At 65.3% G+C, this 56652-nt stretch carries 54 protein-coding genes, 1 tRNA gene and 1 pseudogene (1 of these 56 only partly in view); 23 read left to right on the forward strand and 33 right to left on the reverse strand.

The window, feature by feature from the left end:
- A pseudogene (locus tag A1351_RS20110) lies at positions 1-575 on the forward strand (cell division protein FtsH); the annotation flags it as partial.
- 70 nt (positions 576-645) lie between these two features.
- Here A1351_RS20110 and A1351_RS24945 read toward each other — a convergent pair.
- From A1351_RS24945 to arsC, 3 genes are all read right to left on the reverse strand, one after another.
- Entirely contained in the window at positions 646-792 is a 147-nt protein-coding gene (locus tag A1351_RS24945) for a hypothetical protein (protein WP_157096409.1), read from the reverse strand.
- A gap of 109 nt (positions 793-901) precedes the next feature.
- Positions 902-1234, reverse strand: coding sequence for a YnfA family protein (locus A1351_RS20115; protein ID WP_026598430.1), 333 nt, complete (start codon positions 1232-1234; stop codon positions 902-904).
- Positions 1235-1242: 8 nt separating this feature from the next.
- Entirely contained in the window at positions 1243-1593 is a 351-nt protein-coding gene (gene arsC / locus A1351_RS20120; protein ID WP_024879621.1) for an arsenate reductase (glutaredoxin), read from the reverse strand.
- 297 nt (positions 1594-1890) lie between these two features.
- On the opposite strand from arsC, the gene glmM reads away from it, so the two are divergent.
- From glmM to A1351_RS20155, 7 genes are all read left to right on the forward strand, one after another.
- Positions 1891-3240, forward strand: coding sequence for a phosphoglucosamine mutase (gene glmM, locus A1351_RS20125; RefSeq protein WP_024879620.1), 1350 nt, complete (start codon positions 1891-1893; stop codon positions 3238-3240).
- 192 nt (positions 3241-3432) lie between these two features.
- A complete protein-coding gene (locus tag A1351_RS20130) occupies positions 3433-4290 on the forward strand; it encodes an outer membrane protein (RefSeq protein ID WP_024879619.1) in 858 nt (285 codons plus the stop codon).
- Positions 4291-4431: 141 nt separating this feature from the next.
- Positions 4432-6006 (forward strand): exodeoxyribonuclease VII large subunit, encoded by a 1575-nt coding sequence (gene xseA, locus A1351_RS20135; protein ID WP_064033767.1) that lies wholly within the window; start codon positions 4432-4434, stop codon positions 6004-6006.
- A 101-nt stretch (positions 6007-6107) separates the two neighbouring features.
- The gene (locus A1351_RS20140; protein WP_024879617.1) at positions 6108-6587 is read left to right on the forward strand and encodes a DUF2948 family protein; all 480 of its coding nucleotides are present in this window, start codon (positions 6108-6110) and stop codon (positions 6585-6587) included.
- Positions 6588-6615: 28 nt separating this feature from the next.
- Positions 6616-7917: a histidinol dehydrogenase gene (hisD, locus tag A1351_RS20145; protein WP_064033777.1), complete on the forward strand. Its 1302-nt coding sequence runs from the start codon at positions 6616-6618 to the stop codon at positions 7915-7917.
- Positions 7874-8398, forward strand: a complete 525-nt coding sequence (locus A1351_RS20150) for a UPF0262 family protein (RefSeq protein ID WP_253203546.1) — start codon at positions 7874-7876, stop codon at positions 8396-8398. Before hisD ends, A1351_RS20150 begins: the two co-directional genes overlap by 44 nt.
- Before the next feature lie 4 nt (positions 8399-8402).
- Positions 8403-8861 carry a low molecular weight phosphatase family protein gene (locus A1351_RS20155; RefSeq protein ID WP_024879614.1) on the forward strand — a complete coding sequence of 153 codons (459 nt, stop codon included), beginning with the start codon at positions 8403-8405 and terminating at the stop codon, positions 8859-8861.
- A 99-nt stretch (positions 8862-8960) separates the two neighbouring features.
- Here A1351_RS20155 and A1351_RS20160 read toward each other — a convergent pair whose 3' ends face one another.
- On the reverse strand, positions 8961-9371 hold the full coding sequence (locus A1351_RS20160; protein ID WP_051465397.1) for an MAPEG family protein: 411 nt from the start codon (positions 9369-9371) through the stop codon (positions 8961-8963).
- Positions 9372-9499: 128 nt separating this feature from the next.
- Here A1351_RS20160 and A1351_RS24155 point away from each other — a divergent pair, with 128 nt between their 5' ends.
- A complete protein-coding gene (locus A1351_RS24155) occupies positions 9500-9946 on the forward strand; it encodes a helix-turn-helix domain-containing protein (protein WP_134188239.1) in 447 nt (148 codons plus the stop codon).
- Here the strand turns inward: A1351_RS24155 and A1351_RS20165 are convergent.
- Entirely contained in the window at positions 9831-10997 is a 1167-nt protein-coding gene (locus A1351_RS20165) for an amidase (protein ID WP_064033768.1), read from the reverse strand. The two genes, A1351_RS24155 and A1351_RS20165, sit on opposite strands and share 116 nt — an antisense overlap.
- A 130-nt stretch (positions 10998-11127) precedes the next feature.
- Between A1351_RS20165 and A1351_RS20170 the strand changes: the two genes are divergently transcribed.
- Both A1351_RS20170 and A1351_RS20175 read left to right on the forward strand, forming a co-directional pair.
- Positions 11128-11826, forward strand: coding sequence for an aquaporin (locus A1351_RS20170; RefSeq protein WP_024879610.1), 699 nt, complete (start codon positions 11128-11130; stop codon positions 11824-11826).
- 83 nt (positions 11827-11909) lie between these two features.
- On the forward strand, positions 11910-12716 hold the full coding sequence (locus tag A1351_RS20175; protein WP_024879609.1) for a cyclase family protein: 807 nt from the start codon (positions 11910-11912) through the stop codon (positions 12714-12716).
- A 7-nt stretch (positions 12717-12723) separates the two neighbouring features.
- Here A1351_RS20175 and A1351_RS20180 read toward each other — a convergent pair whose 3' ends face one another.
- Positions 12724-13314: a biliverdin-producing heme oxygenase gene (locus A1351_RS20180; protein WP_024879608.1), complete on the reverse strand. Its 591-nt coding sequence runs from the start codon at positions 13312-13314 to the stop codon at positions 12724-12726.
- On the reverse strand, positions 13311-15920 hold the full coding sequence (locus A1351_RS20185; RefSeq protein ID WP_024879607.1) for an HWE histidine kinase domain-containing protein: 2610 nt from the start codon (positions 15918-15920) through the stop codon (positions 13311-13313). Before A1351_RS20185 ends, A1351_RS20180 begins: the two co-directional genes overlap by 4 nt.
- A 160-nt stretch (positions 15921-16080) precedes the next feature.
- Between A1351_RS20185 and A1351_RS20190 the strand changes: the two genes are divergently transcribed.
- Complete coding sequence (locus A1351_RS20190) at positions 16081-16575, forward strand: hypothetical protein (protein WP_024879606.1); 495 nt, start codon at positions 16081-16083, stop codon at positions 16573-16575.
- On the opposite strand, the gene A1351_RS20195 is transcribed toward A1351_RS20190, so the two are convergent.
- From A1351_RS20195 to A1351_RS20220, 6 genes are all read right to left on the reverse strand, one after another.
- On the reverse strand, positions 16526-16939 hold the full coding sequence (locus A1351_RS20195; protein ID WP_026598416.1) for a hypothetical protein: 414 nt from the start codon (positions 16937-16939) through the stop codon (positions 16526-16528). The two genes, A1351_RS20190 and A1351_RS20195, sit on opposite strands and share 50 nt — an antisense overlap.
- 241 nt (positions 16940-17180) lie before the next feature.
- Positions 17181-17642 (reverse strand): SRPBCC domain-containing protein, encoded by a 462-nt coding sequence (locus tag A1351_RS20200; RefSeq protein ID WP_064033769.1) that lies wholly within the window; start codon positions 17640-17642, stop codon positions 17181-17183.
- 60 nt (positions 17643-17702) lie between these two features.
- Entirely contained in the window at positions 17703-18041 is a 339-nt protein-coding gene (locus tag A1351_RS20205) for a Rieske 2Fe-2S domain-containing protein (RefSeq protein ID WP_024879603.1), read from the reverse strand.
- A gap of 208 nt (positions 18042-18249) precedes the next feature.
- Positions 18250-19098 (reverse strand): bifunctional 5,10-methylenetetrahydrofolate dehydrogenase/5,10-methenyltetrahydrofolate cyclohydrolase, encoded by an 849-nt coding sequence (locus tag A1351_RS20210; RefSeq protein ID WP_024879602.1) that lies wholly within the window; start codon positions 19096-19098, stop codon positions 18250-18252.
- Positions 19099-19179: 81 nt separating this feature from the next.
- A complete protein-coding gene (locus A1351_RS20215) occupies positions 19180-20343 on the reverse strand; it encodes a cupin domain-containing protein (protein WP_024879601.1) in 1164 nt (387 codons plus the stop codon).
- A gap of 70 nt (positions 20344-20413) precedes the next feature.
- Entirely contained in the window at positions 20414-21601 is a 1188-nt protein-coding gene (locus A1351_RS20220; protein ID WP_024879600.1) for a cupin domain-containing protein, read from the reverse strand.
- A 122-nt stretch (positions 21602-21723) separates the two neighbouring features.
- Here A1351_RS20220 and A1351_RS20225 point away from each other — a divergent pair, with 122 nt between their 5' ends.
- Positions 21724-22596 carry a LysR family transcriptional regulator gene (locus tag A1351_RS20225; RefSeq protein ID WP_036308775.1) on the forward strand — a complete coding sequence of 291 codons (873 nt, stop codon included), beginning with the start codon at positions 21724-21726 and terminating at the stop codon, positions 22594-22596.
- Positions 22597-22881: 285 nt separating this feature from the next.
- Positions 22882-23202: a hypothetical protein gene (locus tag A1351_RS20230; RefSeq protein WP_024879598.1), complete on the forward strand. Its 321-nt coding sequence runs from the start codon at positions 22882-22884 to the stop codon at positions 23200-23202.
- 95 nt (positions 23203-23297) lie between these two features.
- On the opposite strand, the gene A1351_RS20235 is transcribed toward A1351_RS20230, so the two are convergent.
- The 3 genes from A1351_RS20235 to A1351_RS20245 form a co-directional block, all read right to left on the reverse strand.
- Entirely contained in the window at positions 23298-24770 is a 1473-nt protein-coding gene (locus A1351_RS20235; RefSeq protein WP_083967434.1) for an MBL fold metallo-hydrolase, read from the reverse strand.
- 119 nt (positions 24771-24889) lie between these two features.
- Positions 24890-25204, reverse strand: coding sequence for an acylphosphatase (locus tag A1351_RS20240; protein WP_036309437.1), 315 nt, complete (start codon positions 25202-25204; stop codon positions 24890-24892).
- Positions 25205-25230: 26 nt separating this feature from the next.
- Positions 25231-26586, reverse strand: coding sequence for an aryl-sulfate sulfotransferase (locus A1351_RS20245; RefSeq protein WP_064033771.1), 1356 nt, complete (start codon positions 26584-26586; stop codon positions 25231-25233).
- 348 nt (positions 26587-26934) lie between these two features.
- Here A1351_RS20245 and ribA point away from each other — a divergent pair, with 348 nt between their 5' ends.
- The 4 genes from ribA (at position 26935) to A1351_RS20265 (ending at position 35744) form a co-directional block, all read left to right on the forward strand.
- The gene (ribA, locus tag A1351_RS20250; protein WP_064033778.1) at positions 26935-28041 is read left to right on the forward strand and encodes a GTP cyclohydrolase II RibA; all 1107 of its coding nucleotides are present in this window, start codon (positions 26935-26937) and stop codon (positions 28039-28041) included.
- A 140-nt stretch (positions 28042-28181) separates the two neighbouring features.
- Positions 28182-29435 carry an efflux RND transporter periplasmic adaptor subunit gene (locus tag A1351_RS20255; RefSeq protein ID WP_245291693.1) on the forward strand — a complete coding sequence of 418 codons (1254 nt, stop codon included), beginning with the start codon at positions 28182-28184 and terminating at the stop codon, positions 29433-29435.
- A 10-nt stretch (positions 29436-29445) separates the two neighbouring features.
- A complete protein-coding gene (locus A1351_RS20260; RefSeq protein WP_024879592.1) occupies positions 29446-32544 on the forward strand; it encodes an efflux RND transporter permease subunit in 3099 nt (1032 codons plus the stop codon).
- Complete coding sequence (locus tag A1351_RS20265) at positions 32541-35744, forward strand: efflux RND transporter permease subunit (RefSeq protein ID WP_024879591.1); 3204 nt, start codon at positions 32541-32543, stop codon at positions 35742-35744. The genes A1351_RS20260 and A1351_RS20265 overlap by 4 nt, the downstream gene beginning before the upstream one ends.
- A gap of 60 nt (positions 35745-35804) precedes the next feature.
- Here the strand turns inward: A1351_RS20265 and A1351_RS20270 are convergent, their stop codons facing one another.
- From A1351_RS20270 to A1351_RS20295, 6 genes are all read right to left on the reverse strand, one after another.
- Positions 35805-36590: a sulfite exporter TauE/SafE family protein gene (locus A1351_RS20270; RefSeq protein WP_024879590.1), complete on the reverse strand. Its 786-nt coding sequence runs from the start codon at positions 36588-36590 to the stop codon at positions 35805-35807.
- Between the two features lie 10 nt (positions 36591-36600).
- Positions 36601-38292 carry a bifunctional protein tyrosine phosphatase family protein/NAD(P)/FAD-dependent oxidoreductase gene (locus A1351_RS20275; RefSeq protein ID WP_064033772.1) on the reverse strand — a complete coding sequence of 564 codons (1692 nt, stop codon included), beginning with the start codon at positions 38290-38292 and terminating at the stop codon, positions 36601-36603.
- Between the two features lie 78 nt (positions 38293-38370).
- A complete protein-coding gene (locus A1351_RS20280; protein WP_026598405.1) occupies positions 38371-38574 on the reverse strand; it encodes a DUF2892 domain-containing protein in 204 nt (67 codons plus the stop codon).
- Positions 38571-39029, reverse strand: a complete 459-nt coding sequence (locus A1351_RS20285; RefSeq protein WP_036290797.1) for a YeeE/YedE family protein — start codon at positions 39027-39029, stop codon at positions 38571-38573. The genes A1351_RS20280 and A1351_RS20285 overlap by 4 nt, the downstream gene beginning before the upstream one ends.
- Complete coding sequence (locus A1351_RS20290) at positions 39023-39454, reverse strand: YeeE/YedE family protein (RefSeq protein ID WP_024879587.1); 432 nt, start codon at positions 39452-39454, stop codon at positions 39023-39025. Before A1351_RS20290 ends, A1351_RS20285 begins: the two co-directional genes overlap by 7 nt.
- Positions 39454-40374 carry an MBL fold metallo-hydrolase gene (locus tag A1351_RS20295; RefSeq protein ID WP_064033773.1) on the reverse strand — a complete coding sequence of 307 codons (921 nt, stop codon included), beginning with the start codon at positions 40372-40374 and terminating at the stop codon, positions 39454-39456. The genes A1351_RS20290 and A1351_RS20295 overlap by 1 nt, the downstream gene beginning before the upstream one ends.
- A 90-nt stretch (positions 40375-40464) precedes the next feature.
- On the opposite strand from A1351_RS20295, the gene A1351_RS20300 reads away from it, so the two are divergent.
- The 5 genes from A1351_RS20300 (at position 40465) to A1351_RS20320 (ending at position 44316) form a co-directional block, all read left to right on the forward strand.
- Positions 40465-41124 carry a peroxiredoxin gene (locus A1351_RS20300; protein WP_024879585.1) on the forward strand — a complete coding sequence of 220 codons (660 nt, stop codon included), beginning with the start codon at positions 40465-40467 and terminating at the stop codon, positions 41122-41124.
- Positions 41121-41519, forward strand: a complete 399-nt coding sequence (locus A1351_RS20305) for a helix-turn-helix transcriptional regulator (protein WP_024879584.1) — start codon at positions 41121-41123, stop codon at positions 41517-41519. Before A1351_RS20300 ends, A1351_RS20305 begins: the two co-directional genes overlap by 4 nt.
- A 79-nt stretch (positions 41520-41598) precedes the next feature.
- Positions 41599-41880, forward strand: coding sequence for a type II toxin-antitoxin system ParD family antitoxin (locus tag A1351_RS20310; RefSeq protein ID WP_024879583.1), 282 nt, complete (start codon positions 41599-41601; stop codon positions 41878-41880).
- A complete protein-coding gene (locus tag A1351_RS26300; RefSeq protein WP_371441514.1) occupies positions 41877-42050 on the forward strand; it encodes a type II toxin-antitoxin system RelE/ParE family toxin in 174 nt (57 codons plus the stop codon). Before A1351_RS20310 ends, A1351_RS26300 begins: the two co-directional genes overlap by 4 nt.
- A 208-nt stretch (positions 42051-42258) precedes the next feature.
- The gene (locus A1351_RS20320; protein WP_157096411.1) at positions 42259-44316 is read left to right on the forward strand and encodes a YgiQ family radical SAM protein; all 2058 of its coding nucleotides are present in this window, start codon (positions 42259-42261) and stop codon (positions 44314-44316) included.
- Positions 44317-44410: 94 nt separating this feature from the next.
- On the opposite strand, the gene ssb is transcribed toward A1351_RS20320, so the two are convergent.
- From ssb to A1351_RS20380, 11 genes are all read right to left on the reverse strand, one after another.
- The gene (ssb, locus tag A1351_RS20325) at positions 44411-44938 is read right to left on the reverse strand and encodes a single-stranded DNA-binding protein (protein ID WP_024879581.1); all 528 of its coding nucleotides are present in this window, start codon (positions 44936-44938) and stop codon (positions 44411-44413) included.
- A 179-nt stretch (positions 44939-45117) separates the two neighbouring features.
- Positions 45118-46458: an APC family permease gene (locus tag A1351_RS20330; RefSeq protein WP_024879580.1), complete on the reverse strand. Its 1341-nt coding sequence runs from the start codon at positions 46456-46458 to the stop codon at positions 45118-45120.
- A complete protein-coding gene (locus A1351_RS20335; RefSeq protein WP_024879579.1) occupies positions 46458-47192 on the reverse strand; it encodes a class I SAM-dependent methyltransferase in 735 nt (244 codons plus the stop codon). Before A1351_RS20335 ends, A1351_RS20330 begins: the two co-directional genes overlap by 1 nt.
- 262 nt (positions 47193-47454) lie before the next feature.
- On the reverse strand, positions 47455-49656 hold the full coding sequence (locus A1351_RS20340) for an outer membrane protein (RefSeq protein WP_064033774.1): 2202 nt from the start codon (positions 49654-49656) through the stop codon (positions 47455-47457).
- A 934-nt stretch (positions 49657-50590) separates the two neighbouring features.
- Positions 50591-50666 (reverse strand) — tRNA-Lys (locus tag A1351_RS20350).
- 116 nt (positions 50667-50782) lie between these two features.
- Complete coding sequence (locus A1351_RS20355) at positions 50783-51016, reverse strand: DUF1467 family protein (protein ID WP_024879561.1); 234 nt, start codon at positions 51014-51016, stop codon at positions 50783-50785.
- A gap of 47 nt (positions 51017-51063) precedes the next feature.
- Positions 51064-51468, reverse strand: a complete 405-nt coding sequence (gene mce / locus A1351_RS20360) for a methylmalonyl-CoA epimerase (RefSeq protein ID WP_024879560.1) — start codon at positions 51466-51468, stop codon at positions 51064-51066.
- A 40-nt stretch (positions 51469-51508) separates the two neighbouring features.
- Positions 51509-53179: a ribonuclease J gene (locus tag A1351_RS20365; protein WP_064033776.1), complete on the reverse strand. Its 1671-nt coding sequence runs from the start codon at positions 53177-53179 to the stop codon at positions 51509-51511.
- Positions 53176-53979, reverse strand: coding sequence for a biotin--[acetyl-CoA-carboxylase] ligase (locus A1351_RS20370; RefSeq protein ID WP_024879558.1), 804 nt, complete (start codon positions 53977-53979; stop codon positions 53176-53178). Before A1351_RS20370 ends, A1351_RS20365 begins: the two co-directional genes overlap by 4 nt.
- A gap of 5 nt (positions 53980-53984) precedes the next feature.
- A complete protein-coding gene (gene nuoN, locus A1351_RS20375; protein ID WP_064033781.1) occupies positions 53985-55418 on the reverse strand; it encodes an NADH-quinone oxidoreductase subunit NuoN in 1434 nt (477 codons plus the stop codon).
- 13 nt (positions 55419-55431) lie between these two features.
- Positions 55432-56652, reverse strand: partial view of an NADH-quinone oxidoreductase subunit M gene (locus A1351_RS20380; RefSeq protein ID WP_024879556.1) — the 3' portion only. Its footprint extends 291 nt past the window's final position; the window shows 1221 of its 1512 coding nt (coding positions 292-1512); the start codon falls outside the window, past its right edge; its stop codon occupies positions 55432-55434.

Consider the following 56652-nt stretch of genomic DNA (forward strand, 5'->3'; position numbering starts at 1 on the left):
AGGGCCTGCCGGAGCGCGACCAGATCTCGCAGAGCTATGAGCAGCTCATCGCCATGCTCGCATTGGCGATGGGCGGGCGCGTGGCGGAAGAGCTGGTGTTCGGCCACGACAAGGTGACGTCGGGCGCGGCGAGCGACATTCAGCAATGCACGCGCATCGCGCGGGCGATGGTGACGCAGCTCGGATTCTCCGACAAGCTCGGCACAGTGGCCTATGCCGAGCCGCAGCAGGAGCAGTTCCTCGGCTATTCGATGGGCCGCACGCAGACGCTCTCCGAGGCGACGCAGCAGACGATCGACTCGGAGGTGCGGCGTCTGGTGCAGGAAGGCTATGACGACGCCAAGCGCATCCTCACCGAGAAGCGCGCCGACCTCGACGTGCTGGCCAATGGCCTGCTGGAGTTCGAGACGCTGACCGGCGAGGAGCTGATCGGCCTGCTGCAAGGGAAGCGCCCCGTGCGCGAGGATCTGCCGCCGGCCGCGCCGCCGGCCCGCCCCTCGCCGGTGCCGTCGACGGGCCGCACCCGGCCTTCGCCGGAGCCGGACGCGGGCGGTCTGGAGCCGCATCCGGTGTGATCGAAGCGGGTTCGAATTGGAAAAGCCCGGCCCCAAAAGGGCCGGGCTTTTTTGTCGACGGCCATGTTTTTCAGAACACGGCGCTATAGAAGGCCCTCGCCCCCAGACGCTGCTCGGCCTGCCAACGCATTCTGCGCCGTCTCGAAATATGCTCCCGGAAAGTGTAGCCCGCCCAGAAGCCGCAGCCGATCGAAACAAGTACCACGAACAAATCCATGATGGCGTCTCCGCTACGCACGCGAACGAATCACGAGGCGGACTCTAACTGCCGGCAACCGGGAGTTCATCATCGTGATTCCGCGCAATCAATGAGATAGCGTCTCATACTATCCAGCACGCGGGCCGAGGAGGATCAACGCCGCCCCCGCGAGGCAGAACGCCGCGCCGGCGACGTCCCAGCGATCCGGCCACACGCCTTCCACGGTCCACAGCCAGAGCAGCGAGGCGGCGATATAGACGCCGCCATAGGCGGCATAGGCGCGGCCGGCCGCCTCCGCCTCGACGCGCGTGAGCAAAAACGCGAAAGCAAAGAGCGACAGCGCGCCCGGCGCGAGCCAGAGCGGCGATTTGCCGAGCCGCGCCCAGGCCCAGAAGGCGAAGCAGCCGCCGATCTCGGCGAAGGCGGCGCCGATATAGGCGAGGAACGTCGCCGCGCCGATCGGACCGCTCACGCGAGCAGCGCTTCGACCGCCTCCGGCGGGCGGCACAGCACGGCCTTGTCGCCGATGACGACGATCGGCCGCTCGATCAAAATCGGATTCTTCTCGATCGCGTCGAAAATCGCCTCGTCCTTCACCGAAGGATCGCCGAGGCCGAGCTCCTCATAGGGCGTGCCGCGCTTGCGCAGTATGTCCCTCACGCCCTTGCCCATCTGCTTCAGCACCGCCTTCAGCGTCTTTCGGTCCGGCGGCGTTTTCAGATATTGCACGATCTCGGGCTCGAGCCCGGCCTCCTTCAGCCGCGCCAGCACCTTGCGAGACGTGCCGCAGGCGGGATTATGATAGATGACGACCTTCATCGAGCCCCCCGGATCATGTTAGCTTGCACGAACATAGCCCCGTCCGCTCGCAGAGCGAAGCGGCGGCGCGGCGCGTTCCGGGCCGCGTTCGGGAATACGCATTAACCACAGGACGCGAAAGGCGATGGAAGCGGCCAGTATGGATGACGATATTTCTTCATATCCTTTTCCGATCATGCCCGCAGGGTCGGCGTTTGGACCGAAAACGCCCACAATCTCGAGGTCGAGTTGGCGCGGCGGCGACTCTCGCGCCTTTCGGGCGTCGCCGCCCCGCCGTTTCCCGGAGAACGACAAGCAATGACGCGCAGCTATTTCGGCACCGACGGCATTCGCGGACGCGCCAATCAGAAGATCACGCCCGAGCTCGCCCTCAAGGTCGGCCAGGCCGCCGGCCTCGTCTTCAATCGTGACAGCGAGAGGCGCCACCGCGTCGTCATCGGCAAGGACACGCGGCTCTCCGGCTATATGATCGAATATGCGCTGGTCGCCGGCTTCACCTCCGTCGGCATGGAGGTGCTGCTGCTCGGCCCCATGCCGACGCCGGCCGTCGCCATGCTGACGCGCTCCATGCGCGCCGATCTCGGCGTGATGATCTCGGCCTCGCACAATCTCTACGAGGACAATGGCATCAAGCTGTTCGGCCCGGACGCCTATAAGCTCTCCGATGAGACCGAGGCGGAGATCGAGAAGCTGCTCGACCGCGATCTGACCAGCCGGCTCGCCGGGCCGCACGAGCTCGGCCGCGCCAAGCGCGTCGAGGATGTGCGCGCCCGCTATATCGAATACGCCAAGCGCACGCTGCCGCGGAACATGAGCTTCGAGGGGATGCGCGTCGTGCTCGATTGCGCCAATGGCGCCGCCTATAAGGTCGCGCCGGAAGCGCTGTGGGAGCTCGGCGCCGAGGTCATCACCATCGGCGACCAGCCAGACGGCTTCAACATCAATCGCGACGTCGGCTCGACCGCCCCGCAAGCGCTACGCGACAAGGTGCGCGAGATGCGCGCCGATGTCGGCATAGCGCTCGACGGCGACGCCGATCGCGTCATCATGGTCGACGAGCTCGGCCATGTGATCGACGGCGATCAGCTGATGGCGGTGGTCGCGCGCAGCTGGCGCGACGAGGGGCTGCTCGCCAAGCCCGGCGTCGTCGCGACCATCATGTCCAATCTCGGCTTCGAGCGCCATTTGCAGGGGCTCGGCTTGAATCTCGAGCGCACCGCCGTCGGAGACCGCTATGTGATCGAGCGCATGCGCGAGCTCGGTTACAATCTCGGCGGCGAGCAATCGGGCCATGTGATCCTCTCCGATTACGGCACCACCGGCGACGGCCTCGTCACCGCCATGCAGGCGCTCGCCGCGGTGAAGAAGCTGAATCGCAATGTGAGCGAAGTGTGCCGCTGCTTCGAGCCGCTGCCGCAAGTGCTCAAAAATGTGCGGGCGCGCGGCGCGCGTTCGCTGGAGCAGGCGCCCGTCGTCGCGGCGATCGAGGCGGGCCGCCGCCGCCTCGAGGGCTCGGGCCGTCTCGTCATCCGCCCCTCGGGCACAGAGCCGGTCATTCGCGTGATGGGCGAAGGCGACGATCCGGAGATCGTCGGCAGCGTCGTGGACGATATTTGCGACGCGCTCACGCGGGCGGAGGCGGCGTGACGTTTCGAGCGAGTAGCGAGTAGGGAGTAGCCGATTTGCTATTCGCTACTCGCTATTCGCCACCTGCAGCTCACGTAGGTACATCGCCAGTAAGGTTAACTCCACTTTAAGCGTTCTCGCTCAATCTTCCTTCACATTGGCGTAGCGCCAAGGGTCCGCGCCGCGGTCCTCTATCGTGAAGGGAAGACATAAATGGGCAAGACGAGAGCCCTCTTCATAGCGGCCGCGTTCGCTTCCGCCATGACAATGACCACGGGCGCATTCGCCGCCGATCTGCTGCTGCCGCCGCCTCCGCCGATCGTGGAGCCGCCGCCGCCCGCCGATTTCGGCGGCTGGTATCTGCGCGGCGACGTCGGCGTCGGCATCAATCAGATTTCCGATCTGCGCTCGACCTTCAGTCCGACCGTGACGGTGATCGCCCCGCAATTCGAGCAGCGTTCGATCGGCGACAGCGCCTTCATCGGCGCCGGCGTCGGCTATCAGTTCAACAGCTGGTTTCGCGCCGATGTAACCGGCGAATATCGCACCGCCTCCAATTATCGCTCGACGCAAAGCTACACCGACATTTGGACCGCCAATTGCGGATTCGTCGGCGCGCGCTGCCAGGATATCTACAATGCGCAGCATCGCGCGGCCGTCTTTCTCGCCAATGGCTATGTCGATCTCGGAACCTGGTGGGGCATAACGCCCTATGTCGGCGGCGGCGTCGGCGTCGCCGTGAACTGGCTCGACAATCTCACCGATTACGGACCCCAGACCGGCGGCTATGGCGCCGCCCGGGATTCGAGCCGCGCCAATTTCGCCTGGGCCGTCGGCGCGGGCCTCGCCTATAGCGTCACGCCCAATTTCAAGGTCGAGCTCGGCTATCGCTATCTCGACATGGGCAGGTTCCAGACCAATGTGATCGGCTGCGCCGCCGCCGGCTGCGCGGGCGAGCGCCAGTATTTCGACGTCTCCTCGCACGACATTCGCCTCGGCTTCCGCTACGCGCTGATGGCGCCGCCGCCGATGCTGATGGCGCCTCCTGGCCCGCTGGTCCGCAAATACTGATCGGAAGCGCTTCTCCGAAGCCTTAGGGCGCGCGGCTCGCGAGAGCCTCGCGCCTTTTCTTTTTGCGGAAGCCCGCGCAATCCTCTGGACGAGGGCCGAGGCCCCCTCGCGAGACGGCGCAAAATCGGCCATATCTCCCTCATGGCCAAGCGTCCCGCCAAATCCCCCGCCCCAGAGGCCGACGATCCCGCCCCGCCGATCGCCGCCGGGCCGAATGTGCCGGAGCTCTCCGTCTCCGAGCTCGCCAATGCCCTGAAGCGCACGGTGGAGGATCGCTTCGGCCATGTGCGCGTGCGCGGCGAGATCACCAATTATCGGGGACCGCATTCCTCCGGCCATGTCTATTTCAGCCTCAAGGACCAGAACGCCCGCCTCGACGCCGTGATCTGGAAGATGACCTTCCTGCGCCTGCGCGTGAAGCCGCAGGAGGGGCTCGAGGTCGTCGCCACCGGCAAGATCAGCACGTTTCCGGGCAAATCCTCCTATCAGATCGTCATCGAGACGCTGGAGCCGGCCGGCGCCGGCGCGCTGATGGCGCTGCTGGATGAGCGGCGCAAGCGCCTCGCCGCCGAGGGGCTGTTCGACGCCGAGCGCAAAAAGCCCCTGCCCTTTCTGCCCCTCGTCGTGGGCGTCGTCACCTCGCCGACCGGCGCGGTGATTCGCGATATTCTGCACCGGCTGCTGGATCGTTTTCCGCGCCGCGTGCTGGTCTGGCCGGTGCGTGTGCAGGGCGAGACCTGCGCCGCAGAGGTCGCCGCGGCGATAGATGGCTTCAACGCTCTGCCCGTGGGCGGGGCAATTCCGCGGCCGGATGTGCTGATCGTCGCGCGCGGCGGCGGCTCGCTCGAGGATTTGTTCGGCTTCAATGAGGAAATCGTGGTGCGCGCGGCGGCGGCGAGCGCCATTCCGCTGGTCTCGGCGATCGGCCATGAGACCGACACCACGCTCATCGATTTCGTCGCCGATCTGCGCGCCCCCACGCCCACGGGCGCGGCGGAAAAATGCGTGCCGGTGCGCGCCGAGCTAGTGGAGCATACGGCGACGCTCGCCCGCCGCCTCGCCGGGGCGGAGCGGCGGCTTCTGGACGCCAATCGCCGGCAGCTCGCCTCTCTGCAGCGCGTGCTGCCGGCGGGGGCGCAATTGCTGCTCGCGCCCGCCCAGCGCGCCGATCGCGCCGGCGAGCGGCTGCGCGGCAATCTGCGCCGCGCGCTGGACGGCCGCCGCCTCGCGCTCTCGCGCGTCTCCCATGTGCTGGCCCGCCATTCGCCGCAGGCGGAGCTGGCGCGCGCCTCCGAGCGGCTGAAGGGCCTCCAGGCGCGCCTGCGGCAGGGCCTCGCCGCCCGCCTCGCCCTCTCCCGCCGAGAGGCCGAAGGCGCGCAAAGGCGCCTCGACCATGCCGAGCAGCGGCTGCGCTCGGCCTTCATCCGCATCCTCGACGAGCGGAAGGCGCGGCTCGACCGGCTCGACCAGCTGCGCATGACGCTCGGCTATGAGCAGGTGCTGGCGCGCGGCTTCGCTCTGGTGCGCGACGAGACGGGCGCGCTGCTGCGGCAGGCGTCGGACGTCGCGCCGGGCCAAAGGCTGGATGTGCAATTTTCCGACGGCCATGTCGCCGCGCAGGCGGATGGGGATGCGCCGCCTCCCGCTCCGGCCCCTGCCGCACGGCCGAAGCGCGGAAAAGACAAGGGCGGCGGCGACCAGGGGTCACTCTTTTGAAACCACGCGGCAAACTTCCACTCGGCGTCCGCCATCGCCTCAGCGGCGCGGTTGCGCAGCGAAACGGCGCTCGCCATATGCTCGAACAGGAGGCCCACTCCATGTTCAAGCGCTCGTCATCGCCACAGTCCGATGGTCTGAGGCTCCAGGCAATGGACGCCGAGGACCTCTCCTGCCTCTCCGCTTTGCTTCAGGACGCGCTGGTCCGCGTCGGCGACATCGCCTTTCTGCCCGAGCAGCGGCGCTTCGCCTTTCTCGGCTGCCGCTATGATTGGGCCGCCGCCGAGCAGGGCAAACGCGAGCGCTGCCATTCCGGCGTCCATTTCGACGGGGTGCGGCGGGTGCGCCAGCTCAAAATCCCCCGCGCCGAGCCCGAAGCGATTTTGGATCTTCTTGCCGTCACTTTCGAGCCCGCCGTCGAGCCGCCGGGGGGCGTCGTCACGCTGGTTTTCGCCGGCGGCGCGGCGATTTCGCTCGATGTGGAATGCGTCGAGGCCCGCCTCCAGGACCTCGGACCGCGCTGGGCCGCGAAGGCCTGTCCGTCACATGAGCTTGACGAAGACGGCGAGGGAGGGTCATGACAACCGGAAATACCGGTTGGAGAAGAACATGACTTGGCGATTGGATGCGTCGGCGGCGGATTTCGAGGAGCGCTTCACCGCGCTGCTGGCGACGAAGCGCGAGGCCGCCCAGGACGTCGACGACACCGTCCGCGGCATTATCGAGGATGTGGCCGCCCGCGGCGACGAGGCGCTCATCGATTATTCCAAGCGCTTCGACCATATCGACCTCGCGCAGACCGGCATCGCCCTGACGAAAGCGGAAATCGACGCGGCCGAGGCCAAGGTGCCGAAGGAGACGCTGGCCGCCCTCGATCTCGCCCACGCCCGCATCAAAGCCTTCCACGAGCGCCAGCGGCCGCAGGACCTGCGCTATAAGGACGAGGCCGGCGTCGAGCTCGGCTGGCGCTGGAGCGCGCTCGAATCGGTCGGCCTCTATGTGCCGGGCGGCACCGCCTCCTACCCCTCCTCCGTGCTGATGAACGCCGTGCCGGCCAAGGTGGCCGGCGTCGATCGGCTGGTGATGGTGGTCCCCGCCCCGCATGGGGTGATCGACCCGCTGGTGCTGGCCGCCGCCAAGCGCGCCGGCGTCGACGAGGTCTATCGCGTCGGCGGCGCGCAGGCCGTCGCTGCGCTGGCCTATGGCACCAAGACCATTCGCCCCGTGGCCAAGATCGTCGGCCCCGGCAACGCCTGGGTTGCGGCCGCCAAGCGCCGCGTCTTCGGCCTCGTCGGCATCGACATGATCGCCGGCCCCTCGGAAATTCTCGTGCTCGCCGATAAGACCGCCAATCCCGATTGGGTGGCGATCGATCTGCTCGCCCAGGCGGAGCACGACGAATCGGCGCAGTCGATCCTCATCACCGACGATCCTTCCTTCGCCGAGGCGACCGCCGCCGCCGTGGAGCGCCAGCTGGCGACGCTCTCGCGCTTCGAGATCGCCTCCAAGAGCTGGCGCGACTATGGCGCGATCATTGTGACCAAGAGCCTCGCCGACTCCATTCCGCTCGCCGACCGCATCGCCGCCGAGCATTTGGAGATCGTCTCGGAAGACGCCGAGGAATTAGCGGCGAAGGTGCGCAACGCCGGCGCCATCTTCATCGGCGCCTATACGCCCGAGGCGATCGGCGATTATGTCGGCGGCTCCAATCACGTTCTGCCGACGGCGCGCTCGGCGCGATTCTCGTCGGGCCTCAGCGTGCTGGATTTCGTGAAGCGCACGTCGATCCTGAAATGCGACGCCGCCTCGCTGAAGGAGATCGGCCCCGCCGCCGTCGCTCTCGGCGACGCCGAGCGGCTTCAGGCGCATGCGCGCTCTGTGGCCGTGCGCCTCGATCAGCGCGGGGCGTGAGGTGTCGACAAGCGCGACCAAGCGGCTGATCTCCGTCACGCTCGATGAGGCATCCATCGGGCGCGGCACGGCGGATCAGGAGCATGAGCGCGCCATCGCCATCTATGATCTCATCGAGGACAACAGCTTCGCGCTGGAAGGGCATGACGGCGGGCCTTACGCCCTCGTCATCGCCCTGCATGACGCCAAGCTCGTCTTCGACGTGCGCGACGAAGCCGGCGCCACGATCGTCACGCATATTTTGTCGCTGACGCCCTTCAAGCGCCTGCTGAAAGATTATTTTCTGGTTTGCGAGACCTATTACGCCGCGATCCGCACCGCGACGCCGAGCCGGATCGAGGCGATCGACATGGGCCGGCGCGGGCTGCACAATGAAGGTGCGGCCCTGCTCGCCGAACGGCTGAAGGGCAAGATCGACTGCGACTCGGACACCGCGCGCCGCCTCTTCACGCTGGTCACGGCCCTGCATTGGAAGGGCTGAGCCCATGCCGGAGGGAGGCGGACCCCTATCGCGGCCGAGCGCCGTGCTGTTCGCCTGCACGCAGAACGCCGTTCGCTCGCCCATGGCGGAGGCGCTGGGGCGTCACTATTTCGGCCGCGAGATCTATTTCGCCTCCGCAGGGCTGAAGCGCGGCGAGAGCGACCCTTTCGCCATAGCCGCGATGGACGAGATCGGCGTCGACATCTCCCGCCACAAGCCGCACACTTTCGAGGATTTGGAAGATTCCAACTTCGATCTCATCGTCACTTTGTCGCCGGAATCGCATCACAAGGCGCTGGAATTCACGCGCGCTATGGCGGTCGATGTCGTCTATTGGCCGACGCTCGACGCCACCGCGACCAGCGGCTCGCGCGAGACGATCATGGAGTCCTATCGCGCCGTGCGGGATTCGCTGTCGAAACGCATTTTGAAGCTGCTGTCGGTGGAGCATGGATCGGATTGAGGCCGCCAAAAAAAGCGGTCATCGCGAGCGAAGCGAAGCGATCCAGGGGCCGCCCGACGACTCTGGATTGCTTCGCTCCGCTCGCAATGACGGGAAATGTCACCCACGCGCCAGAACAGCGAAGAGCAGCGTGAGCTGACAGAAGAAGCCGATGAGGAACATCGGCGTGCGCACCCACGGCAGGCCCAGCGTGTAGACGACATAATGCGCCGCGCGCGAGGCGAAGAACAAGAGCGCAGCGAGCGCCGTCGCCGACGTGCCGCCGCCGATGATCTGAATCGTCAATGCGAGCACGGCGAAGACGACGAGATTTTCGATCATATTCGTATGGGCGCTCTTGGCGCGCTGCGCCCAGGGCGCCTTGGTGGCGACGTCATGCAACGGATCGCGGAAGGCCTCGATCGGTCCCAGCTGCAAAATGCGCTGTAGAATATAGGGAATCCACAAGACCGAGGCGAGGCCGGCGGTCAGCACGGTCCAATAGAGTTCGGGAGAAATTGCGTTGGTCATAGCGTGTCGCGCTCCTCTAGGATCAAAGACGACGCGAAGGTAGCGGAACGCTTTTCATTGGTGAAGTACGCAGAAATTTCGCATATACTGACATATGCCGCCCATACAGCAATATTGGATACCAACCCATGCGCAAGCAGCGCCACGTAGAATATGACGAATGCCCGATCGAGGGCGCGATGGATATCATCGGCGGCAAATGGAAGCCGTCGATCCTGTTCCGTCTCGCCGATGGAACCAAGCGCTTTTCCGAATTGCAGCGGCTGCTGAAAACGATCACGCAGCGCACGCTCACGCAGCAATTGCGCGATCTCGAGCGCGATCGCATGATCTCGCGCCACGTCTATGCAGAAGTGCCGCCGCGCGTGGAATACAGCCTCACCGAGCGCGGCCGCTCGCTGGAGCCGGTGCTGGCGCTCTTGTTCCGCTGGGGCGTCGACAATGTGCTGGCGGAAAAGGCTACAGCCCCGAAAGTCCCCGCGCCGCGGCGATCAGCCGACGGTCCGACCAGCGCGGGCCGATCAACGAAATCGCGAGCGGCGGCGCGCCCGCGGGCCGCGAAAGCGGAACGCTGATCTGCGGCAGGCCGAAGAAGCTGGCGAAGAGAAAGGTGCGGAACATCTGATAGCGCTTGGCGTCGAGCGCTTCCTCGCTCTCGCCCAGCCGCGGCGAGACGAAAGGCGTCGTCGGAACGACGATGAGGCTGTTCTCGCCGAACATGGCCGCGACACGCGCGCGCCCATCGCGACGAAAAGCGTCGGCCTCGGCTTTGGCGGCAGGCGTCACTCTCGACGCCATGTCGAAACGCTCTGCAATGCCGGGACCGAATTGCGGCCGCGCGGCCGCGATCCAGGCGCCATGCGCGCCCCAGGCCTCATAGGCCTGGAGATTGCGGAAATGACGCAGCGACTCGGCCCAGAATTCCTCGCCCAGCGCCGCGTCTCGCTCGGAAAATCCTTGCGCGACGATGGCGCGCGCCGGCGCCATGGCGGCGGCGGTCTCGGCGTCGCATTGCGCGAAAGTCTCGTCGAGGAAGACAGCCTCGTCGAATGCGCCTTGCGTGAGATCGCGCGGCAGCAGCGCGTCGCCGACCCGCGCCATGAGATCGATATCGCGCGCGAACCAGCCGATGACGTCGAGCGAGGCGGCGAGCGGAACGACGCCATTCACGCAAATCGCGCCATGCGAGGAGCGAAATCCGTAAATTCCGCAAAAGGCCGCCGGCGCGCGGCAGGAGCCGGCCGTATCCGTGCCCAGCGCGAAATCGGCGAGGCCCGCCGCGACAGCCGCCGCCGAGCCGGAGGAGGAGCCGCCCGGATGGCGATCCGGCGCGGCGGGATTTACGGGCGTCCCGTAATGGGCGTTGGCGCCGAGCAGGCTATAGGCCATCTCGTCCATATGCGCCTTGCCGACCAGCCGCGCGCCGCAAGCGAGCAGCCGATCGACGACGGGCGCGTTCATCGCGGCGGGCGCATGAGTCGCCGCCCATGTCGGCTGACCATTGGCGGAGACGAGGCCCTCGACGTCGATGTTCTCCTTGACGACGAAGCGCGCGCCCGAAAGCGGCCCCTGCGCCGACGCCGAAACATCGAGCGAATGCGTCAGAGCGGAAGAAGAGCCCGACATTCCGTTTCCTCCCATCGAGCGCCGCGCGATTATTCATTTCCAGTTCATCGGCGATGCTGATTTTCGACGACGATCCGACTTTTACAAGATGCGGATTAGATTTTCACGAAATGACAGGTGCGGAATGACAATGAAGAAATATGTCGCCGAGGCGATCGGCGCAGGCGCTCTGGTGCTGCTCGGATGCGGCTCGGTGACGCTCGGCGAGCTCGGCGGCGTGCTGAGCTCGACGCAAGGGATCGGCCCGCTCGCCGTGCTGCCCATCGCCTTCGCCTTCGGCCTCACAGTGACGGCCTTCGCTTATGGCATAGGGCCGGTCTCGGGCTGCCACATCAATCCGGCGGTCTCGATCGGCGTCTGGTCCGCGGGGCGGCTCTCGACGCTCAATCTGATCGGCTACATCATCGCGCAATGTCTCGGAGCCATCGCGGGCGCGGCGATCCTCTACGCGATATTGAAAGGCCGCGAAGGCGGATATGACGTCGCCGTCGCCGGCCTCGGTCAGAATGGATGGAGCAATATTTCGACGACCTCGGCCTTTCTGGCGGAATTCGTCGGCACATTCCTGTTTCTGGTCGTCATCCTTGGCGCGACCTCGACCAATGGCGGCACCGCCTCGGCGGGCGTGGCCATCGGCCTCGCGCTCGTCGTCATCCATATCGCGCTCATTCGCGTGACGGGCACCTCCGTCAATCCGGCGCGCTCGCTCGGCCCGGCGGTGTTCGTCGGCGGCAAGGCGCTGGAACAGCTCTGGCTGTTCTTCGCGGCGCCGCTGCTCGGCGGGCTGACGGCCGGCCTGCTGTTCCGCTGGCGCAGCCTCGAGCCCTGACGGGATCGCTCCGGCCTCCACACGATTGAGCCGGAGCTTTCGCGCATGGCAGGATCGCTCCTCTTTCGCGAGGAGATCGATCGATGGCGCATCACCCGATCCGCGGCTTGGTCCTGGCCGCCGTTTTCTCAACCCTGATCGCGGCGCCGGCCTTCGGCCAGAGCCTCGATCTCTCCAAATCGACCATCGTCGATCTCACCCATTCCTTCGACGCCAAAACCATTTATTGGCCGACCTCGCCCTCGGGCTTCGAGCTCAAATCGCTGCACAACGGCCTCACCGAGCGCGGCTATTTCTATGCGGCGAACAGCTTCTGCTCGCCCGAGCATGGCGGCACGCATCTCGACGCGCCATTGCATTTCGCTCGAGGCCATTGGACCAGCGCCGAAATTCCCGTCGATCGCTTCGTCGGGCCGGCCTTCGTCATCGATGTGAGCGCCAAGGCCGCCGCCGATCCAGATTACACGCTGACGCCGGAAGACATCGCCGAATGGGAGGGAGCGCATGGGCGCATTCCGCAAGGCACGATCGTGCTGCTGCGCACCGGCTGGAGCGCGCGCTGGAGCGACCGCAAGGCCTATCTCGGCGATGATACGCCCGGCGACGCCACGCATCTGCATTTCCCCGGCTATGGCGCGCAGGCGGCGGCGCTGCTCGTCGTCGATCGCCGCGCCAAGCTCATCGGCATAGATACGGCGAGCGTCGATAATGGGCCGTCGCAGGATTTTCTGGTGCATCGAATCGTCGCCGGCGCCGACGCCGCCGGGCTCGAGAATCTCGACAATCTCGACAAATTGCCGGCGACCGGCGCCATTGTCTTCGCTCTGCCGATGAAGATTTCCGGCGGCACAGGCGGGCCGGCGCGCATCGTCGCCGTCGTGGCGCAATGAACCGCGTCTATTCCTGATCGGCGAGCCAATGCTCGAGCGCGTGAAAGCTCGCCTGCGCGCCGTCGATCATCGCCGGCAGCAGGCCGCGCGCCGCGCCCGCCTCCAGCGCCGCGCAGCAGAGGCGCCAATCCTCCGTCTCGCCGCCGGAGAGGAAGCGTCGGCCGCGCGCGCACCCTGCGCCGAGCAGCGGATCGAGCGCGGCGGCGAGAAAGGCCGCGCCGAGGCTCGATCCTTCGCGCACATAGAGCGCGCCGAGCCACTCGCCCGGCCCGCCGAGCGCCGGCGCTTCGGCCAGGGGCAGATGCGCGATGAATTCGCCGCTCGCGCCGAGATCGAAAAGATCGCGCGTGAGGAGATGCGCGCGGGCGTCGATGCGCAGATCGACGCCATGTCCGAGCGCGGCCTCGATCAGGGCGCGCTCGAACGGCAGATGAAATCCGTAGAGCCGCGCCAGCAAACGCATATATTGCGACGACGCGATCCGTCCCGCGGCGAGCGCCGCCAGCGTGGGATGCGCATGCAGCCGCAGATGCGCCGCCCGTGTCGCGTTGCGCAGCGCCGCTCGCGCCGGCGAGACGATCTCGCCCGCGGCGCTCACGCGCGCGACGCCTGCCGCCGCGAGGCCGCGCGTGTCGAGGCCTCTTGCGTCATTGCGCGCGAGAGAGCGCCCACCAGCTTCTCCGGCGCATAGGGCTTGGTGACGACGGGACGGCCGGCGAAGCGCGCGGGCGTCACGATGCGGCTCTCGAAGCCCGTGGTGAAGACGAAAGGGACATGCGCCTGGGCCAGCGCATCGGCGACCGGCCATACCGGCTCGCCGTCCAGATCTATGTCGAGCAGAGCGACGTCGAAATCGGGCCGCAGCGCCGCGCGCAGGCCGTCCCAGACAGTGGCGCAGCTATGCGTGATCTCCATACCCCATTCCTCCAGCAGCTCGCGGACGGAGAGCGCGACGAGCGCGGCGTCCTCGACCAGCAGAACGCGGCGATGCGACAGGGCTCGCGGGGGCGGCTCGCAGGCGCTTCCGCCTTGCGACTGCTTCTCCCTCTCGCGCGGCCCCTTGGCGAAGGCGATCTGCGAGACAGGAATGCGCAAGCGGCATTGGACGCCGCTCGCGGCGAAGCTCAGCTCCGCCGCGCCGCCGAGATCGATCGCCAGCGTGCGCTCGATCAGCATGCGCCCGAAGCCGGAGCGCTCCGGCGGCGCGACCTTCGGGCCTTTGCTCTCCTTCCAGCTCAGCTCGACGTTCTCCGCGCCCTTCTCGCGGCGACGGCGCCAATCGATGCGCACCATGCCGCCCGGCGTGGAGAGCGCGCCATATTTGGCGGCGTTGGTGGCGAGCTCGTGGATCGCCATGCTGACGGCGAGCGCCGCCTTGGGCTTCAAGGCGATCGGCTCGCCGCTGATATGGCAGGCGTTCTCCGCCGCCTGGCGAAAGGGCGCGAGCTCGTCCTCGACGATGGCGCGGATCGACAGGCCTTCCCATCGGCTCTGCGTGAGCAGATTTTGCACGCGCGCCATCATCAGCAGCCGGCTCTGCAATGTCGCGTTGAACTCCTCGAGCGAAGCGGAGGAGCGCGCCGTGAAGCGCACCAGCGACTGAATCACCGAGAGCGTGTTCTTCACGCGATGCTCGAGCTCGGCCATCAGAAAATCCTGACGCGCCTGCGCCGTCTGCCGCTCGCGCAGGGCGAGATCGAGCGCATGGACGAAGACCTCGAGGATCGACGAGCGCAGCGAACGCGCGATCTCGATTTCCGTGTCGCTCCAGGCGCGCGATTGCAGACGCGCCGTCTCCTCCCAGGCCTCGAAGGAGGCGCGCGGCGTCAGCGTCTCGCCATCCGCCTCCACCGCCTTGGCCGGATTGCCAGCCCAGCGCACGACCTGCCGCAGCTCGCCGCGGAAGAACAGCACATAGTCCTTCGGCGCGCGCGAGACGGCGATGGCGAGCACGCCGGAGGCGACGTCGCAATAGGCTTCCGCCGGCGCATAGGAGAGCGGCAGGCGGTCGGTCGCGAGCACGCCCTGCTGCGCATGCTCGTGAATCCAGCCGACCAGCGCGCCAATCTGCGCGGCGGAAGGCGCGCGGCCGAGCGTCACGCATTCGCCATCGATGCAGACCGCGCAGCCGTCCGCCTCGATCAGATCGAGCAGATTGGGCTGTCCGCCGAGCAGCGCGCCGGCGAGGTCGCCGCGGCCGGACATGGCGCCGACGAGACGGCTCTGCACCTCGCCCGCGCGCATGCGCCGCTTTGACGTCTCACCCTCGAGACGGCTCTGAAACTCGAGCGAGATCATCTGCGCGAACAGCTCGCAGGCGGCGCGGCGGCGCAGATCGAGGAAATGCGGCGTGCGATGGTGACAGGCGACGAGACCGAACAGCTCGCCGCCGACGACGATCGACACGGACATGGAGGCGCGCACGCCCATATTGGCGAGATAGCGCAAATGCACGGGCGAGACGCTGCGCAAAATGCTGCAGCTGAGATCGAGCGGACGGCCGGTCGAAGGCGAGAGCGCCGGCTCTATCGGCGCCGGCGTGTAGCGCGCGTCCGGTATGAGACGCAGCCAATTGGTCACATAGAGCTTGCGCGCCTGCTGCGGAATGTCGGAGGCCGGAAAGCGCAGGCCGAGATAGGAATCGCAGCCCTCCGCCGCCGTCTCGGCGATGACGCTCCCCGAGTCGTCCGGCAGAAAGCGATAGACCATCACATGGTCGAAGCCGGTCGCCTTCGCCGTCTCCCGCGCAATGGCCTCGGCATAGGCCTCTATGGTCTCGGCGCACGCCGTCGCGGCGAGCATTTTTTGCACGAGCCCGAGCGGATCGCGCTCGACGTCGGCGCGGCGCGGCTCCAGCTCGATGAGGATGACGCCATCGCCTATATGGACGACGCCCTCGAGCGCGACCGCACCGTCGCTCGCCTCCGTCTCGAAGGCGAAGCAGGAGCGCGGCCCCTCGTCGGCGAGGATGCGCGTCAGCCGCGTCGCCGCCACCGCGCCGAGCCGCGCCTCCACATTCTGGCCGAGCAGAGCGCTATGCGAGGCGCCGAGCAGCGCCTGCGTGTCGCCCGCGATCTGGTCGATGCGCATATCGTCCGGATCGAGGGCCAGAAGCACGCCATGCGGCTGGATCGCACCCGGCGTATGGATCGGCTCCCGATCGCAAATCGATAGTTCGACGCTCTGCGGGACGTCTCCTGTCATCGCGTCGCCGCTCCAGCGTCATGTTTGCGATGGGCGGTCATATAAGGCCGGACGCCTCGGCCTGTAGGGGCGCCGGCGGCGCGTCTCACGGTGAATCAAAATTAACCATTGGTCCCTTAAGCTCCGCAACCATTGCCAGACCAAACAGGACTGAATTTCCATGCGCTTTCATGTCGGCCGCAATTATCGCGCGGACGGAGAGAGATTCCGTAAGGCCTCGCCGCAAACCGCCAGCGATCTCGTTCTGGCGGCGCGATCGGCCGCGCGCGCCGGCGAGCCCGCCGCGCCGCGCAAATCGCCGTTCGCGCGCGCCGTTCTCGTCACAGCGACGCTCGCCGCGCCGCTCTTCGCCGGACGCGCCTATCTCGACGCGACGCGAACCGAGCCGGCCGCGATCGCCGCCGAGGAGACCAGGCCGACGATTCGGCAGGTGGAATTGCAGCCGGTGGAATCGCATCCGGCTCCGCCTCTGCAAAAGGCGGAGCGCGCGGAAATCGATCTGATGGCCACCGGCTCGACGCCGCCCCGACAGGAGGCTGCGCCCACCGCCTCTGCGGCCGCTGCGCCTGCGCCCGCCAAGACGCGACGGGCGGCGAGCGGCTCCGTCAGCCGTTCGGCCAGAGAAATTTCGAGAAGCCCGGAATCGTATCGGTAATGGTCTGCAGCTTGGGGCGGCCGACCGCCTGCTCGGCGAGCACGAAGACCGCTTTGGCGAGCTTCTGCAGCTGCGCGGCGGAGAGGCCCATGCTGGTCAGCCGTGATGTCAGCTCGACCACGTCTTTCTGATTTTTCCCGACCAGAGCCCCGAGGCCGCCGAGCGCCAGCCCGAGCAGGCCACGGCGCGGCGCGGCGAGCGCCGCCTCGACCGTCTCGCGGCCGCCGGGAACGCGCGCGATCAGCTCCGCGCCGATGGCCGCGTCGCGCTTCTCCAGAAACGCGAAAATATGACCGATCGCGAGACGGGCGGTCGGCGCCGAAATGCCGACGTAATTGCCGATGGATGCGGCGATCTCCTCCATTTGCCCTCCGGTTCGTCGATGTGCGCGAGACGAGCGCCCGGCTTTTTAAGCTTTGACGTGGCGCTACGCCATAGCGGCGCGCAAGTCATCGACAGACGACAGCGCCGCCGGAGCCTCGGCCCCGGCGGCGCCGCATCGTCCAGAGCGCCGCGATCACGCAGTCACATTCAACGCGGGCCTGACGGGAACACGGCCGCCGGACGGCGGTCGCCGAGCCGGCGTGTCCGAGGCCGCCCGAAGATCAGGGCTCGTGCTCGAGGAGATCGGGAATGCGCTTGGCGAGGCTGCGCATCACGCTGTCCGCGCCTTTGAGCATGATGTCATAGAGCGCGTCGGAGGTCGGCTCGGTGGAGATGCCCTCCTGGATGAAGTGGAAATGCGTGCCGCCATCGGGCAGAGCGGAGATCGTCCAGGTGACGGTCACATCCATGTAATGACCGAATCCCTTGAGCTCCTCATGACCGCCCTTCCAGCGGAAGCTGAGCTTCTCGCCGGGGACGACCTCGAGCACCTTGCATTGGAACTCGCCATCCCAACGCTCGATCGGGCGGCTCCAAATGGTGAAGGAATGTCCGACCTCGGGCCGGATATCATTGGGGAAAAACCAGACGGCGAGCCATTCCGAATCCGTCATGGCGCGCCAGACTGCGTCGACCGGATGCTCGAAATCTTTCTCGGTCGTGATGTTTCGCGTCTCGGGCACGGCTGTCGCTCCTGTTTCAGAATTTGAAGCAACAACCCTGCCAAAATGCCGGGCGGCGGCTCACGCTGGCGCGCGCGCAACCTTGGCCGGGCCGAGATCGACCTGGATTTCGTCGCCCTCGATCTTCAGCTCATAAGGATGCAGGGCGTTGCGGACGAGATGCGTCACGCATTTGCCGTTGACGCTGTCGAAGCCCCAATTGTGATAATTGCAGAGCACGGTCTTGCCGTCGAAGCTCGCTTCGTCGAGCGGCATGTCGGCATGTGGACAACGGCCGCGAAAAGCCTTCAGCTCGCCGCCGGCCGGCCAGACCAGCAGGACGCTCTTGCGGCCGGCCTGAAAGAGGCCCATCGCCCCTTCGTTCACGGCGCTGGTGTTGCAGATAAAGGTGAACGCCATCGGGATCCCCCTCGTTTCAAGAAGCTTCCCGCCACGACACGCAAGTTGCGGACCAAAGACGTTCTCGGCGACGCCCCCTGCTCTCCCGGATGCGCACCTTCGAGCCTCGGAATGTTACCGTAAGCTCCCGGGCGGGATCGCAGGGCCGGCGCCATGCATATCAATGTGGCGCCGAATTTCTGTAAATGCATCGGACCGATTGTCGCAATCATTCTCCGGCATGCGCGATCAGCAGCAGAAGATTCTCCAATATGAGAACCGAGGTGAGAGGTCCGACGCCGCCAGGAACCGCCGTGAGGCGAATGTCGAGATCCTCGAGCGCCGCCGCTTCCACATCCCCCGCGAGCTTGCCGTCGATGAAGCCGACGCCGGCGTCGACGACGAGCTGGCCTTCCGAGAAATAGTCGCGCCCGAAGAAATGCGGACGCCCGGTCGCGACAAAGACGATATCCGCCGCGCGCGAGAATTTCGGAATGTCCGGCGTCGCCGAATGGCAGATCGTCACTGTGGCGCCGGCGTTGACCAGCATATTGGCGAGCGGCTTGCCCACCGTGCGGCCGCGGCCGATGACGGCGACGGTCTTGCCGGCGAGCTTCCCCTCCGTCTCCGCCATGGCGATACAGGCGCGCGGCGTCGCCGGCGCGATGAAGCGCTGATGCGGCCCGTTCTGCAGCAGCGCGCCGAGATTGCCGACCGAAAGCCCATCCGCGTCCTTATTCGCCGGAATGAGATTGGTCACGTCGATCTCATCGAATTCGGGCTTGGACGACATCACCACGATGACGCCGTGAATATCGGGGCGCGCGCAGAGATCGCGCATATGCGCGGCTATATCCGCATAGGAGCCGGCATGCGAGAGATCGACGCCCTCGAAAGCGGCGCCGACTTCCTCAGCGTGCTTGCGCTTGACGGCGACATAGCTCAGCGCCGCCGGATCGGACGAGCAGACCACGGCGGCGAGCTTGGGCGTGACGCCGCGCGCCTTCAGCGCGACGATCGCCTCCGTGAGCGCCGCCTTGCGGGCGGCGACGATCTCCTTGCTGTAGATTTTCTGCATAGGACACGCCTTTCACAGCGCCCGGCCCGGCTCCGCTATACTCCGAAAGCGACATAATCTATGCGCGGCCTTTCGACGCTGTCATGAGCGTGGTCTCCGCATCGCGTCGATCGTCGCGCCAGGCACGCCGGAGAAATTATTGGCGACCAGATGGCGCGGCGCAGCGCGCGCGAATTGATCGAGGTCGATCTCCTCGAAGGCGCCGCTGTTCCAGGTCTGGACGATCTCCAGCGGCTCGTCGCCTATGTTGCGAATGGCGTGGCCGAAGCCCTGCGGAATATAGGCGACGTCGCCGGGCCGAAATTCCGCGACCTTGCCACGTCCGCCGGAGCCGAAGATCGCGACCTGGCCTTTGCCGCGCAAATAATAATGCCATTCGTCGGCATTGACGTTCCAATGCAGCTTGCGCATCGCGCCGGGCTCCAGCGTCATGATCCCGCCGGACATTGTCGTCGAGGCCGGAAACTCCTTCGCCGTCGCCAGCCGTAAGCTCCCGCCGTCGAAATCGCGCGCGGCTTTCGTCTCGCGGGTCAGACGGAATCTGTGGGTCGACTCTTTCGGCCATGGCGCCTCGAGCGCATCTTCCGGACGCAGGATCGGACCTGCTTGAATGAAGGTCTCGCCTTTCGGGAAAGCGTCGAAAATATCCTTCGGAACGCCGAATTCCTGCGCGAGGAGATCCTTGGGCGTCAGATCGATCCAATCGGTGAGGGAGAAAGCGCTGGCGTCGGGCGTGAAGCGGCCGTCGTCGAAGACCAGCAAAATGTTGCAGGGCGCGTCGCCTATGGTCTGGATCGCATGGCCATGGCCCTTGGCGAAATACCAGAGATCGCCGGGCTCGAAATTATTGATCTCGCTCGCGCCGCTCGGATCGATGACAACGGTCTGGCAACGCCCGCCGAGCACCAGCGCCCATTCCGCCGCGGTGGCGTGCCAATGCAGTTCGCGCGAGCCGCCGGCGTCCAGAAAGGCGTGCACGCCGGCCATGCTATGCGCGATCGGAAACTCGCGCACCGAGACTTCCTTCGCCCAGCCGCCGGAGGCGACGCGCGGACGGCCGGCGTCGAGCGGAAAGCGAAACTCCATCGTCGCGCCGGGGGCGGTCGCCGCATGGGCCGCATGAGCCTCCGCGGCGTGAGCGGATTTGACGGTCAGCCGCTCAGCCGAGACGGCGACGGCGAGAGTCGAGAAATGGACCGCTCCCCAGGCGGCGATCTCGAGAAAATTGCGTCTATGGGCGAGCATGGGCCATCCATTCCATTCGCAAAAATGGCGAAGCGGCGAGCCGCGCACGGCTCGCCGTCTCGTCGAAGGATCAGCCGCGCTTCAATTGCGAGATGGTCGCCTCCGGCACGCCGGTGAAATTATTGCCGAGCAAATAGCGCGGGCTCGACTGCACCCATTTGTCGAGGTCGATCTCCTCGAATTTCGGATTGTCCCAGGTCTGGATGATCTCCAGATCCTCATCGCCTATGTTGCGGATCGCATGGCCGAAGCCCTGCGGAATATAGGCGACGTCGCCGGGTCCGAATTCGGCGACCTTGCCGCGCCCGCCGGAGCCGAAGATCGCGACCTGTCCCCTGCCCTTCAGATAATAGTGCCATTCATTGGCGTTCACGTTCCAATGCAGCTTGCGCAGCCCGTTGCGCGGCAGCGTCATTATTCCGCCGGACATGGTCTTTTGCGCCGGGAACTCGTCGATCGTCGCGAGGCGGAAGCTGCCGCCGTCGAAATCACGCGCGGCTTTCGGATCGCGCAGCAGGCGGAACTTATGCGTCGACTCCTTCGGCCAGGGCGCCTCCAGCGCATCCGAGGCCTTCAATATCGGGCCGGACTGAATATAGGCCTCGCCCTTGGGAAAAGCGTCGAACAGGTCTTTCGGCAGGCCGAATTCGAGGCCGAGCATTTCCTTCGGCGTCACATCGATCCAATCGGTGATGGAGAATGTGCCGTGCTCGGAGAAGGCGCCATTGTCGAAGGACAGGATGAAGTGACAGGGCTTGTCGCCGACCGTCTGGATCGAATGGCCATGGCCCTTGGCGAAATACCAGAGATCGCCGGGCTCGAAATTATTGATCTCGCTGGCGCCGCTCGGCTCGATCACGACGGTCTGGCAGCGCCCCTCTATGACGAAGGCCCATTCCGCCGCGATTGCGTGCCAATGCAATTCGCGCGAGGCGCCGGGCTCGAGATACATGTGAACGCCGGCGATGCCCTTGCTGATCGGGAATTGATGAACCGTCGCCTCCTTGGCCCAGCCGCCGGAAGTGACCTTCGGCTTATTGCCATCGAGCGAGAATTTGAAGTCCGGCATGGCCGCGACTTCTTTGGGATCGTGATAGGCGACGGCGTCGCCCGGCGGCAGTCCCACCGCCTGACGGCCGAAGCCGCCGTCGCCGGCCTTGGCGAGATATTTGTCGGTCGCCTCGGCGACGCTGGAGAATGTCACCAGCCCGCTCGCCAGAGCAGCGGAACCCAGGAAATCACGGCGGCTCTTGAACATTGTTTCCTCCTCCTGCCTCGCCTTCGAGGGCGAAGCGAAAATTTTTCTACAAAACCAAGTATCCGCAGAAGCGTTGCAAATCGGAATGGCCGATGATTAGATAACAGCTATCGAAAATTCCGATGGCTGCGCCAATGCTCGATCCGATCCATCTGCGCACTTTCGTCGCGATCACCGAGGTGAGGAGCTTCTCCGAGGCGGGACGTCAGCTCGGCCTCTCGCAATCGAGCGTCAGCGAGCATGTGAAGCGGCTCGAGCAATTCGCCGGGCAGAAGCTGTTCGAGCGCGACACGCATTCCAACGCGCTGACCGAGCATGGCCGCGCCATGCTGGAATTCGCGCGCTCCATCCTCGAGACCAACGCGCGCGCCAAACGGCATTTCGGGCAATCCTCCAAGCGGCGCGCGCTGCGTTTCGGCGCTTGCGAGGATCTCGCCATCGGCTGGCTCGGCGACATCATCCGGCCCTTCATGGAGGCGCATCCGGACGTCGATCTCGATTTCACCATCGCGCTCAGCAATCATCTGCTGACGGCCTTCGACGAAGGCCGGCTCGATCTCGTGCTGTGCAAGCGATGGCCGGATGGCGATCGGGGACGGCTCGTGTTCAGCGACCGCATCGTCTGGACAGCGGCGACGACGGAGCCGGTGTTTCGTCACGACGAGGCGCAGCTCGTGCTCTATCCGCCGCCGAGCATCACGCGCTTCATGGCGCTGACGGCGCTGGAGAAGGCCGCCGTTCCCTGGCGCATCGCCTGCACCAGCGGCGATCTCAACGGCCTCGCCACCGCGACCGGCATAGGCCTCGGCATGATGGCGCACGCCAGCACGCTGATCCCGCGCGGGCTGGCCGCCTGCGAGGAGGACGCGCGACTGCCGCCATTGGGATCGGTCGATTTCATCCAGATCGAGCGCAAGGCCGGGGACCGCAAATTGCTCGCCGAGCTGTCGCAGGCGATCGATCGAAAAGCCGCCGGCGCCTCGCGCAAATACTGATGCTACACAACTATAGATTGTATTTTATTCGCGCATGTCGCAAAACGGCGCAGTCGCTCGGGACGCCTCGCGTCTTTGATTTCGCGTAATTTTCGATATTTCCTCCATTTGTGGGATTTGGAGGCATAGCGCTTGCGTTAAGGTTAACGGGATAGAGCGCACGTTTCATTTTGAAATCGACAAACTCTCCATCCCTGTAAAAATATTTAGTATCTTCAACACCTTGAGAGGCTTGCGTTGTGGAGCTCTCGATCACCGCGCCAAAATGACACAGTGAAATAGACGATGAACAAGAAAAACGATCCATCGATCAATTATGATCCAAAGCAGGAGCCCGCCCGACGGCGTCCGCTCCCTTCCCATTCCGAAAACGAGGCCGCGAAGCAGCCGAGCAGCGAGCCGCTGGCGGATAAGCTCCGCCATGTCCGTGCGATCCTGCGCGCCGTCGAAGAATCACGCGAGCAGAATCTGACGACCAAGCGCCTCTTCGAGCCGACGGCGATCGACTGCCTCAAGCAGCTCGTCGAGGCGCTCGACAGAAACGAGGGCGTCGAAGCCGCCCTCGTCGATGCGCGAACGATATTGAAGACCGCCGGAATGGGCTGAACAAAACGAAAGACGCCGGGCCTATAGGCCCGGCGTCTTCCTGCTCGGAATGACCGCGAGCCCCGACCGCGCCAGCGCGCCGCCGGGGCTTTTTCTCAATTGGCGGCGGCTTTCTTCAGGCCGATCGCCACGCGCAGCTCATCGATGGTCGCGACGCGCCCATGCAGGCCGGCGATACGCTCGACATCGAGACGGAGCTTCTGAATATTGTCGTAGAGATTGACCGAGAACGGATTGGGCGTCGCCGGCGGCGGCGCGCCGACCGCGGCCGGCGTATAGGCGTCGGCCTCGATCACGAGCTTCTCCTTCGGCAGAAAGACGAGCGCGAGATCATCCGAATGGCCGCTGCCGGCGATGTGATGAATCTCGATCGCATGCAGGTCGCCGAGCGCGTGCTTGTGCTCATAGGTCTCGAACTTCGCCGCCTTCTTCGAGGCCGCGAGACGATCGGGACGCAGCGTATGCGGCGCGGCCCAGGCCTTCTCGTAATAGGCCTTGCTGATGTCCTGCGTCACAATGGTCGCGCCGGCGTCGACGAAAGTGCGCAGACCGCCCGAATGGTCGAAATGCACATGGCTGTTGACCACATATTTCACCGGCTTGCCGGGAATGATCTCGCCGATCTTCTGGATCAGCGCGATCGAGCGCTCCTCGCTCAACGGCGCCTCGATCAGCACGACATGGTCCTTCTCTTCCACGGCGAGGCTGTGATGCGTGCCGCCAGTGAGATAGAAGACGCCATCGGCGAGCTTCTCGGACGCCACGGCAACGACAGGCGCGGGCGCGCTCGCGACATTGGCGGGAACCGCTATGTCGACCGCGCCATTGGCCTTGGCCGAGGCGACATTGACATGCAGAATCTCGTGGCCGCCTTCGCTACGATGAATCTCGGCCGGGAAATGCAGCCCGCCGAAATCCTTATAGCCCGAGAAATGCGTCTCGATCAGCGTGTCGCCCAGCACCGGCGTGTCGATCCAGGTCTTGATCGCCGACACATGATTATCGGCGCCGATCGTGCCGACGAAGCGGCGCGCGCCAATGGCGAAGGACACCTCGACGCCGGAGCCGGCGGTCTCCGATTTCGCGTTATTGGCGAGCGCGGCTTTCAGAAAGCCCTGCGGCGTCGCCCAGATTTCGGCGACGCGCTCGTCCACGGCGGCCGGAGCCGGCGTCGCCACCGGAGCGGCGCCCGGAGCCGCGCCCTGCGGCGGCGCGACATTCCAGGCCTTGTCGCCGACGATGAACCATTCGAGCTTCTGCTCGACCGGGGCCGGACGGGCGCGGCCGTCGGGCGTCTGCGAGCGGGTGATGAGCACGCGCTCGGCCGCCTTGTCGAAGTCGATCGCCGCGCTATAGGCGGAGACGTCGAACTTCGGCCAATCGCCGCCGGGAACCGGAGCCTGGCCGAATTGACGCCAATGGCCGGCGCCGGCGAATTCCAGCGTCTTGACGCTGGCGGCGGAGGCGAGCGTCGCCGCCTCCTGCAGCGAGGCGGCATGCGCCGCTCCCGCGAAGACCGACGCCGTCAGTCCTAATCCGGCGAGCGTCTTGAAACTGCGTATCGACATGAGAACCTCTCTCTCTTCCTCGGGGGCGCAGATTTTCATCGGCGCGTCGTGACGCGCCGATGCGGGGGAAATGGCCGCGTCTTCTGCTCGCGGACTCTCGTCGGGGCCTGAAGTGGGCGTCAGGCCGCCGGCGCGGCGACGAAACCGCTCTCGCCGCCGCCTTCCGCGAGCGCGTGAGCGTCGGCCTCGTCGACACGATAGGAGTCGATGCGCGCTGTCGCCGGCCCTCTCGCCGCGAGAGCGAGAAACTCATCGACCACCGCAGCCGAACCGGCGATCAGCGTCTCCACCGAGCCGTCGGCGCGATTGCGGACCCAGCCGGCGAGATGCAGCCGCCCGGCCTCGCGGGCGACAAAGACGCGATAGCCGACATTCTGCACATGCCCTTCGACGATGATGCGGGCGATGCGCCTCTCGCTTTGCGGCGACGTCACAGGATTCTCCCAGATGATGCGCGGTCTCATTTGGACGTCACGCGAAAGCCTGCGTTCTCCGGCGGCGCGATGGCCGTCTCCGCATGCGGCGTCCCCTCCGGCGCCCAGTCGTAAGGCACGGGCTGCGCGCGATAGATGCTGTAATTGAGCGTCGGGCGACCGGTTTCCGCATCCTTGCCGCGCCGCGGATAGGGATTGAGATATTCCCAGACGATCTCGCCCTCGGGCGTCACCTGGAAGAAGCGCCCGATCTGACCTTCGTCGATGAATGTATTGCCATTGGGCAGACGCCGCGCATTGCTGATATGCGTGCTGCGGAAGGTCCAGCCGGGGTTGCCGGAGCTCGCGCCCGTATATTGCCAGACGATCTGCTTGGTGACCGGATCGATCTCCAGCACGCGCGAGCCGCCGGTGTAGGTGACGGAAGCGCGCGGATAGCCGGCCTCGCCCTGATTGTCGAAGACGAGAAGATTGCCGGCGCCGGGCAAGCCCTTGGGAATGATCTGCGCGTCATGCTGGCCGGAGATTTGATCGACGGGCCGCGGAACCTTGCGCGATGTCGTCGTTCCATCCTCCGACACCGGCGGGAAATGCGGCCCCAGCGTCCAGACGATCTTGCGCGTCTTGCGATCGACGATGGCGATGAAATTGCCGTTGCGCGAGTCGAAGATGAGATTGTCCGGCGCAAAGCGCGCATCGCCCTCGTCATGCCAATGATTGGGGCCGACGGGCTTCAGATCATTGACATGAAGATAGTCCGGATTCTTCGAGCCCTTTATCAGCCTCAGCTCATCGGCGGTGAAGCCGATCTCCTCGAGGTGATCCGACGCCGCCCAGGTCCACACGATATCGCCATCGGGATTCGCCTCGTAAGCGACATCGTCCAGAACTTGCGGCGCGGCGAAGCCGGGAAGCGGATAAGAGATATTGGCGAGCAGCAGCGTGTTGCCATTGGGCAGGCGCGTTATGTCGTGATGCTGGCGCGCCACGCCGCCCGGCGCCGCGGAGCCGAAGCTCCACACGGGCTTGCCGTCCCAATCGACCTCGCCGACCGTTTTGCGCACGCGCGTCTGGGCGCGGCCGGGCGTGAGATCGGTTCCCCTGCCCTCCTCGCTCTCCAGCGTGACGAATATATGCCCGCGCGCGCCCTCAACGAGCGCCGGATCGATGAAGGAGACGGGCTGGCCCGTATATTTCCACTCGCGCACGACCTTGCCGGTGAGATCGACGAGCCTCGTCACATCATCGCCGCCGGCGAAGAGAACATAAGAATTATAGGCGCGCGCAGGATCGTAGATGGTCGCGCCCGTCGGATAGACGCTGGGCTCGGCCGAGGCGCCGGCCGCCGCCGCCGCGAGAGCGCCCACGCAGGCGCTGCGCAAAAACCACGCTCCAAAAAGGGTTTCGATTGAAAAGCGATGCCTGCCGCGGGCCATCGGACGCTCCCGTCTTGCTGCGATGCCGCCATTATATTCACACTTATCAGCTATGATAAATAGCAAAATGCTCGAGTTCTACACATAAGAAGGAATTTGCCTCCCGCATCGCCGAGAGAGACTCGCCGCCTCGCAGAACGACATGCTCTAAAGTGTTTTTCTATATGCGCGTCGCGCTTTCGCGCCGCTCCGGCGAATGGCGCTCCGGCGCCGCTCTGCTCGAAAAATTGCACTTGTTGGATGGATAAGAAAAACTATATCTGTCGAGCTTATGTAGAAAGCGCCGGAGGCATTGTGACCATCTCATCCTCTCGACCGGGTTTCCGCAACGCCCCGGGCGAAATCGAAGTCGAGCGCGCCATCGCCGAAATCCGCGCCGGACGGCCGATCATTCTCCGCGAGGCTGGAGAGCGCATCCTCGCTCTCGCCGCCGAAGCGCTCGACTCCTTCTATTGCGAGAGCTTCAAACGTCTCGGCCGCGCCGACGCGCGCCTCGCCCTCTCGGGGCCGCGCTTACGCCGCCTCGGCGCGCAACGCCGCGAGGCCGGCGCCGTCGCAATGCCCATGCTCGACGTCGCGCGGGCGCATGCCCTCGCTTTCGATTCCGACGCGCGCCTCGATGCGCCCGCCGCCGCTCTGTCCACGCTCGAAGAATGCGCAGTAGAGCTGATGCGTCTCGCACAAGTGCTTCCCGCGGCGATCATCGCCGGCGCGGAGGGCGCCGAAGCCGGCTTCGGACGCCCGCTCGAGGTCGCCCGAACCAATGTCGCCGTCTACCAGTCCACACGCCTCGCGGCTCTGCGCATCGTATCGCGCGCGCGCGTGCCGCTCGAGGGCGCGCCCGACAGCGAGTTCATCGTGTTTCGCGGCGGCGAAGGATTGCGCGATCAGGTGGCGATCGTCATCGGCGAGCCGAATTTCACCTCGCCCGTGAATGTGCGCCTGCACTCGGCCTGCCTCACCGGCGATCTCTTCGGCAGCCTCAAATGCGATTGCGGCGATCAATTGCGCTATACGGCGCGCTTCATGGCCGAGAATGGCGGCGGCGTGCTGCTCTATCTCGATCAGGAAGGCCGCGGCAACGGGCTCGCCAACAAGATTCGCGCCTATGATCTGCAAGCGCGTGGCTTCGACACCTATGACGCCGACGAGACGCTCGGCTTCGACAAAGACCAGCGCCGTTTCGCCTTCGCCGCGGAAATGCTGAAGCTGCTCGGCGCGCGCCGCGTGCAGGTGCTCACCAATAATCCAGAGAAGATCGACGCGCTCACGCAAGCGGGGCTCGAGGTGGTCGCCGACCAGCGCATAATGGGGCGCCGAAACACCCATAATCTCCGCTATCTGGCCGCCAAGCGCGACAAGGCTGGACATCTCATCGACCTCGACCGCGCCCCCGCCTGACGCAAATGGCGGGGACCGCGCCGCCGAATATATTGATTATTCCTATATTCCATATATGCTTTAAATGGATCATCGGCGCGACGACGATAACATTGGGCGCGCGCCGACGCACAATGCGATTCTCGCGGGGTTTCGACGCAATGAGTTCCGATCTGACTGAAGCCGCCCCTCCTTTCATCGGAGCGGCGAGACGCTTCCTGCCGCGTCGGAACCTCACCCGCTGGATCGTCGTGGGGCTCGTCGGCGCTGTCGCGATAGGCGCATGGCGCTATCGGGCCGCCGAAACGCCAGCCGCTCCCACGCCAGGCCGCGGACCGGCCATCGCCGTCGCCGTCGCGGAGATCACGCGCGGGGACTTTCCGGTCGTCTTCTCGGGTCTCGGCACAGTGACCGCCTCCGCGACATCGGTGGTGAAGGCGCAGGTCTCCGGCCCGCTGGTGGAGGTTCGCTACAAGGAGGGCCAGATCGTCAAAGCCGGCGACATTCTCGCGCGCATAGACCCGCGGCCTTTCGATCTCGCCGTGGCGCAGGCGCAGGCTCAGCTGCAGAAGGACGAGGCGCTGCTGCAGAACGCCGAGCGCGATCTCGCCCGCTATGAGCTGCTGCGCACGAAGGTGAAGGACGCCGTCTCCGGCCAGCAGCTCGATACGCAGCGCGCCCTCATCGGCCAATATCGCGCCGCCGTCGAGATGGATCGCGCGCAGGTCGGGCAGGCGAAATTGAATCTCAGCTACGCCAATATCGCGGCGCCCATCGACGGCCGCATCGGCCTGCGTCTCGTCGACCCCGGCAATATCGTGCAGACCAATGATCAGAACGGCATAGCCGTGGTGACCCGGCTCTCGCCGATCACGGTGATCTTCACTCTGCCGGAGGTGAGGCTGCAGAGCGTGCTGAAGCGTTTTCGCTCCGGCGAGGCGCTCGCCGTCGTCGCCTATGATCACGAGCATTCGCAGGCGCTCGCGCATGGCGTTCTCTATGCGATCGACAATCAGATCGACGCGACCTCCGGCACGGTGAAGCTGCGCGCCGAATTCTCCAATGAGGACGAGAAGCTCTACCCCAATCAATTCGTCAACGCCGAATTGACGGTGGAGACGCTGCTCAATGTCGCGCTCGCCCCGGCGCCGGCGATTCAGCGCGGCGCCAAAGGGCCTTACGTCTATGTGCTGGAGAGCGACGACAAGGTCTCCGTGAAGCCGGTGCGGATCGGCCCGAGCGACGGCGAGCGCGCGGTGATCGAAGGCGACCTCGCGCCCGGACAGCGCGTGGTGGTGGAAGGCGTGGACAAGCTGCGCGACGGCGCCAAGGTGACGCTCGCCGCCGGACCGGGCGCGGAGAAGAAATCCCCGCCCGCCGAGGGACGTCGTCCAGAAAAAGCCCCCGCGCCGTGAGCGCCCGCCGATGAGCGTCGATATTTCCCGCCCCTTCATCGAGCGCCCCGTCGCCACCACTCTGCTGATGGCGGCGATCTTCCTCGCTGGCGCGATCGGCTTTCGCCTCCTGCCCGTCTCGGCGCTGCCGCAGATCGACTATCCGACGATCGAGGTGCGCACCTTCTATCCCGGCGCCAGCCCGGAGGTGATGGCGGCGACCATCACCGCGCCGCTCGAGCGCCAGCTCGGGCAAATGCCCGGCCTCACGCAGATCGCCTCGACGAGCTCCGGCGGCGCTTCGATCATCACGCTGCAATTCAGCTTGAAGCTCTCGCTGGATTTCGCCGAGCAGCAGGTGCAGGCGGCGATCAACGCCGCGCAGAGCTTTCTGCCGACCGATCTGCCGGCGCCGCCGATCTACGCCAAGATCAATCCCGCCGACGCGCCAGTTCTCACTCTCGCGCTGCGCTCCAAGACGCTGCCGCTGACCGAGGTGCAAGATCTCGCCGACAGCCGCATCGCGCAGAAGATCTCGCAGCTCTCCGGCGTCGGCCTCGTCAGCGTCTCCGGCGGCAATCGCCCCGCGGTGGTGGTGCGCGCCAATCCCTCAAAGCTCGCCGCCCATGCATTGTCGCTCGAGGATTTGCGCTCCGTCATCTCCAACGCCAATGTCAATCTTCCCAAGGGCAATATAGACGGCCGCACGCAGCAATTCGCGATCGACGCCAATGACCAGATCCGCAACGCCAAGGATTATGAAGGCCTCGTCGTCGCCTATCGCAATGGCGGACCGGTGCGGCTGGCCGATGTCGCCGAGGTGACGCCGGGCGCCGAGAATCGCGAGCTCGGCGCCTGGACCGATCTCGAGCCGGCGATCATCGTCAACGTGCAGCGCCAGCCCGGCGCCAATGTCATCGCCGTCGTCGATCAGATCAAGACGCTGCTGCCGGCGCTCTCGGCCTCCCTGCCCGCGGCCATCGATCTCGCCATACTCACCGACCGCACCACGGCGATCCGCGCCTCCATCCACGATGTCGAGATCGAGCTGCTCTTCTCCATCGCGCTCGTCGTCGCGGTCATCTTCCTCTTCCTGCGCAGCCCGCGCGCGACGATCATTCCGAGCATCGCCGTGCCTTTGTCGCTCATCGGCGCGCTGGCGGCGATGTATCTGCTCGGCTACAGCCTCAACAACCTCACGCTGATGGCGCTCACCATCGCGACCGGCTTCGTCGTCGACGACGCAATCGTGATGATCGAGAACATCTCCCGCTACATAGAGAAGGGCGAGACGCCGCTCGCCGCCGCGCTCATCGGCGCGCGCGAGATCGGCTTCACCATCGTCTCGCTGACGATCTCGCTCATCGCCGTGCTCATCCCGCTGCTGTTCATGAGCGATGTCGTCGGCCGGCTGTTCCGCGAATTCGCGGTGACGCTCGCCGTCACCATAATGATCTCGGCGGTGGTGTCGCTGACGCTCGCGCCCATGCTCAGCGCCAAGCTGCTGCGCGCCAATGACCTGCATTCGCATGACGGGCCTTCGGCCGGCGGCTGGTTCGATCGGCTGATCGACGCCTATGGCGCGACCTTGCGTTTCGTGCTCGCCCATTCGCGCGCGACGCTCGTCAGCTTCCTCGCCACGCTCGCGCTCACCGGCGCGCTCTACGCCGCCATCGGCAAGGGCTTCTTTCCCGTGCAGGACACGGGACTGGTGCAAGGCTTTTTCGAAGGCGGCCAATCGCTGAACTATGAGGCGATGACGCGCAAGCAGCTCGATCTCGTCGAGCTTCTGCTCGCCGATCCCGCAGTGGCGCGCGTCTCCTCCTATCTCGGCGTGGACGGCGTCAATCGCACGCTCAACAGCGCCCGCCTGCTCATCGAGCTGAAGCCGAAATCCGAGCGCGGCTCCATTTCCGCCGTCACGCGCCGTCTGCAGGACGCCGCGCGCGCTCATGCGATCGGCTCGCTCTTCCTGCAGCCGGCGCAGGACCTCTCCATAGACGCCGGCGTCTCGCGCGGCGAATATCATTTCGCTCTGCAGGACGCCAATCCGGCCGAGCTCTCCGACTATTCCCGCCGTCTCGTCGACAAGCTCTCCCTGCTGCCGCAATTTCGCGACGTATCCTCCAGCGCGCAGGACGGCGGCCGCGCGCTCTTCGTCGAGATCGACCGCGACGCCGCCGCCCGCTACGGCATCTCCGTCGCGACGATCGACAATATTCTCTATGACGCCTTCGGCCAGCGCATCGTCTCGACTCTGTTCACGCAGACCAATCAATATCGCGTGATATTGGAGACGACGAAGCGCGCGGCCTCCGGCCTCGACACGCTCGCCGGCCTGCGCATTCCCGCCAATGGCGGACAGGAGACGCCGCTCGCCTCCATCGTGAAGATCAAAGAGATAACCGCTCCGCTCTCCATTGATCATCTCGCGCAATTCCCCTCGACGACGATCTCCTTCAATCTCGCGCCCGGCGCCTCGCTCGGCGCGGCGATGGAGGCGCTTTCTCTCGCTCAGACGGAAATTCAAACGCCGGCGAGCGTCATCACCGTGTTCCAGGGCGCGACGCAGGCCTTCAACGCCTCATCGGTGAGCACGCTGCTGCTGATCCTCGCGGCCATCGTCACCGTCTATATCGTGCTCGGCGTGCTCTATGAGAGCTACATTCATCCGGTGACGATCCTCTCGACCCTGCCCTCCGCCGGCATAGGCGCGCTGCTCGCCTTGATGCTCGCGGGCGATGATTTCTCCGTCATCGGCGTCATCGGCGTCATTCTGCTCATCGGCATCGTCAAGAAGAACGCGATCATGATGATCGACTTCGCGCTGCAAGCCGAGCGCGACGACGGGCTCGCGCCGCGCGACGCCATCTACAAAGCCTGCATATTGCGCTTTCGCCCCATATTGATGACGACCATGGCCGCGCTGCTCGGCGCGCTGCCCTTGATGCTCGGCTCCGGCGAAGGCGCGGAGCTGCGCCAGCCGCTCGGCGTCGCCATCGTCGGCGGCCTGATCTTCAGCCAGATTCTCACGCTCTACACGACGCCGGTGATCTATCTCGCCTTCGACGGCTGGGCGAAATCGCTGCGCCCGCATCCAGCGCCCGTCCCGGCTCGGGAGGCCGCATGAATCTCACCGCCGCGGCGATCGCGCGGCCGGTCGCGACGAGCCTGCTGATGCTGGGCGTGGTGCTCGCCGGCGTTTCCGCATTCTTCCTGCTGCCGACGGCGCCGGTTCCCAATATCGATTTTCCGGTCATCTCCGTTTCCGCCTCAATGCCCGGCGCAAGTCCGGAGACGATGGCGGCCTCGGTGGCGACGCCGCTCGAGAAGAAGCTCGGCCAAATCGCCGGCGTCACCGAGATGACCTCCTCGAGCTCGCTCGGCTCGACACGCATCTCGCTGCAATTCGATCTCGACCGCAACATAGACGGGGCGCAGCGCGACATACAGGCGGCGATCGCCGCGGCGCGCGCCGATCTGCCAGCGGCCTTGCGCAATAATCCGACCTTCCGCACCTCCAATCCTTCGGAAGTGCCGGTGGCGATCATCGCGCTCTTCTCGGAGCGGATGAGCTCCGGCCAGCTCTATGAGATCGCCGCCAATGTGCTGCAGCAGAAATTCGCGCAGCTCGACGGCGTCGGACAGGTGACGGTCGGCGGCTCCTCCTTGCCCGCGGTGCGCGTGGAGCTCAATCCGCCGGCGCTGTTCGAGCATGGCGTGTCGCTCGAGGATGTGCGCGCGGCGCTCGCCTCGGCCAATTACAACAGCCCCAAAGGCGCGATAGAGGTCGGCGACGGTCGTCTCACCCTCTACGCCAATGATCAATCGCGGCGCGCCGCCGATTATCAGAGCCTCGTCATCGCCTATCGCAATGGCGCGACGGTGCGGCTGCACGATATCGCCGAGGTCGTGGATTCGGTGGAGGATCTGCGCAATTTCGGCATGAGCAACGGCCGCACCGCCGTGCAGGTGCAGATTTTCCGTCAGCCGGGCGCGAATTTCGTCAATGTGCTCGATCGCATCAAGGGGCTGATGCCGCCGCTCGCCGCGGCGCTCCCCGCCGATGTCGAGATGCGCCTCGTGCAAGATCGCACGCTGACCATCCGCACCTCGCTGCACGAGATCGGCCTGACGCTGATCGTCACCGTATTTCTCGCCATCTTCATCGTCTATCTGTCGCTGAAGAACGCCCGCGCGACCATCGCGCCCAGCGTCTGCGTGCCCGTGTCGCTGATCGGCGCATTCGGCGCCATGTATCTCCTCGACTACAGCATCAACAATCTCTCGCTGATGGCGCTCACCATCGCCACGGGATTCATCGTCGATGACGCCATTGTCGTCGTCGAGAACGTCATGCGCCGCATAGAGGCGGGCCAGCCGGCGCGCGCCGCGGCGCTGGAGGGCGCGCGCGAGGTGGTTCCGACGCTCGTCTCCATGAGCCTGTCGCTGCTGGCTGTGTTTCTGCCGATTCTGTTCATGGGCGGCATCGTCGGCCGGCTGATGCGCGAATTCGCCATGACCTTGTCGGTCGCCATTCTCGTGTCGCTCATCCTATCGGTGACGGCGACGCCCATGCTGTGCTCGCGCGTGCTGCAAGATCACGCCGGCCCGCCGCGCTTCTTCCTGCTGCGCTGGAGCGAAAGCGCCTTTACGGCGCTGCATCGCTCCTATGTGCGCACGCTGGATATCGCGTTGCGCTTTCCGCGCGTGACGCTCGGCGTGCTGCTGGCGACCATGGCGCTCAATTTCTATCTCTTCGATTGCGTGCCGAAGGGTTTTTTCCCCATCCAGGATTCGGGACGCATGCGCGGCGCGATCGTCGCGGACCAGAGCGTGTCCTTCCCTGTGATGAAGGAGAAGCTCGAGCAATTCGTCGCCATTCTCACCTCCGATCCAGGCATATCTTCGGCGACGGCCAGCATAGGCGGCGGCTTCAGCCCCGGCGGCGCGATCAATGTCGCCGAATTGCTCGTCACCTTGAAGCCGCTCGCCGAGCGCAAGGTCTCGGCCGATGCGATCATCGCGCGGCTGCGGCCAAAGCTCGCGCGCATCAGCGGGGCGAGCATGTTCCTGCAATCGGCGCAGGACATACGCATGGGCGGCAGGCCCAGCAACGCAATGTTCCAATATACGCTGCTCGCCGACCGGCTCGAGGATCTGCGCCTCTATGCGCCGCGCATCGTCGAAATTCTGCGCCGCAGCGGCGCGCTGCTCGACGTGAGCTCGGATCAGCAGGACAAAGGCCTGCGCAGCGACGTGCTCATCGACCGCGCCAAGGCGGCGCGCCTCGGCCTCACCGCGAGCGCCATCGACAACACGCTCTACGACGCTTTCGGCCAGAGGCAGGTGTCGACGATCTTCGAGCCGCTCAATCAATATCACGTCGTGATGGAATCGGCGCCGCGATTTCGCGACACGCTGGCGGCGCTCGACAATCTCTATATCGGCGCCAATCCGCGCGCGGCGAGCCGCATATTCTCGGCGCGCGATCTCGGCAGCCCGAGCAGCGCAGTCAATATGGCGACGCAGCCCATGGTTCCCTTCTCATCCTTCTCGAATTTCGCCGAAGGCGTGACGCCGCTGCAGGTCAATCATCAAGGCCATTTCGCCGCGATCACCATCTCCTTCAATCTGGGGCCAGGAAAATCGCTGCGCGACGCCGCCGAGACGATCAAGGAAGCCATGGCGAAAGCCGGCGCGCCGGCGACGCTGCAAGGCGTCTTCGCCGGAACCGCCGCCGGCTATCAGGAAGCGCTCGCCAATCAGCCGATCATGATCGCCGCCGCGCTGGCCGCGGTCTATATCGTTCTCGGCATTCTCTACGAGAGCTTCCTGCATCCGCTGACCATACTCTCCACCCTGCCCTCGGCTGGCGTCGGCGCCTTTCTCGCTCTGCTCGGCTGCGGCGCGGAGCTCAGCATCATCGCCATGATCGGCGTGCTGCTGCTCATCGGCGTCGTGAAGAAAAACGCCATTATTCTCGTCGATTTCGCGCTCGAGGCCACGCGGCGCGGGCTTTCGTCGAGGGAAGCGATCCGCGAGGCCTGCGTCGCGCGCTTCCGCCCCATTCTCATCACCACGCTCGTCGCCTTGTTCGGCGCGCTGCCGCTGGCGCTCGGCACGGGCGAAGGCGCGGAGATGCGTCGCCCGCTCGGCATCGCCATCGTCGGCGGCCTGCTGGTGAGCCAAGTCTTGACGCTCTACACGACGCCAGTGGTGTTTCTCTACATAGATACGCTGCGATCACGCATCGGCGCAGGCGCATTTCGCTGGAGCGGCTTTCGCCGAAGGCCCGCGCGAGAGACCGAGGCCCACGCGCCGCTCTAGCGCTCCTGGTTGGTCGCGCTTTCTTCACGCGAACCGGGTTCTACTTCGCTCGAAAGCGCTCTAGCGCGTCATGATCGGCGAGTTGAACAGCGTGTATGCGGCGACGGCGAAAACGACGATCGCGAAGGCGATGGTGAGCTGTCCGGTGTTCTTGGACAGGCGCCGCGCCAATGCCGCGCCCATCAGCGTTCCCATCGCGCCACTGCAGATGATGACGATGGCGAGCAGCCAATCGATGAGGCCAGAGAATGCGTAGGTCGCCGCCGTCGTCATGCCGAAGACGGTGACGGCGACGAGCGACGTGCCGACGGCGTTGATCATGGGCATTCCCGTCGAGCCGACGAGGCCGGGCACGACGAGAACGCCGCCGCCTATGCCGAAAAAGCCCGAGAACAATCCCGTAACCAAGCCGAAGGAGGCGACGCGCGGCGCGCGCTCCACCGTGCATTCGACAGCGGCGTCGCCGGCGGCGCCGCGGCCGCGCAGCATCATCACGCCGGTCATGATCATCGCCAGAGCGAAGAGAAACAGCAGTCGCTGTCCGTCGAAGCTCTTGCCGATCGTCGAGCCGACGACGGCCCCTAACATTCCGGCCGCGGCGTATATGCCGCCGCAGCGCCATTTCACCGAGCCGGAGCGCGCATGGTTCCACAGGCTGAAGGCCGCATTGACGGCGACGGCGAATGCGCTGGTGCCGATCGCCACATGCGGATCCTTCACGCCGACCACATAGACCAGCAGCGGCACGGCGAGCACCGAGCCGCCGCCGCCGATGAGGCCGAGCGTGAAGCCGATGGCGGCGCCGCAGCCGGCGCCGATCACATATTGAATGAGCTCTAGCTGCACATCGGCCTCGTCATTCTGCGGGCTGCTCGCCCTTTTCGATCATATGCGGCGCGCAGAGCCATTCCTGGCCCTTGAGCATCGCGCGCCAATAGATCGGCGGCAGCAGCCGCTCCTTCAGGAACCACGCCGCGCGCGACGGACGCGCGCCGTCGATCAGCCATTTGGGGAAGCTCGGCAGCAGCTTGCCGCCATAGCCGAACTCGGCGAGCACGATCTTGCCGCGCTCCACCGTGAGCGGGCAGGAGCCATAGCCGTCATAGCCGACATGCGGCGCCTTGCCGTCGAGAACCGAGAGCACATTGATGGCGACGACCGGCGCCTGCTTGCGCGCGGCGGCCGCCGTCTTGGCGTTGGTCGTCGCTATGGCGTCGCCGAGCGCGAAGACATTGCCGTAGCGCGTATGGCGCAGCGACTCTGGATCGACGGCGATGAAGCCGCTCTCCGCGGCCAGCGGACTTTTGGCGACGAAATCAGGCGCGCGCTGCGGCGGCACGGCGTGCATCATCGCGAAATCTCGCTGCACGCGCAGGACGGCGCCATTGGCGTCCTTCTCCTCGAAGGTTGCGATCTTGGCGGGGCCGTCGACGGCGACGAGCTTGGATTCGAGGCGCAGATCGATGCCGTAACGCTTCACATATTCCATCAGCGCCGGCACATAGGCCGGCACGCCGAACAGCACGGAGCCGGCATTGTGGAACTCGACCTCGATGTTGGAAAGCGCGCCGGCGCGGCGCCATGCGTCGCAGGAGAGATACATCGCCTTTTGCGGCGCGCCCGCGCATTTGATCGGAATCGGCGGCTGCGTGAACAATGCGCGTCCGCCGCGCAGAGTCTGCGCGAGGAAATGCGTGTAGGGCGCGAGATCGGCGCGATAATTGGAGGTGACGCCATTGCGGCCGAGCGTTTCGACGAGACCGGGAATGGCGTCCCAATCGAGCTTTATGCCGGGCGAGGCGACGAGCGCGCGATAGCGCAGCCGCGAGCCGTCGTCGAGAACGACCTCATCGGAATCGGGCGCGAATTCGGCGACGGATTTCTTGATCCAGACGGCCTTGTCGGGGATGACCGAGGCCATCGGACGCTTCGTCACTTCCGGCTTGAACACGCCGGCGCCGACGAGGGTGAAGCCGGGCTGATAATAGTGAAACTCGGCCGGCTCGACGATGGCGATGGAGAGCGAAGGCCGACGCTTCAAAAGGCTCGCCGCCGCGGCGACGCCGCCGCTGCCGCCGCCGACGATCACCACATCATAGGAGCCAGGACCACGATCGCCGGCCGGCGCGCCGCCACGCGCGATAATGCGCGTCTTCCACGGCTCGAGATCGACGCCGACCTCTTTCGCCGCGGAAAGCACCGTCTCGGCGCCGAGCGGCATGGCCTGAGACAGCGCCCATAATGCGCTCGCGCGCCTGCCGCTCTTGCAATAGCCGAGCGCGGCACCGCCCGCAGTCGCGAGCGCGCCGGCGAAATCGGCGACGGAAGCGTCGTCTATGTTCGAGGGCGTCACCGGAACATGCTTCGCCGAAAGACCATGCTTTGCCGCCCATTCGGCGACGTCGTGGAAATTGGGCTGGCCCTGCTCCTCATTGTCGGGACGACAATCGACGATGAGACGAAACCCGTCGCTCGCGGCGCGCTCGACATCGGCTTCGGAAATCTGCGGCGAAGCGGAGAAAACGGACGATAATTTCGTGAAGCTCATGACGGCGCGTTCCTCTTTTTTTGTTCGCTTTTTTAGGTGTGTGTCGGGGAGAAGCTTCGGCCGGCGGAGCGCGTCGGTTCAGACGCGCTTGCAGGTCGAGATTCCAAAGAGACGATAGGCGGGGCAGAAGGAGACGAGGCTGGTCGCAAAGGCGATGATCGCGACGACGCCGAGCGCGATGGCGAGGCCGCCAGAGAGCGCGCCGATCCAATAGGCCAATGCAATGGCGGCGACGATGGCGAGACGGAAAATGCGGTCTAATGTTCCGACATTCCTGGTCATGACTCGTGCCTTTCGTTCGAGCGCTTGGGCTTTCGCATTTTTTGCGCGGTGACGCGCTGCAGAACCATTCCGAGCGCCATGGCCGCGACGAAGGGCGCGACAGCGAGCGGCGCGAGGGCGAGATCGGCGAGCGCTGGACCGGGACAAAGGCCGGCGACGCCCCATCCGAGACCGAAGATCGCCGCGCCCGTAACGAGGCGCGCGTCGATCGGCGAGGTCGGCGGCAGATCGAAGCTATCTGCGGCGAGCGGGCGCTCCAGCCGGCGCATGACGCGCCAAGCGATCGCCATTGGTATGAGCGCGCCGATCATCACGAAAGCGAGCGTCGGATCGAAAGCGCCGAAGACATCGAGAAAGCCGCGCACGCGCGCCGGATTCGCCATGCCGGAGACCGCTAGGCCGAGGCCGAAGATGACGCCGCTGAGAAGGCCGAGGAGAGTGGAGCTTTTCACCATGCGAGCCCCGCCGCATTCATCGCCGCCACAGTCGCCGCCGCGACGCTCATGAACACTCCCGTCGCGACGAGCGAGCGCTTCGAGAGTCGCGACAGGCCGCAGACGCCATGGCCGCTGGTGCAGCCGGAGCCGAGCCGCGCGCCATAGCCGACGAGCAGCCCGCCGATTAGCAACATCGCCAGCGGCGGAAAGCGCATCTCGATCGGCCCCGTTAGAAGAACGAGCGCCCCCGCGCCGAGCGGCAGGCCGACAACGAAGCCCGCCGCCAGACCATCCGGCCCGCAGGCCTTGGTGAGGCCGATCGTGCGGGCGAAGAGGCCGCTGACGCCGGCGATGCGCCCCGCGGCGAGCAGCATGATCGACGCGCTCGCGCCGATTATCAGCCCGCCGGCGAGGCCCTGCGCCATGGAAGCGGCGAGCGTCATCAGAAGACGTCCAAGGGGAGCTTCAGATAGCGCGCGCCATTGTCCTCGGCCGGCGGAAGGCGACCGCCGCGCACATTCACCTGCACGGACGGCAGGATCAGATGCGGCAGATCGAGCGTCGCATCGCGATGCGTGCGCATCTCGACGAATTCGTCCTCGCCGATTCCGTCATGCACATGGACATTGCCCTTGCGCTCGGCGCCGACCGTCGTCTCCCAGGCGTAAGCGTCGCGGTTCGGCGCTTTGTAGTCGTGGCAGAGGAACAGCCGCGTCTCGTCCGGCAGCGCCATCAGCCGGCGGATGGAGCGATAGAGCGCGCGGGCGTCGCCGCCCGGAAAATCGGCGCGCGCCGTGCCATAGTCGGGCATGAACAGCGTGTCGCCGACAAAGGCCGCATCGCCGATCACATAGGCGACATCGGCCGGCGTATGGCCGGGCACATGCAGCGTGATCGCCGGAATCTCGCCGATCGCGAAAGTCTCGCCGTCGTCGAACAAATGATCGAACTGCGAGCCGTCGCGGGCGAACTCCGTCCCGAAGTTGAAGACCTTGCCGAAGACGTTTTGAACCGTGGTGATCTCGCGGCCGATGGCCAGCCTGCCGCCGAGCTTGGTCTGGAGATAGGGAGCCGCCGAGAGATGATCGGCATGGGCGTGGGTTTCCAGCAGCCAGTCGATCATCAGACTTTCATGATTCACGTAAGCGATGATCTGATCTGCGCCCTTGGTCGAGGTGCGGCCGGACGCCGCATCGAAATTCAGCACGCTGTCGACGATCGCGGCATGGCGCGTCGCTGGATCGTAGACGACGTGAGACGCTGTAAAAGTCGGCTCGTCGAAGAAGGTCTCGACCTGAATCGACGGCCGTTTCGCGGCGGCGAGGATCTGCTCCCTGGCCCGCTCGAGCGCTGCATCCGTCATGGCAACCTCCCATTTAATTTCATGATTACATGATTTATGTAATCGTATAGTCTGCTTGTGTCAAGCGAGGAATGGGGGCATTTGAAAGCCATGGAAAAAGAACCGACTTCGGCTCCGACGACGGCCGCGCGGGCGCTGCGCGTCGGCGATCTCGCGCCGGTTTTTCAGGCGCGCTCCACTGGCGGCGACATTCGTCTCGATCAGTTCCGCGGCCGCTGGCTGATCTTCTTCTCGCATCCGGCGGATTTCACGCCGGTCTGCACCAGCGAATTCGTGGCGCTCGCCCGCGCCGCGCCGCGATTCGAGGAGGTGGGCTGCGCGCTGCTGGGGCTTTCGGTCGACAGCCTCTATTCGCATCTCGCCTGGGTGCGGGCGATCCGCGACCTTTTCGGCGTCACCGTCCCCTTCCCCATCGTCGAGGATCCGACGATGACCATTGGTCGCGCCTATGGAATGTTGGACGAGACCGCCCGAGATTCCTCTGCGATGCGCGCGACCTATTACATCGACCCGGAGGGAATCGTGCGGGCGCTCACCTGGTATCCGCTGACGGTCGGCCGTTCGGTGGAGGAGATGCTGCGCCTCGTCACTGCGCTGAAAAAGGCCGCCTCCGGCGAGGTGATGACGCCGGAGGGCTGGACGCCCGGCGGCGATCTTCTGCTGCCGCCGACCAGCGTCGCGCAAGAGGCGCTCGCGCCAGACGCGACCAACGGCTGGTTCTATCGGACTTGCAAAGATTCAGGCAAATGACCGCACTCTACGAATCGCGCGAGCGCGCCAATGAGGCCGCCGAAAGGCTGAAGATTTTCGCGCAGCCGCAGCGGCTGATGATCCTGTCCTATCTCCTCGCCGGCGAGCACACCGTCGGCGAGATCGAGGCCGCGACGGCGATTCAGCAGCCGGCGCTGAGCCAGCAGCTCGCCGAGCTGCGCCGCGCCGAGCTGGTGGAGACGCGCCGCGCCGCCAAGCAGGTCTTCTACCGCCTGGCCGATGCGAAGGTGACGCTCTGCGTCAAATGCGTCGAGGCGATCTTCGAAGGCGCCGCCGATCCGCAAGGCGCGCTCGCCGAGGCGCTGCGCGCGCCGCAGACCGAGCGCGAGCCGCCCGGCAAGGCCGGAGCGGCGGCGTTCGCGAAGATCGTATAGCCGATGCCGGGGCCGCCTCCACCTCGACGCGCGGCCGCTGATGGTGTTAAATCCTATTGGACATTATCAGGGGAAGCCAATGCGGAGCACCCAGCAATTCAGCGTGACGCTGCCGACCGAAATGGCGCAAATGGTCAAGGCGAAGGTGTCGTCTGGAGAATACGCCAGCGAAAGCGAGGTCATTCGCGACGGCCTTCGCGCCCTGCTGGCGCGCGACCGCGCGGTCGAGAATTGGCTGGCGCAGGAGGTCGCGCCGGCCTATGACAGGATGAAGACTGACCCATCGCGCGGACGATCTCCCGCCGATGTTCGCGCGGCGCTGGCGGCCGAGCATGAGCGGGCGACGAAGACGACCCGGTGACGGGGTCCTATAACGTCATTTTCTCGCCCGAAGCCGAGGCGCAGCTCCTCGCCATCTATCGCTGGATCGCCGAGCGGGCGACGCCGTCGGCGGCCGAGCGTTTCACCGGCGCGATTCGTCGATTATTGCGAAAATCTCCGCAGCTTCCCCGAGCGCGGGACATGTCGTGACGATTTACGGCCGGGCCTGCGGACGATCGGCTTTCGTCGGCGCGTGACGATCGCTTTTGCCGTCGAAGCCGAAGTCGTGACAATCGTCGGCGTTTTTTACGGCGGACAGGATTTCGAAGCTTCGCTGTCGATCGCCGACGAATGAAAGGCGAATCCTGCCGCAGCGCATCCTCGCATCCGGCCCGCCTTCCATGATATTCACGAGACCATGACGAAAGCCGCCGAAACCCGAGGCGCGGCCAAGCCGCTGTTCTCCTATCGCAAGCATTGGGCGCATCGCTTCGGCGTCGCGCCATTTCTGCCCATGTCGCGCGCCGAAATGGAGACGCTCGGCTGGGACAGCTGCGACATCATCCTCGTCACCGGCGACGCCTATATCGACCATCCGAGCTTCGGCATGGCCATCATCGGCCGCCTCTTGGAGGCGCAGGGCTTTCGCGTGGGCATTATCGCGCAGCCGGATTGGCGCGACGCCTCCGCCTTCCGCGCGCTCGGCAAGCCCAATCTCTTCTTCGGCGTCACCAGCGGCAATATGGATTCGATGGTGAACCGCTACACCTCCGACCGGCGGCTGCGGCACAATGATTCCTACACGCCCGGCGGCGAAGACGGCAAAAGGCCGGATCGCGCCGTCATCGTCTACGCCCAGCGCTGCCGCGAGGCGTTCCCCGATGCGCCCATTGTGCTCGGCGGCATAGAGGCCTCGCTGCGGCGCATCGCCCATTACGACTATTGGTCGGACAAGGTCCGCCGCTCCATCCTCTTCGACGCCAAGGCCGATCTGCTGCTCTATGGCAATGCCGAGCGCGCGCTGGTCGAGGTCGCGCATCGCATCGCCAAGCGCGGCATGGCGCAGGATTTCTCCGATATCCGCGGCGTCGCCTTCACGCGCGACGCGACGCCCGAGGACTGGATCGAGGCCTCGGCCGAGGACATTGACGAGCCCGACGAAGGCCGCATGCGCAAGGACGCGCAGAGCGAGACTGTCGTCATACGCCTGCCCGCTTTCGAGCAGGTCGCCAATGACCCCGAATCCTACGCCCGCGCCTCGCGCGTGCTGCATCGGGAGAGCAATCCGGGCAATGCGCGGCCGCTGACGCAGCGTCATGGAACGCGCGATATTTGGCTCACCGCGCCGCCCATTCCGCTGACCATGGCGGAGATGGATGGCGTCTATGATCTGCCCTTTGCGCGCGCGCCGCATCCGTCCTACACGCAGCCTATCCCTGCATGGGAGATGATCCGTCATTCGGTGACGATCATGCGCGGCTGCTTCGGCGGCTGCTCCTTCTGCTCCATCACCGAGCATGAGGGGCGCATCATTCAATCGCGCTCGGAAGGCTCGATCCTCAAAGAGATCGAGACGATCCGCGACAAGACCGAAGGTTTCACCGGCATCATCTCCGACATTGGCGGGCCGACGGCGAATATGTATCGCCTCGCCTGCAAGGATCGCGAGACCGAGGCGCTGTGCCGGCGGCCCTCCTGCGTCTATCCGGATATTTGCAAGAATCTCGAGACCAGCCACGACTCGCTGATCCAGCTCTATCGTAAGGCGCGCGCAATTCCCGGCGTCAAGAAAGTGATGGTGGCCTCGGGCGTGCGCTATGATCTCGCGGTGAAGAGCCCGGCCTATGTGCGCGAGCTGGTCGAGCATCATGTCGGCGGCTATCTCAAAATCGCGCCCGAACATACGGAGAGCGGCCCGCTCTCCAAGATGATGAAGCCCGGCATTGGCTCATACGACCGCTTCAAGCGTCTGTTCGACGCGGCGGCGCAGGCGGCCAAGAAGCAATATTTCCTCATCCCCTATTTCATCGCCGCGCATCCGGGCACGAGCGACGAGGATATGTTGAATCTGGCGCTGTGGCTGAAAAAGAACGGCTATCGCGCCGATCAGGTGCAGACCTATCTGCCATCGCCCATGGCGCTGTCGACGGCCATGTATCATTCGGGCTTCAATCCGCTGAAGCCGGTGCGCCGCGGCGCGTCGGAAAAGGTCGACGCCGTGAAGGGCCTGCGCCAGCGCCGCCTGCACAAGGCCTTTCTGCGCTATCACGATCCCGAGAATTGGCCTGTGCTGCGCGAGGCGCTGAAAGCCATGGGCCGCGCCGATCTCATCGGCCCCGGCAAGCATCATCTCGTGCCGGGCTGGCAACCGGTTGGAACCGGCAAGGGCGGCGAAGGCCGCCGCATAGGCCAGAAGGGCGCGCGGACGCAGTCGCGGGAGTTCCGGACGAATGGGCTGCGCTCGCGGAGCTCATAGAGATTTCGAGCGCCCCCTCCCCGGCCCTCCCCCGCTTCGCGGGGGAGGGAACAGACCCCGCCCTTCATCGAGGGCTCGCGATCTCCCTCCGGACTCAGAACGGAATATCGTCGTCGAGCTGCTCCGACAAACGTCCGCCGCCGGCCGGCGCCGGGGAGCGCTCGGCGGGCGGGCGTTCCATCGGCGAGGAGCGGCCGAAGCTGGAGCCGCCGCCGCTCGACTGATAGGAGCCGCCGCCGCCTTCATAATCGCCCTCGCCGCGGCCGCCGCCCTTGCTGTCGAGCAGAGTCAGCTCGCCGCGGAAACGCTGCAGCACCACATCGGTCGCGCGGCGCTGAATGCCGTCCTTGTCCTGATATTCGCGCGTCTGCAGCTGGCCCTCGAGATAGATCTTGGAGCCCTTGCGGCAATATTGCTCGGCGATCTTCCCCAAATTCTCGTTGAAGATCGACACATTGTGCCACTCCGTGCGGTCCTTGCGCTCGCCTGTGTTGCGGTCGCGCCAGGATTCCGTCGTCGCCACGGAGAAAGAGACGACGCGGTCGCCCGAGGGCAGCGTGCGCACTTCAGGGTCACGCCCGAGATTGCCGACCAATATGACCTTGTTGACGCTGCCCGCCATGATCCTCTCCGCCTTGATGATGCTCGCGGCACCTTAGTCCGAAACGCGCGAGCGCGAAGACGTTCCGCCGCCTTGTCCACAATTCACGCGATGTTCTTTTTTTGTTCTAGCACCTCCCGCCGTGACGCGCAACGCCCCCGCCTCCTGTCGTCTTCACCGCAGCGAAGAACACGCCCAGGCTAATTCGCCGTCCTCGGACGGCTCAGCGCATAAGCCAAAAGGCCGACGCCGATCAGCACGGCGGCGGCAATCGCCGAGGCCGGCCGCATCATCAGAGCGGAGATCATGATGCCTGTCGTCGTCGTCAGAAACACGATGGCGGCGCATAGCTCGGGAAGCTTCCCCGGCGCGAGGCCATGACGCATCGCTTGTCGAAGCCATCCGATGACGACAGCTCCTGCCGAAAGACTCAGCGTGACGCCGGCGAATTCCAGGAGATCGCGAAGTCCTGCGCTCCAAATGACGATGAGGCTGAACGCCGTCTGCGCCAGTATGGCAAAGCGCGGATGATCGCCATGCAGTCGGCCGAATGCGGCCGGAAGCGCGCCGTCCCGCGCCATTCTCGCATAGACGCGCGGTCCGCTCAGCAGCATGGACGACGCCGAGGTGACGAGCGCGAGCGCGATGAGCGCGCTCAAAGCCTGCTCCGCGCGCGGACCGCCGATCGCCAACGCCGCGAGCGCGCCGGATTCGGCGACGCCGCGGATTTGTCCCGGAGGCGCGCCATAGAGGATCACCGCGCTCACGCCGAGGTAGAGTCCGATGACGAGAAGCGTCCCCGAATAGAGCGCGCGTTCCACCGTGCGGCCGCCGCCGGCGATATCTCCCGTGACATAGACCGCGGCGTTCCAGCCCGAATAGGCATAGGATATCCACACGAGCGATCCGGCGAAGGCCAGGGGCTGAAAGGCTTCGAGCGAAAGCGGCGGCGCGGCCGCGATCGCCGCGCCCGCCGTGGGGGCGCCGAAAGCGATGAACGCGACGATCGCGCCGACCTTGATCAGGACCGCGAAATTTTGCAATGCGACGCCCTTGGCGGGCGCGCCGGCGTGGAGCAGGCCGAGGCAGATCACGATGAGCGTGGCGACCCATGGCGTCGCCGCGCCGGGACCGCCGGCGCGCGCCAGATAGAGCTGCGCGCCGAGAGCGGCCGCGGCGATCGGCGTGGTGAATCCCGCGACGAGGGAAATCCATCCCGCCACAGAGCCCAGCGCAGGATGCAGAGTATTTCGCAGGAAGACGTATTCGCCGCCCGACTCTGGATATTTGGCGGCGAGATCGGAGTAGACCACGACGCCGGCGAGCGCATAGACGCCGCCCATCAGCCAGGAGAGCATGACGAAAGCCGGCTCTCCGAGATCCGCCAGAGCGAAGCCGGAGGTCGTGAAGACCCCCGTTCCGACGGTGTTGGCGATGACCAGCGCGACCGCGCCGGAAAAGCCCAGCAGCTTGCGCTCCGGCCGTCCCCGCTCGCCGCCGGGCGCGCGGCCCTCGGCGGCGGGCTCGAAAGGCGCGCCCATCAGTCGCGCTTCTGATAGACGAGGAAATATTGCCGCGGCAGGAAATCGTGCTTCTCGACCAGCGAATAGCCGGCGGCTTCCAGTTCCTTCGTCACTTGCTCGGGCGGTATTCGGTGTTCCACGGGCGGGCCGTCCGGCGAGTCGGCCTTGAAGTCGACGATCGCCAGTCGTCCCTTCGGCCGCAGCGACGATTTGAGCGCAGAGAAATATTGCGTGCGATTTCCAATGTGATGATAGGTGTCGACGACGAGAGCGAGATCGACGGGCTCGGGAAGATTGGCCTTGTCCGCACTCGATTGTACGGGCGTGAGATTGGCGAGGCGCTCGCGCTTGGCCCGCTCGCCGAGATAGGTCACCATATCGGGCTCGACATCGGCGGAATAGAGCTTGCCGTTCGGAATGCGCTTGGCGATTCTGACGCTGAAATAGCCGGTGCCGGCTCCGATATCCGCCACGCGCGCGGCGCGGTCGAGATGCAGCGCGTCGACGACCTTCTCCGGCTTCTGCCAGGCGTCGCGCTCTGGATCGTCGAATTTTTTCGCCCATTTGGCCGCATCGTCGAAGCGCTTGTGAAACGCCCCGTCGGACGAGGGGCCGGCGTGGTCGCCGTGATGGCCGCCGCCCTTGCCGTCATGCTCCATGGGCGCGGCGGTCTGCGCGAGCGAGAAATGCCCGACAGAGCCGAAGAGGATCAGCGTGAGAGCGGCGACCGCCGCTCGAATGGGCTTTTTCATTTTTGTTCCCTTTGAGATCATGGGTCGTCTGGTTGCAACAGAACGAGGAGCGATGAGTTGCGCGCGTTAGGCGAGGCCGCGCAGAGCGATCCTCGACCTCGCACCTGCATAGATGTCGCCCGCTCGCGGGACACGCAGCGTCATTTTGTCTCGTGGAAGCGGCGACGCTGCATTTCCGTCAGGCCGGTCGTCGCGCCCTTCGATCCCTCGCCGAACTCATGCTCGCCGCCGCCTGGCGACGTCGAGCTCACGCCGTGTTTCGTCAAAAACCGAAATTCAACGCCGTGTTGAGCTCCCATTGTTGCCCGATCTGTGGGCCGTTCAATCGTTGATAGACGGGAGCGCCCGCCTCGACCGCGATCCGGACCGGCTTCATGCCTTCCGACTTCAGGAGATATTCGAAGCCTCCGAGAAGCTTGACGCGCTCGCCGCCCTGATAGTCGGGAACGGTTCCTTGCTGCGCGCCCCAGATCAGCACATCGTGACCATAGATGCGGTCCCATACCGTGGCGGCGACGCGGCCCGTCGCTGCGAGACCCTGCACGATGTCGTAAGCGCCCCACGCCGAGATCTCGTTCGACAATCCCCTGAGATAGCCGGACTGATTTTCGCCGAGCGCGGCGCGTCCCCGATAGACGAGGCCCCATGACCAAGCGTCGAGCTTTCCCCTGTAGGTGAAGCCGAACAATCCGTCATAGGTTCCCGTTCCGAGCTGCAATCCGTAATAGGCGCGCTTCTGGAAGAACACTCCCGAGGGATGCATATGAATGATCTCCTCGGAAATGCTTCCGGTCGGCAGGCTTAGGCCGAGGTTCACATGTAGATGGTGAATGTCGTCCTGGTAGAGGCGGACGAGTCCCTGGACCATCGTGTCGCCCCAGCCCTGGGTGGCGGAATTGGTCGGGCCGAGTGGAATCGATCCATTCGGTCCCTTGAAAACTGTCATGCTCATGTTTCTGTCGGACAGAGATCCCATGATCATGACATTGAACCAGTCCGTCACTCCGAACATTCCATGGAACATATGCATCTGCATTTTCATATTGTCGGGAGCGTTTCGTAGCGTTCGCGTCGGATTGGCCGCGAAGAAATTCGGCAAAGCGAAGACGCTATTGGGAACCCAGGGAATCTGCGTCACCTGATAGGGCGCGATCTTCGTGGTTCCGATGTAATCATCCCGCATGACGGAATAGCTCGGCGTATAGGCGAAGCGCGCCTCTCCGGCGCCGACCATATGCGCGCCGTAAACGCCCGCCGGCACGACCGTATGGACATTGCCCTTATGCTCCCCGCCATGTCCCTCCTTCGCGCCGCCAGCCCCTTTGTGTCCGCCGGCCGAGGCGCCGGCGACATGGCTCGCGCCTTTGCTTTTTCCGCCATGCATGCCGCCCGCGCCATGATGTCCCGAACGAGCGCCGGCGCCCGCATGACTCTCGCCGCCTTTCTGCATTCCTTCGGTATCGCCGTCGCGCGCATCGGAGGCGTCGCCGTCGCCCGTTGCGTCATGCGCTCCGCCCGCGTCGCCGCCTCCATGTCCGGCGGCGGCGACATTCGAAACGAAATGGTAGTTGATGCCGATGCGGGCGATGCTTCCACTCATGCGCGGCGATGAGACGACCGAACTGGTCCAGTCCGCGGGGACCCCATTGGCGCCGCCGAACGCATTCGCGAGGAGTGGATAGGCTTCCGACGCGGTGCGGACTTTTCCGCCACCCAGGGAGAAATAGAGATATTCCGCCTTGAGGCTCCAATCGGGCATGAACATCCATTCGACGCCGGCGCCGGCAGTCCAGCCGGTTTGCGGAGTCAGATTGGCGAGATTGCCGATCGCATTCTGTATGGGGAGGCCAGCAGCATTGGCGTAGAGAGACGACAATGCGAGCTTGTTCTCGACTCCTCCGAAAGCGAAGCCGCCCGTGGCGTAGACGAATAAGGTCGGATCCGTGAGATAGCCGAGACGCGCGCGAACCGTGCCGAGATATTGCAACGAAGACGATCCGCTCGCGGAATTGACGAGGCTGTCGCCATTGGCGAGCAAGTTGCGCGAGAAGGTCGCGAGGCTGCCGCTGCGGCCTCCGACGGCGAGCCCCTGGAAATCGGCTTCGACGCCGGCGATGATCCGGCCGAGATATTCGCTTCGATAATTGTAGCCGATCTGAAAACCGCCGAGGAAGCCGCCTTCGTCGCCACCGGCCAACGCCCCATTCTGCGTCGCCCAGAATGGCGCGCGCGCCTGCCACATTGCCGGATCGGTGAGGAATTTTCCTGTGACCGCCGGAGCGGTCGTATAGACGATCGGACCGGCGCTCGCCGCGACGCCCCCTATATCGAGGCCTCCATAGAAGCCCTCCCATTTCGGAAGCGGGAGAATTGGCGTGACCTCACGCAATGGAAGATCGGCCGCGAGCGCGGCGCCGACCGCGAACGCCGAAGCGCTCGTCGACAAAAGAAAAAGCAATCTCATTGTTTCATGCCTCGAATAAAAAAAGTCGAATTCTCGAATGAATCGGACAGGCTCGATGAAATCGAGCCGACCGTCGAAATCGTTCGGAGGACAGACACGCGTCGGCGCGTCATCTTCAGCAGGCTGTGAATCGTCTGAAGATCAGATGCGCGGCGGCGCTCGCGACGACCAGGATGTAATCCAACCCGATGGTCGCTCTGAAGTGACGCGAGCCAGGAAAAAGACCATCGACGCGGTGGAATCCGCCGGGATGAATCGAAGCATGGCCCCCGTGTCGGGGATGGCGTCGGCCGTCGCGTCACGCGCTCCGGCGTTGCAGAGAATGCAGCAGACCGAATGATCTCCGCGCTCGTCGGCCGGGGCTTTGTCGGCGCTCTGCGTCCCGCAAGCCGCGACGATCGGCGGCGATGACGCGCCGAGCTGGTCGCCGCCGACGACATGCATGACGAATGCAGGAGAAAGGGCAAGAAACAAGCTTTTGATCACGAACAGGCAGACGATCGAGCCCGCGAATGTTCCGCGAGCGCGCCATCGTCGTCCTGTCCGCAGTAAAGCCATCTGAGAATCCGTAATAATGTCGTCTCAGACATCATCACGACCCGACAGAAGCGCGTCAATCAGCGCGAGCCCGGACCACCTTGTTGAAAATCAACGCCATCAGAGCCGAAACACTCGGTCCAAGTGAAGCGGGACGCCGACTTCCATACCCTCGTCCGATTGCAGGAGAGGCGATGTCTCATCGGCAGCAGACGCGAAAGGCGAGAGTCACGCTCGCCGAAGGGATGTGACGGCCTCGAGCCGAAGCGATTCGGGGGATGGCCATTTCGCTGCTACGGCGGCGGCCGATCCTCCCCTCGTCTGGGACGCTTCGACGAGGCCAGCCGAGAGTGGCGGCGACGCCCCAGCGGGGCGGATCTCTATGTCTTTGCTATTGTGGTGAGCGCGATGGGACTCGAACCCATGACCCTCTGATTAAAAGTCAGATGCTCTACCGACTGAGCTACGCGCTCGCTGGAATGCCGCTTCGAATCGCAGGGCGAGCCCGCGCGGTTCGTCGTGACCCCGGCGGCTCGACCCCTACCTGTTGGCGAGGGGCCGGTCAACCCCGGCTCGAGCGGATCGCTCCTCAGGCCATCCATTTCACATAGAGCACGAAGAGCCAGAACAAGATCGCCGAGACGATCGTCGTCACAACAGCCTTGATCCACAGCTTGGGGGCCACGGGCGCGCCCGGATCCCCTCCCGTCGGCGTGTCGTCCTCCTCTTCCGAGGAGCGGACGCCGAAAGGAAGGATCGCGAACAGCACGATCCACCATATCGTGAGGTAGATCGCTACGGCGAGCGGCGTCGTAAATGGCAAAATCCGCGCTCCTCGACCTCGCGCCGGGCCTGTTGGCCCTCGCTCATTCAGGCCTGCTCGAGCTCGACCAAGGCCCCGTTGAAATCCTTCGGATGCAGGAAGAGCACCGGCTTGCCATGGGCGCCGATCTTCGGCTCGCCATCGCCCAGCACGCGCGCGCCGGAGGCTTTCAGCTGGTCGCGCGCCGTTAGAATATCATCCACCTCATAGCAGAGATGATGAATTCCGCCGGCCGGATTTTTGGCGACGAAGCCGGCGATCGGCGATCCTTCGCCGAGCGGCTGCAGCAGCTCGATCTTGGTGTTGGGCAGCTCGACGAAGACGACCGTGACGCCGTGCTCGGGAAGAGACTCCGGCTCGGAGACCTTGGCGCCGAGCGTATTTTTATATGTCGCCGTCGCCGCCGCGAGGTCCGAGACGGCGATGGCCACATGATTCAAGCGTCCGATCATGACGTTTCCCTGAAATTTCTCCAGAGACCTAAATGCGTCATCACGCCTCGATGATCAATACATGCACTTGCGGTTTCTTGCCCCACACCGCATTGACGCTGGCTCGCACGGCGCGCTCGACCGCCGTCGCCGCGGCGTCGAAATCCCGCCGCTTCGGCCGTGGCAGATTGTCGAAGGTGCGGAAGATGGCGTCATCCACCACCTCGCCCATATCCACCCCGTCGCGGCCCTTCTTGGGCAGGCCGGAGATCAGCACATCGGGATCGCCGACGAGATCGCCGCGCTTGTCGATGGCGAGCGCCAGCGACACCACGCCGGAGAAGCTCAGCCGCGCGCGCTCGCGCACGGCGCCGTCATCCTCCGAGACGAGCACGTCGCCGTCCTTGAGCAGGCGCCCCGTCGGCGCCTTGCCGACCACGCCGGGCTCCCCCGGAAACAGCCGCACAATGTCGCCATTGCGGGCGCCGATGGTGCGCTCCACCCCGCGCGCCTTGGCGAATGCCGCATGGACGGAAAGATGATGCCCCTCGCCATGCGCCGGCACCGATATGCGCGGCCGCACCCAATCATAGAGCTGCGCGACTTCGCCGCGACGCGGATGGCCGGAGCAATGGACGAGATGGTCATGATCGGTGATGACCTCGACGCCCTGGTCGCAGAGCTTGTTGACGACGCGATGCACTTCGCGCGTGTTGCCCGGAATGGCGCGCGAGGAGAAGATGACCGTATCGCCGGAGACGAGCTTGATGACCGGATGCTCTTTCTCGGCGACGCGGGCCATTGCGGCGCGCGGCTCGCCCTGACTGCCGGTCGCCAGCACCACGATCTTGTCGCGCGGCAGGGCCGTGAACATGTCGAGCGAGAGAAATGGCGGCAGGCCGTCGAGAAAGCCGCATTCGCGCGAGACCTGAATGACGCGCTCCATGGCGCGGCCGGCGACGACGACGCTGCGTCCTGCCGCCTGCGCCGCCTCCGCCACGGCGCGGATGCGCGCGACATTGGAGGCGAAGGTCGTCACCAGCACGCGCTCCTTGGCGTCGCCGATGAGCTTGCGCAGCGTCTGCGCCACATCGCTCTCGGAGAAGCTGTCGCCCTCGCGCAAAATATTGGTGGAGTCGCAGATCAGCGCGTCGACGCCCTCGTCGCCGAGAGCGGTCAGCCGCGCCGCGTCGATGCGATGGCCGACGCCGGGCTCGGGGTCGATCTTCCAGTCGCCCGTATGAATGGCGAGGCCGAGCGGCGTGCGGATCGCGAGCGCATTGGCCTCCGGGATCGAATGCGCGACGGCGACGAATTCGACGTCGAAGGGACCGATATCGAGACGCTGGCCCGTCGCCACGGTGACGACCTTGATATTGGGCGCGCCCGCCTCCTGCAGACGGCGCGCCTCCAGCAGGCTCGCGGCGAAACGCGTCGCATAGACGGTGCAGCCGAGCTTGGGCCAGAGGAAGGAGAGCGCTCCGATGTGGTCCTCATGGGCGTGGGTGATCACCAGCCCGACGAGATCGCGGCGGATCTTCTCGACGAAAGTGACGTCCGGCATCAGCAGATCGACGCCCGGCAGCTCCGGGCCGGGAAAGGCGAGGCCGCAATCGACCATCAGCCATTTGCGCGTCTTGGGCGGGCCGAAACCATAGAGAGCGGCGTTCATGCCGATCTCGCCGAGACCGCCCAAAGGGGCAAAGACGAATTCGCTCACTTCCTCGTTCATCGGCCACGCTCCGGCTCGGGCCGGGCCGCCGCGAGGGCCGGCAAGAAGATATCTCCCGCTTCTATGGCGCGACGGCCGCTGCGGGTGGAAATAATCAGGCGTCCGTCGGCGTCTATGGTCTCGAATAGTCCGGAGACCGTCTCGCGTGGAAGACGCGCCTCGATCTCCCCGCCCAATCCCGCCGCATGGCCGAGCCAGCGCTCGCGAAGCGCGGCGAAGCCGGAGCCGCCCGCCCAGAGAGCGAGCGCCTCCACCATTTTATCGGAGAGCAAAGCAAAGAGCGCGCCGGCCGCAGGGCCGCCCAAACGCGACAAATCGCTCGCCGGATAAGGCAGATCGGCCGGCGCGGCGACGCAATTGACCCCTATGCCGATGACGCAGCCGAAGGGCGCCCCCTGCCCCGCAGGCTGGACGCCCTCAAGAAGAATGCCCGCCAGCTTTTCGCCGTCGAGCAGAACGTCATTCGGCCATTTCAACGCGAGCCGATCGACCGCGCCAGTCGCCTCGATCAATGCGCCGATCGTCGCGAGCCCGGCCGCGAAGCCGAGCTGCGGCGCGAGCGCCGCCGGCCCAAAGCCGGAGACGAGCAGGCTCGCATGGAGATTTCCGCTCATCGAGCTCCAGCTGCGGCCGAGGCGGCCGCGGCCCTTGGTCTGGCGCGCGGCGACGATCCACAAGGGACCGGCGTCGCCCGCCTCGGCGCGACGCTTGGCTTCGTCATTGGTCGAGTCGATTTCGTCGTAAATCTCGAGACGGACCCCGCGCGAGAGCGCGTGGTCGCCGAGCCTCGCGCCCTCCATCGGGCTCAGAACAACGACTTGGCGGCAGCCGTCGCGGCCTCCACCACGGGGGCCGGATAGACCCAGAAGCCGAGCAGGAACACGGTCGAAACCGCGAGCACCGCGCGCAGCGACAGAGGCGATTGGTCGAAGGCCGGAGCCGGCTCGTCGAAATAGATCACCTTGACGACGCGCAGATAATAGAAGGCGGAGATCGCGCTCGCCAGCACGCCGACGATGGCGAGCGGATAGAGCCCGGCGTCCACCGCCGCCAGCAGCACGTAATATTTCGCGAAGAAGCCGGCGAGCGGCGGCACGCCCGCGAGCGAGAACATCAGCATGGCGAGGAAGAAGGCCGCCGTCCCATTATTGCGGGAGAGGCCCGAGAGATCGCTGATCTTCTCGACCGGACGACCCTCGACGCGCATCTGCAAAATGGCGGCGAAGGCGCCGAGCGTCATCACCAGATAAATGGCGAGATAGATGGCGACGCCGCGCACGCCCGCCTCATTGCCCGCGGCGAGGCCGACCAGGGCGAAGCCCATATGGCCGATCGAGGAATAGGCCATGAGGCGCTTGATGCTGGTCTGGCCGATCGCCGCAAAGGAGCCGAGCAGCATGGAGGCGATGGCGAGGAAGATCACGATCTGCTGCCACTGCCCGACAATGCCCGGAAAGGCCGTGAAGATGATGCGCGCGGTGATCGCCACGGCGGCCATTTTCGGAGCCGAGGCGAAGAAGGCGGTGACCGGCGTCGGCGCGCCCTCATAGACGTCCGGCGTCCACATATGGAAAGGCGCGGCGGACATTTTGAAGGCGAGGCCGGCCAGCACGAAGACGAGGCCGAAGATCACGCCGAGCGGCGGCGCGCCAGTGATCGCCTTGGCGATGCCGTCGAAGGAGATGGTCCCCGAGAAGCCGTAGAGCAGCGAGGCGCCATAGAGCAGCATGCCGGAGGAGAGAGCGCCGAGCACGAAATATTTGAGGCCGGCTTCCGAGGCGCGGGCGTCGTCGCGATCGAAGGCGGCGACGACATAGAGCGCCAGCGACATCAGCTCTATGCCGAGATAGAGCGCGATGAGATTATCCGCCGAGACGAGCAGCAGCATGCCGATCGTCGACAGCACCACCAGCACCGGAAACTCGAAATTGCCGAGCTTGGCGCGCTGCAGATAATCGCGCGACATCAATATGGTGACGAGCGAGCCGACCAGCGTCAGCACTTTGACGAAGCGCGCGAAAGCGTCATCGACGAAGGCGCCCTCGAAGAGCGAGGCTTCCGAGGTCTGGCCGAAGAACAGCGCCAGAATGGCGAGGCCGAGCAGCCCCGCCGCGAGCTCGTTGACGAGGTCGAAGGCGCGCGTCCCGCGCCAGGCGCCGATGAGGATCAGCGCCAATACGCCGAGGGCGAGGATGGTTTCCGGCAGGAAGTGATGCGCGAGGGCGGTTGAGAACGACATCGTCAGCGACCGATCATTGAGCGGCCTGGGCGACGACATGCGCCGCATTGGCCAGGGCCGTGTGAGATTGCAGGAGATTGGCGACGGCGGCCGCCGAGGCGTCGATGATCGGCTGCGGCCGCACGCCGTAATAGAGGGTGAGCGCGATCAGCGGCACGAACAGGACGAGCTCTCGCGCCGAGAGATCGCTGATCGTCTGCAGCGACGGCTTCTCGAGCGCGCCGAAGACCACGCGACGGTAGAGATACAGCGCGTAAGCCGCCGACAGCACGACGCCCGAGGTCGCGAACAACGCCACCCAGCTATTGGCGACGAACGCCCCGGTGAGCGTCAGAAACTCGCCGACGAAGCCGGACGTGCCCGGCAGGCCGACATTCGCCATGGTGAAGATCATGAAGGTCACGGCGTAGAGCGGCATGCGATTGACGAGGCCGCCATAGGCCGCGATCTCGCGCGTATGCATGCGGTCATAGATGACGCCGACGCAGAGGAAGAGCGCGCCGGAGACGAAGCCATGCGAGATCATCAGGAACATGGCGCCCTGCACGCCCTGCGTCGTCAGCGTGAACAGGCCCATTGTGACGAAGCCCATATGCGCTATCGACGAATAGGCGATGAGCTTCTTTATGTCCTCCTGCACCAGCGCGACCAGCGAGGTGTAGATGACCGCGATCACCGACAGCGCATAGACGAGCGGCGCGAAATAGGCCGACGCGTCCGGGAACATGGGCAGCGAAAAGCGGATGAAGCCATAGCCGCCCATTTTCAGAAGGATCGCCGCCAGGATCACCGAGCCCGCGGTCGGCGCCTCGACGTGGGCGTCCGGTAGCCAAGTGTGGACCGGCCACATCGGCATCTTCACCGCGAAAGAGGCGAAGAAGGCGAGCCACAGCCAGATCTGCATCGACGGCGGGAATTTCGTCTCGAGCAGAATGGCGATGTCCGTCGTGCCCGTCTTGCCGTAGATCGCCAGAATGGCGATGAGCATCAGCAGCGAGCCGGCGAGCGTGTAGAGGAAGAATTTGAAGCTCGCATAGACGCGCCGCTTGCCGCCCCAAATGCCGATGATGAGGAACATCGGAATGAGGCCGCCCTCGAAGAAGAGATAGAAGAGCACGAGATCGAGCGCGCAGAACACGCCGATCATCAACGTCTCCAGGACGAGGAAGGCGACGAGATATTCCTTCAGCCGAAACTTCACCGACTCCCAGGAGGCGAGAATGGCGAAGGGCGT

The sequence above is a fragment of the Methylosinus sp. R-45379 genome (genome assembly GCF_001644125.1).
Taxonomy (GTDB): Bacteria; Pseudomonadota; Alphaproteobacteria; order Rhizobiales; family Beijerinckiaceae; genus Methylosinus.

Bases quoted from the DNA above. Each gene is read 5' to 3' on its own strand.
- A1351_RS24945 (WP_157096409.1), bottom strand. From the start codon at position 792: ATGGATTTGTTCGTGGTACTTGTTTCGATCGGCTGCGGCTTCTGGGCG.
- arsC (WP_024879621.1), bottom strand. From the start codon at position 1,593: ATGAAGGTCGTCATCTATCATAATCCCGCCTGCGGCACGTCTCGCAAG.
- glmM (WP_024879620.1), top strand. From the start codon at position 1,891: ATGACGCGCAGCTATTTCGGCACCGACGGCATTCGCGGACGCGCCAAT.
- A1351_RS20130 (WP_024879619.1), top strand. From the start codon at position 3,433: ATGGGCAAGACGAGAGCCCTCTTCATAGCGGCCGCGTTCGCTTCCGCC.
- xseA (WP_064033767.1), top strand. From the start codon at position 4,432: ATGGCCAAGCGTCCCGCCAAATCCCCCGCCCCAGAGGCCGACGATCCC.
- A1351_RS20140 (WP_024879617.1), top strand. From the start codon at position 6,108: ATGTTCAAGCGCTCGTCATCGCCACAGTCCGATGGTCTGAGGCTCCAG.
- hisD (WP_064033777.1), top strand. From the start codon at position 6,616: ATGACTTGGCGATTGGATGCGTCGGCGGCGGATTTCGAGGAGCGCTTC.
- A1351_RS20150 (WP_253203546.1), top strand. From the start codon at position 7,874: ATGCGCGCTCTGTGGCCGTGCGCCTCGATCAGCGCGGGGCGTGAGGTG.
- A1351_RS20155 (WP_024879614.1), top strand. From the start codon at position 8,403: ATGCCGGAGGGAGGCGGACCCCTATCGCGGCCGAGCGCCGTGCTGTTC.
- A1351_RS20160 (WP_051465397.1), bottom strand. From the start codon at position 9,371: ATGACCAACGCAATTTCTCCCGAACTCTATTGGACCGTGCTGACCGCC.
- A1351_RS24155 (WP_134188239.1), top strand. From the start codon at position 9,500: ATGCGCAAGCAGCGCCACGTAGAATATGACGAATGCCCGATCGAGGGC.
- A1351_RS20165 (WP_064033768.1), bottom strand. From the start codon at position 10,997: ATGTCGGGCTCTTCTTCCGCTCTGACGCATTCGCTCGATGTTTCGGCG.
- A1351_RS20170 (WP_024879610.1), top strand. From the start codon at position 11,128: ATGAAGAAATATGTCGCCGAGGCGATCGGCGCAGGCGCTCTGGTGCTG.
- A1351_RS20175 (WP_024879609.1), top strand. From the start codon at position 11,910: ATGGCGCATCACCCGATCCGCGGCTTGGTCCTGGCCGCCGTTTTCTCA.
- A1351_RS20185 (WP_024879607.1), bottom strand. From the start codon at position 15,920: ATGACAGGAGACGTCCCGCAGAGCGTCGAACTATCGATTTGCGATCGG.
- A1351_RS20190 (WP_024879606.1), top strand. From the start codon at position 16,081: ATGCGCTTTCATGTCGGCCGCAATTATCGCGCGGACGGAGAGAGATTC.
- A1351_RS20195 (WP_026598416.1), bottom strand. From the start codon at position 16,939: ATGGAGGAGATCGCCGCATCCATCGGCAATTACGTCGGCATTTCGGCG.
- A1351_RS20205 (WP_024879603.1), bottom strand. From the start codon at position 18,041: ATGGCGTTCACCTTTATCTGCAACACCAGCGCCGTGAACGAAGGGGCG.
- A1351_RS20210 (WP_024879602.1), bottom strand. From the start codon at position 19,098: ATGCAGAAAATCTACAGCAAGGAGATCGTCGCCGCCCGCAAGGCGGCG.
- A1351_RS20215 (WP_024879601.1), bottom strand. From the start codon at position 20,343: ATGCTCGCCCATAGACGCAATTTTCTCGAGATCGCCGCCTGGGGAGCG.
- A1351_RS20220 (WP_024879600.1), bottom strand. From the start codon at position 21,601: ATGTTCAAGAGCCGCCGTGATTTCCTGGGTTCCGCTGCTCTGGCGAGC.
- A1351_RS20225 (WP_036308775.1), top strand. From the start codon at position 21,724: ATGGCTGCGCCAATGCTCGATCCGATCCATCTGCGCACTTTCGTCGCG.
- A1351_RS20230 (WP_024879598.1), top strand. From the start codon at position 22,882: ATGAACAAGAAAAACGATCCATCGATCAATTATGATCCAAAGCAGGAG.
- A1351_RS20235 (WP_083967434.1), bottom strand. From the start codon at position 24,770: ATGTCGATACGCAGTTTCAAGACGCTCGCCGGATTAGGACTGACGGCG.
- A1351_RS20255 (WP_245291693.1), top strand. From the start codon at position 28,182: ATGAGTTCCGATCTGACTGAAGCCGCCCCTCCTTTCATCGGAGCGGCG.
- A1351_RS20260 (WP_024879592.1), top strand. From the start codon at position 29,446: ATGAGCGTCGATATTTCCCGCCCCTTCATCGAGCGCCCCGTCGCCACC.
- A1351_RS20265 (WP_024879591.1), top strand. From the start codon at position 32,541: ATGAATCTCACCGCCGCGGCGATCGCGCGGCCGGTCGCGACGAGCCTG.
- A1351_RS20275 (WP_064033772.1), bottom strand. From the start codon at position 38,292: ATGAGCTTCACGAAATTATCGTCCGTTTTCTCCGCTTCGCCGCAGATT.
- A1351_RS20280 (WP_026598405.1), bottom strand. From the start codon at position 38,574: ATGACCAGGAATGTCGGAACATTAGACCGCATTTTCCGTCTCGCCATC.
- A1351_RS20285 (WP_036290797.1), bottom strand. From the start codon at position 39,029: ATGGTGAAAAGCTCCACTCTCCTCGGCCTTCTCAGCGGCGTCATCTTC.
- A1351_RS20290 (WP_024879587.1), bottom strand. From the start codon at position 39,454: ATGACGCTCGCCGCTTCCATGGCGCAGGGCCTCGCCGGCGGGCTGATA.
- A1351_RS20295 (WP_064033773.1), bottom strand. From the start codon at position 40,374: ATGACGGATGCAGCGCTCGAGCGGGCCAGGGAGCAGATCCTCGCCGCC.
- A1351_RS20300 (WP_024879585.1), top strand. From the start codon at position 40,465: ATGGAAAAAGAACCGACTTCGGCTCCGACGACGGCCGCGCGGGCGCTG.
- A1351_RS20305 (WP_024879584.1), top strand. From the start codon at position 41,121: ATGACCGCACTCTACGAATCGCGCGAGCGCGCCAATGAGGCCGCCGAA.
- A1351_RS20310 (WP_024879583.1), top strand. From the start codon at position 41,599: ATGCGGAGCACCCAGCAATTCAGCGTGACGCTGCCGACCGAAATGGCG.
- A1351_RS20320 (WP_157096411.1), top strand. From the start codon at position 42,259: ATGACGAAAGCCGCCGAAACCCGAGGCGCGGCCAAGCCGCTGTTCTCC.
- ssb (WP_024879581.1), bottom strand. From the start codon at position 44,938: ATGGCGGGCAGCGTCAACAAGGTCATATTGGTCGGCAATCTCGGGCGT.
- A1351_RS20330 (WP_024879580.1), bottom strand. From the start codon at position 46,458: ATGGGCGCGCCTTTCGAGCCCGCCGCCGAGGGCCGCGCGCCCGGCGGC.
- A1351_RS20335 (WP_024879579.1), bottom strand. From the start codon at position 47,192: ATGAAAAAGCCCATTCGAGCGGCGGTCGCCGCTCTCACGCTGATCCTC.
- A1351_RS20340 (WP_064033774.1), bottom strand. From the start codon at position 49,656: ATGAGATTGCTTTTTCTTTTGTCGACGAGCGCTTCGGCGTTCGCGGTC.
- mce (WP_024879560.1), bottom strand. From the start codon at position 51,468: ATGATCGGACGCTTGAATCATGTGGCCATCGCCGTCTCGGACCTCGCG.
- A1351_RS20365 (WP_064033776.1), bottom strand. From the start codon at position 53,179: ATGAACGAGGAAGTGAGCGAATTCGTCTTTGCCCCTTTGGGCGGTCTC.
- A1351_RS20370 (WP_024879558.1), bottom strand. From the start codon at position 53,979: ATGGAGGGCGCGAGGCTCGGCGACCACGCGCTCTCGCGCGGGGTCCGT.
- nuoN (WP_064033781.1), bottom strand. From the start codon at position 55,418: ATGTCGTTCTCAACCGCCCTCGCGCATCACTTCCTGCCGGAAACCATC.